General features: G+C 41.9%; 57 protein-coding genes and 1 pseudogene (1 of these 58 running past the window's edge). 4 read left to right on the top strand and 54 right to left on the bottom strand.

The window, feature by feature from the left end; translation table 11 throughout:
- Window positions 1–166: 166 nt before the first annotated feature.
- The 7 genes from OCV72_RS13125 to OCV72_RS13155 all read right to left on the bottom strand — a co-directional run bounded on the left by OCV72_RS13125 (window position 167) and on the right by OCV72_RS13155 (window position 7,866).
- On the bottom strand, window positions 167–1,921 hold the full coding sequence (locus tag OCV72_RS13125; protein ID WP_055284276.1) for an ammonium transporter: 1,755 nt from the start codon (window positions 1,919–1,921) through the stop codon (window positions 167–169).
- A gap of 198 nt (window positions 1,922–2,119) precedes the next feature.
- A complete protein-coding gene (locus OCV72_RS13130) occupies window positions 2,120–2,350 on the bottom strand; it encodes a hypothetical protein (protein WP_028086857.1) in 231 nt (76 codons plus the stop codon).
- A 22-nt stretch (window positions 2,351–2,372) separates the two neighbouring features.
- The gene (gene smpB, locus OCV72_RS13135) at window positions 2,373–2,837 is read right to left on the bottom strand and encodes an SsrA-binding protein SmpB (RefSeq protein ID WP_055284277.1); all 465 of its coding nucleotides are present in this window, start codon (window positions 2,835–2,837) and stop codon (window positions 2,373–2,375) included.
- Window positions 2,824–4,980 carry a ribonuclease R gene (rnr, locus tag OCV72_RS13140; protein WP_055284278.1) on the bottom strand — a complete coding sequence of 719 codons (2,157 nt, stop codon included), beginning with the start codon at window positions 4,978–4,980 and terminating at the stop codon, window positions 2,824–2,826. Before rnr ends, smpB begins: the two co-directional genes overlap by 14 nt.
- 82 nt (window positions 4,981–5,062) lie before the next feature.
- Window positions 5,063–5,305 carry a preprotein translocase subunit SecG gene (secG, locus tag OCV72_RS13145; RefSeq protein ID WP_028086854.1) on the bottom strand — a complete coding sequence of 81 codons (243 nt, stop codon included), beginning with the start codon at window positions 5,303–5,305 and terminating at the stop codon, window positions 5,063–5,065.
- A 49-nt stretch (window positions 5,306–5,354) separates the two neighbouring features.
- Complete coding sequence (gene eno, locus OCV72_RS13150) at window positions 5,355–6,689, bottom strand: phosphopyruvate hydratase (RefSeq protein WP_028086853.1); 1,335 nt, start codon at window positions 6,687–6,689, stop codon at window positions 5,355–5,357.
- Between the two features lie 61 nt (window positions 6,690–6,750).
- Window positions 6,751–7,866, bottom strand: coding sequence for a 4-hydroxybutyrate dehydrogenase (locus OCV72_RS13155; protein ID WP_055284279.1), 1,116 nt, complete (start codon window positions 7,864–7,866; stop codon window positions 6,751–6,753).
- A gap of 147 nt (window positions 7,867–8,013) precedes the next feature.
- Here OCV72_RS13155 and OCV72_RS13160 point away from each other — a divergent pair, with 147 nt between their 5' ends.
- On the top strand, window positions 8,014–8,856 hold the full coding sequence (locus OCV72_RS13160) for a YitT family protein (protein ID WP_028086851.1): 843 nt from the start codon (window positions 8,014–8,016) through the stop codon (window positions 8,854–8,856).
- 9 nt (window positions 8,857–8,865) lie between these two features.
- Here the strand turns inward: OCV72_RS13160 and OCV72_RS13165 are convergent, their stop codons facing one another.
- The 4 genes from OCV72_RS13165 to OCV72_RS13180 all read right to left on the bottom strand — a co-directional run bounded on the left by OCV72_RS13165 (window position 8,866) and on the right by OCV72_RS13180 (window position 12,316).
- Window positions 8,866–9,447, bottom strand: coding sequence for a TetR family transcriptional regulator (locus tag OCV72_RS13165; RefSeq protein ID WP_055284280.1), 582 nt, complete (start codon window positions 9,445–9,447; stop codon window positions 8,866–8,868).
- A gap of 89 nt (window positions 9,448–9,536) precedes the next feature.
- A complete protein-coding gene (locus OCV72_RS13170; RefSeq protein ID WP_055284281.1) occupies window positions 9,537–10,121 on the bottom strand; it encodes a manganese efflux pump MntP in 585 nt (194 codons plus the stop codon).
- Between the two features lie 278 nt (window positions 10,122–10,399).
- On the bottom strand, window positions 10,400–11,578 hold the full coding sequence (locus tag OCV72_RS13175) for a phosphoribosylaminoimidazolecarboxamide formyltransferase (protein WP_055284282.1): 1,179 nt from the start codon (window positions 11,576–11,578) through the stop codon (window positions 10,400–10,402).
- 24 nt (window positions 11,579–11,602) lie between these two features.
- Window positions 11,603–12,316 carry an IMP cyclohydrolase gene (locus tag OCV72_RS13180; RefSeq protein ID WP_055284283.1) on the bottom strand — a complete coding sequence of 238 codons (714 nt, stop codon included), beginning with the start codon at window positions 12,314–12,316 and terminating at the stop codon, window positions 11,603–11,605.
- A gap of 290 nt (window positions 12,317–12,606) precedes the next feature.
- On the opposite strand from OCV72_RS13180, the gene OCV72_RS13185 reads away from it, so the two are divergent.
- Window positions 12,607–13,962: a radical SAM/SPASM domain-containing protein gene (locus OCV72_RS13185; protein WP_055284284.1), complete on the top strand. Its 1,356-nt coding sequence runs from the start codon at window positions 12,607–12,609 to the stop codon at window positions 13,960–13,962.
- Between the two features lie 628 nt (window positions 13,963–14,590).
- On the opposite strand, the gene thiD is transcribed toward OCV72_RS13185, so the two are convergent.
- The 13 genes and pseudogenes from thiD to OCV72_RS13250 all read right to left on the bottom strand — a co-directional run bounded on the left by thiD (window position 14,591) and on the right by OCV72_RS13250 (window position 27,070).
- On the bottom strand, window positions 14,591–15,394 hold the full coding sequence (gene thiD / locus OCV72_RS16935) for a bifunctional hydroxymethylpyrimidine kinase/phosphomethylpyrimidine kinase (RefSeq protein ID WP_055284314.1): 804 nt from the start codon (window positions 15,392–15,394) through the stop codon (window positions 14,591–14,593).
- A gap of 90 nt (window positions 15,395–15,484) precedes the next feature.
- Window positions 15,485–16,024 (bottom strand): annotated as a pseudogene (locus OCV72_RS16940) (HAD family hydrolase); the annotation flags it as partial.
- On the bottom strand, window positions 16,021–16,656 hold the full coding sequence (gene thiE, locus OCV72_RS13200; RefSeq protein WP_055284315.1) for a thiamine phosphate synthase: 636 nt from the start codon (window positions 16,654–16,656) through the stop codon (window positions 16,021–16,023). The pseudogene OCV72_RS16940 and the gene thiE, both read right to left, overlap by 4 nt.
- Window positions 16,657–16,708: 52 nt before the next feature.
- A complete protein-coding gene (thiM, locus tag OCV72_RS13205) occupies window positions 16,709–17,530 on the bottom strand; it encodes a hydroxyethylthiazole kinase (protein ID WP_055284285.1) in 822 nt (273 codons plus the stop codon).
- Window positions 17,531–17,572: 42 nt separating this feature from the next.
- Window positions 17,573–18,076, bottom strand: coding sequence for a transcription elongation factor GreA (gene greA / locus OCV72_RS13210; RefSeq protein WP_055284286.1), 504 nt, complete (start codon window positions 18,074–18,076; stop codon window positions 17,573–17,575).
- A gap of 62 nt (window positions 18,077–18,138) precedes the next feature.
- Window positions 18,139–18,924, bottom strand: a complete 786-nt coding sequence (locus tag OCV72_RS13215; protein ID WP_226851768.1) for a Cof-type HAD-IIB family hydrolase — start codon at window positions 18,922–18,924, stop codon at window positions 18,139–18,141.
- A gap of 127 nt (window positions 18,925–19,051) precedes the next feature.
- The gene (gene fucO, locus OCV72_RS13220; protein ID WP_055284288.1) at window positions 19,052–20,197 is read right to left on the bottom strand and encodes a lactaldehyde reductase; all 1,146 of its coding nucleotides are present in this window, start codon (window positions 20,195–20,197) and stop codon (window positions 19,052–19,054) included.
- Window positions 20,198–20,471: 274 nt separating this feature from the next.
- On the bottom strand, window positions 20,472–21,011 hold the full coding sequence (locus tag OCV72_RS13225) for a TetR/AcrR family transcriptional regulator C-terminal domain-containing protein (RefSeq protein ID WP_055284316.1): 540 nt from the start codon (window positions 21,009–21,011) through the stop codon (window positions 20,472–20,474).
- A 57-nt stretch (window positions 21,012–21,068) separates the two neighbouring features.
- Window positions 21,069–22,625, bottom strand: a complete 1,557-nt coding sequence (locus OCV72_RS13230) for an ABC-F family ATP-binding cassette domain-containing protein (protein WP_055284289.1) — start codon at window positions 22,623–22,625, stop codon at window positions 21,069–21,071.
- A 144-nt stretch (window positions 22,626–22,769) separates the two neighbouring features.
- Complete coding sequence (locus OCV72_RS13235; protein ID WP_022416368.1) at window positions 22,770–23,273, bottom strand: GNAT family N-acetyltransferase; 504 nt, start codon at window positions 23,271–23,273, stop codon at window positions 22,770–22,772.
- A 160-nt stretch (window positions 23,274–23,433) separates the two neighbouring features.
- Complete coding sequence (locus OCV72_RS13240) at window positions 23,434–24,882, bottom strand: serine hydrolase domain-containing protein (protein WP_055284290.1); 1,449 nt, start codon at window positions 24,880–24,882, stop codon at window positions 23,434–23,436.
- Between the two features lies 1 nt (window position 24,883).
- The gene (locus OCV72_RS13245) at window positions 24,884–26,263 is read right to left on the bottom strand and encodes an APC family permease (RefSeq protein WP_055284291.1); all 1,380 of its coding nucleotides are present in this window, start codon (window positions 26,261–26,263) and stop codon (window positions 24,884–24,886) included.
- A 159-nt stretch (window positions 26,264–26,422) separates the two neighbouring features.
- A complete protein-coding gene (locus OCV72_RS13250) occupies window positions 26,423–27,070 on the bottom strand; it encodes a GntR family transcriptional regulator (RefSeq protein ID WP_006427800.1) in 648 nt (215 codons plus the stop codon).
- Window positions 27,071–27,237: 167 nt separating this feature from the next.
- On the opposite strand from OCV72_RS13250, the gene OCV72_RS13255 reads away from it, so the two are divergent.
- On the top strand, window positions 27,238–27,570 hold the full coding sequence (locus OCV72_RS13255; RefSeq protein ID WP_006427799.1) for a hypothetical protein: 333 nt from the start codon (window positions 27,238–27,240) through the stop codon (window positions 27,568–27,570).
- 139 nt (window positions 27,571–27,709) lie between these two features.
- Here the strand turns inward: OCV72_RS13255 and rpsI are convergent, their stop codons facing one another.
- The 14 genes from rpsI to OCV72_RS13325 form a co-directional block, all read right to left on the bottom strand.
- Window positions 27,710–28,102 (bottom strand): 30S ribosomal protein S9, encoded by a 393-nt coding sequence (gene rpsI, locus OCV72_RS13260; protein WP_006427798.1) that lies wholly within the window; start codon window positions 28,100–28,102, stop codon window positions 27,710–27,712.
- Between the two features lie 25 nt (window positions 28,103–28,127).
- Window positions 28,128–28,556 (bottom strand): 50S ribosomal protein L13, encoded by a 429-nt coding sequence (gene rplM, locus OCV72_RS13265; protein WP_028087194.1) that lies wholly within the window; start codon window positions 28,554–28,556, stop codon window positions 28,128–28,130.
- Window positions 28,557–28,782: 226 nt separating this feature from the next.
- Window positions 28,783–30,090 carry an alpha-amylase family glycosyl hydrolase gene (locus OCV72_RS13270; protein ID WP_055284292.1) on the bottom strand — a complete coding sequence of 436 codons (1,308 nt, stop codon included), beginning with the start codon at window positions 30,088–30,090 and terminating at the stop codon, window positions 28,783–28,785.
- Between the two features lie 157 nt (window positions 30,091–30,247).
- Window positions 30,248–31,606 (bottom strand): MATE family efflux transporter, encoded by a 1,359-nt coding sequence (locus OCV72_RS13275; RefSeq protein WP_055284293.1) that lies wholly within the window; start codon window positions 31,604–31,606, stop codon window positions 30,248–30,250.
- A 6-nt stretch (window positions 31,607–31,612) separates the two neighbouring features.
- Complete coding sequence (locus OCV72_RS13280) at window positions 31,613–32,122, bottom strand: flavin reductase family protein (RefSeq protein WP_055284294.1); 510 nt, start codon at window positions 32,120–32,122, stop codon at window positions 31,613–31,615.
- Window positions 32,123–32,210: 88 nt separating this feature from the next.
- Entirely contained in the window at window positions 32,211–33,434 is a 1,224-nt protein-coding gene (tyrS, locus tag OCV72_RS13285) for a tyrosine--tRNA ligase (RefSeq protein ID WP_055284295.1), read from the bottom strand.
- 442 nt (window positions 33,435–33,876) lie between these two features.
- Window positions 33,877–34,488, bottom strand: a complete 612-nt coding sequence (locus OCV72_RS13290) for an SGNH/GDSL hydrolase family protein (protein WP_055284296.1) — start codon at window positions 34,486–34,488, stop codon at window positions 33,877–33,879.
- A 58-nt stretch (window positions 34,489–34,546) separates the two neighbouring features.
- Entirely contained in the window at window positions 34,547–35,698 is a 1,152-nt protein-coding gene (nagA, locus tag OCV72_RS13295; RefSeq protein WP_055284297.1) for an N-acetylglucosamine-6-phosphate deacetylase, read from the bottom strand.
- A 30-nt stretch (window positions 35,699–35,728) separates the two neighbouring features.
- The gene (locus OCV72_RS13300; RefSeq protein ID WP_055157292.1) at window positions 35,729–36,565 is read right to left on the bottom strand and encodes a MurR/RpiR family transcriptional regulator; all 837 of its coding nucleotides are present in this window, start codon (window positions 36,563–36,565) and stop codon (window positions 35,729–35,731) included.
- Window positions 36,566–36,603: 38 nt separating this feature from the next.
- Window positions 36,604–37,485, bottom strand: coding sequence for an ROK family protein (locus tag OCV72_RS13305; protein ID WP_055157330.1), 882 nt, complete (start codon window positions 37,483–37,485; stop codon window positions 36,604–36,606).
- A gap of 93 nt (window positions 37,486–37,578) precedes the next feature.
- Window positions 37,579–38,028, bottom strand: a complete 450-nt coding sequence (locus tag OCV72_RS13310; RefSeq protein ID WP_055284298.1) for a NanQ anomerase/TabA/YiaL family protein — start codon at window positions 38,026–38,028, stop codon at window positions 37,579–37,581.
- An 18-nt stretch (window positions 38,029–38,046) separates the two neighbouring features.
- Window positions 38,047–39,552 (bottom strand): sodium:solute symporter family protein, encoded by a 1,506-nt coding sequence (locus OCV72_RS13315; RefSeq protein WP_055284299.1) that lies wholly within the window; start codon window positions 39,550–39,552, stop codon window positions 38,047–38,049.
- Window positions 39,553–39,601: 49 nt separating this feature from the next.
- Entirely contained in the window at window positions 39,602–40,519 is a 918-nt protein-coding gene (locus tag OCV72_RS13320; RefSeq protein WP_006427785.1) for a dihydrodipicolinate synthase family protein, read from the bottom strand.
- A gap of 62 nt (window positions 40,520–40,581) precedes the next feature.
- Complete coding sequence (locus OCV72_RS13325; RefSeq protein WP_055284300.1) at window positions 40,582–41,271, bottom strand: N-acetylmannosamine-6-phosphate 2-epimerase; 690 nt, start codon at window positions 41,269–41,271, stop codon at window positions 40,582–40,584.
- A gap of 280 nt (window positions 41,272–41,551) precedes the next feature.
- On the opposite strand from OCV72_RS13325, the gene nagB reads away from it, so the two are divergent.
- Window positions 41,552–42,283: a glucosamine-6-phosphate deaminase gene (gene nagB, locus OCV72_RS13330; protein WP_055284301.1), complete on the top strand. Its 732-nt coding sequence runs from the start codon at window positions 41,552–41,554 to the stop codon at window positions 42,281–42,283.
- A gap of 111 nt (window positions 42,284–42,394) precedes the next feature.
- On the opposite strand, the gene lgt is transcribed toward nagB, so the two are convergent.
- From lgt to priA, 16 genes are all read right to left on the bottom strand, one after another.
- Window positions 42,395–43,258: a prolipoprotein diacylglyceryl transferase gene (gene lgt, locus OCV72_RS13335; RefSeq protein ID WP_055284302.1), complete on the bottom strand. Its 864-nt coding sequence runs from the start codon at window positions 43,256–43,258 to the stop codon at window positions 42,395–42,397.
- Window positions 43,259–43,295: 37 nt separating this feature from the next.
- The gene (gene ychF / locus OCV72_RS13340) at window positions 43,296–44,396 is read right to left on the bottom strand and encodes a redox-regulated ATPase YchF (protein ID WP_055284303.1); all 1,101 of its coding nucleotides are present in this window, start codon (window positions 44,394–44,396) and stop codon (window positions 43,296–43,298) included.
- A gap of 585 nt (window positions 44,397–44,981) precedes the next feature.
- Window positions 44,982–45,320, bottom strand: a complete 339-nt coding sequence (locus tag OCV72_RS13345; RefSeq protein ID WP_055284305.1) for a hypothetical protein — start codon at window positions 45,318–45,320, stop codon at window positions 44,982–44,984.
- 87 nt (window positions 45,321–45,407) lie between these two features.
- Complete coding sequence (locus OCV72_RS13350; RefSeq protein WP_055284306.1) at window positions 45,408–46,001, bottom strand: TetR/AcrR family transcriptional regulator; 594 nt, start codon at window positions 45,999–46,001, stop codon at window positions 45,408–45,410.
- A 91-nt stretch (window positions 46,002–46,092) separates the two neighbouring features.
- Entirely contained in the window at window positions 46,093–46,860 is a 768-nt protein-coding gene (locus OCV72_RS13355; protein WP_055284307.1) for a zinc ribbon domain-containing protein, read from the bottom strand.
- 380 nt (window positions 46,861–47,240) lie between these two features.
- On the bottom strand, window positions 47,241–47,900 hold the full coding sequence (locus OCV72_RS13360; RefSeq protein WP_028087178.1) for a thiamine diphosphokinase: 660 nt from the start codon (window positions 47,898–47,900) through the stop codon (window positions 47,241–47,243).
- Entirely contained in the window at window positions 47,893–48,555 is a 663-nt protein-coding gene (rpe, locus tag OCV72_RS13365; protein WP_055284308.1) for a ribulose-phosphate 3-epimerase, read from the bottom strand. Before rpe ends, OCV72_RS13360 begins: the two co-directional genes overlap by 8 nt.
- A 2-nt stretch (window positions 48,556–48,557) precedes the next feature.
- Window positions 48,558–49,436, bottom strand: coding sequence for a ribosome small subunit-dependent GTPase A (gene rsgA, locus OCV72_RS13370; RefSeq protein ID WP_055284309.1), 879 nt, complete (start codon window positions 49,434–49,436; stop codon window positions 48,558–48,560).
- A gap of 6 nt (window positions 49,437–49,442) precedes the next feature.
- Window positions 49,443–51,548, bottom strand: coding sequence for a Stk1 family PASTA domain-containing Ser/Thr kinase (pknB, locus tag OCV72_RS13375; RefSeq protein ID WP_055284310.1), 2,106 nt, complete (start codon window positions 51,546–51,548; stop codon window positions 49,443–49,445).
- A complete protein-coding gene (locus OCV72_RS13380; protein ID WP_028087174.1) occupies window positions 51,542–52,285 on the bottom strand; it encodes a Stp1/IreP family PP2C-type Ser/Thr phosphatase in 744 nt (247 codons plus the stop codon). Before OCV72_RS13380 ends, pknB begins: the two co-directional genes overlap by 7 nt.
- Window positions 52,263–53,333 (bottom strand): dual-specificity RNA methyltransferase RlmN, encoded by a 1,071-nt coding sequence (gene rlmN, locus OCV72_RS13385; RefSeq protein WP_028087173.1) that lies wholly within the window; start codon window positions 53,331–53,333, stop codon window positions 52,263–52,265. Before rlmN ends, OCV72_RS13380 begins: the two co-directional genes overlap by 23 nt.
- Window positions 53,326–54,636: a 16S rRNA (cytosine(967)-C(5))-methyltransferase RsmB gene (gene rsmB, locus OCV72_RS13390; protein WP_055284311.1), complete on the bottom strand. Its 1,311-nt coding sequence runs from the start codon at window positions 54,634–54,636 to the stop codon at window positions 53,326–53,328. The genes rlmN and rsmB overlap by 8 nt, the downstream gene beginning before the upstream one ends.
- Window positions 54,637–54,703: 67 nt before the next feature.
- Complete coding sequence (locus OCV72_RS13395; protein WP_028087171.1) at window positions 54,704–55,411, bottom strand: zinc metallopeptidase; 708 nt, start codon at window positions 55,409–55,411, stop codon at window positions 54,704–54,706.
- Window positions 55,412–55,487: 76 nt separating this feature from the next.
- Window positions 55,488–56,438, bottom strand: a complete 951-nt coding sequence (fmt, locus tag OCV72_RS13400; RefSeq protein ID WP_022415853.1) for a methionyl-tRNA formyltransferase — start codon at window positions 56,436–56,438, stop codon at window positions 55,488–55,490.
- Window position 56,439: 1 nt separating this feature from the next.
- Window positions 56,440–56,913, bottom strand: a complete 474-nt coding sequence (gene def, locus OCV72_RS13405) for a peptide deformylase (RefSeq protein ID WP_006427771.1) — start codon at window positions 56,911–56,913, stop codon at window positions 56,440–56,442.
- Window positions 56,914–56,934: 21 nt separating this feature from the next.
- Window positions 56,935–57,671, bottom strand: the 3' end of a protein-coding gene (gene priA / locus OCV72_RS13410; RefSeq protein WP_055284312.1) for a replication restart helicase PriA. The gene runs 1,492 nt beyond the window's last position; the window shows 737 of its 2,229 coding nt (coding positions 1,493–2,229); the start codon falls outside the window, past its right edge; its stop codon occupies window positions 56,935–56,937.

Genomic DNA, 57,671 nt, shown 5'->3' on the forward strand with positions numbered 1-57,671 from the left:
CCCTTGCCTTCGGCTATATCCTTCCCACTACCGGGCGGATTCGGGACTTTAACCCTTTAGAAACGTGCGCCGCTAGGCGCACATCATCTAAAAAGAGACGTACATGAAATTATATCATATACATCTCTTTTCGCTGCAAATCAGTATAATACCGTAAACATTCTCCTTACTCTACATCCTTCAATGCTTCGTAATCTTCCTCACCGGTACGAACTTTCACAACTTTCTGTACATTGTAAACAAAGATCTTTCCATCTCCGACGTGACCGGTGTAAAGTGTTCTCTTCACAGTGTCAATCACTTTCTCTACTGAAATGCTTCCGACGATAACTTCTACCTTAACCTTTGGAAGTACCGTTATATCCATCTCAACTCCACGGTATTTCTCACCTGCACCTTTCTGAACTCCACATCCCATAACCTGGGTGACGGTCATACCTGTTACACCAAGATCATTAAGGGCTGTCTTCAGTTTCTCATATCTTGAAAGTTTTGCAATGATGACTACTTTATGTATACCTGTTGACGGATCTACAGGTGTGGTTACTTTGACAGATGCTGCTCGCTGTACATCTGACGCTTCATCATAATCATTTTCACCAAGCTCTGTATTTTCATTGACACTCATACTTCCTTCTGTGATATCCATCAAGCTGAATCCTGCATATGCAGATGCAAGACCATGCTCTTTTGAATCCAGACCAACAATTTCTTCTTCTTCTGATACCCTCAGTCCAACGGTTTTATCAATTATTTTGAATACAATTGTCATAGTCACAATTGTCCATGCCATAACACTTACAACACCAAGAAGCTGTAATCCAAGCTGATGGAACCCTCCACCGTAGAACAGACCTTTGAGTGTACATTCCGGTGCTGTCTTTGTTGCAAAAAGACCAACTGCGATTGTTCCCCAGATACCGTTTAAACAGTGAACTGCAACTGCACCGACAGGATCGTCCACATGAGCTACATTATCACAGAACCATACTCCAAATACTACCAGCAGTCCTGCTACAACACCGATAATAACGGATCCTGCTGCATCTACGACATCACAAGGTGCTGTAATTGCTACCAGACCTGCAAGCGAAGCATTCAGACACATAGAAACGTCTGGTTTTCCATACTTGACCCATGTAAAGATCATACATACAACCGTTGCTACTGCAGGTGCGATCGTTGTTGCCATAAAAATTGAAGCAAGCTGTGATCCGGTTGTTGCTGCCGCACCATTGAATCCATACCATCCAAACCAGAGAATGAAGCATCCAAGTGCACCGATTACAATATTATGTCCAGGAAATGCATGTACTTTTGTGACTTTTCCTTCTTTATTTCTTGTGAATTTACCAATTCTGGCACCTTCCATTGCAGCTCCGATAAAAGCAGTTGTACCGCCTACCATATGAATCGCACATGATCCGGCAAAATCATGGAAGCCTAGACTTGCAAGCCATCCGCCTCCCCAGATCCAGTGTGCTTCGATTGGATATACAATAGCTGAAATAACAGCTGAATAAATACAATAAGATAAGAATTTTGTTCGTTCTGCCATTGCTCCGGATACGATTGTTGCCGTTGTTGCACAGAACACTAAGTTAAATACAAAATTAGACCAGTCAAAATTTGCATAATCTGTAAAAATTCCAAGTGTCGGAGTTCCGATAAATCCACCAAATGCATCTTCACCAAGTAAAATTCCAAATCCAAGCGGGATAAATACACAAGTTCCGATACAGAAATCCATCAGATTCTTCATAATAATATTTCCTGCATTCTTCGCTCTGGTAAATCCTGTCTCTACCATCGCAAATCCTGCCTGCATGAAAAACACCAATGCTGCACCGATCAGAAACCAGATTCCAAATACCTGCGTGCCTACAGCATCCTGTATGGCTGATAATACTTCTTTCGTCATAATAGTTCCTCCTTCATCTTGTCAAAAAGAAAAAGCGCCTCGAAATATTATTTTCGAAGCGCCCTTGCTTTATGTCCCGTAGTTTAACGCTCAGAACTTTCTTTGTCAAGAAATTTTCTGATATTTTTCTGTTGTTATATATAATTTCGTTCAATTATCACAACCAGATTTTATTTTTCTCATATTTTTTCCACAATTTCACAGTCCAAGGATTTCTCCAAGCACTTCAATGATAATCTCATTGGTACAGGACTTTACAAATCCCATCATATGTAAGGAAATCTCATCCTGTTTCTGGCTCTCTGTCAGTTCCGGATTGCTGTTTGTCTCATTAATGAGCTGTACCAGATGCGGAGTCAGCTCCTCATAAGTCTCCATTGTAGTCTGTGTGACCAGATCTCTTAATTCTTCTTTCTTTGTCGGTACCATTTTGTCCTCTCCTGTCTGTATTCTATCTGAGTTTCATCTTGAAATCGCGTTCTGCTTCACGCTTCTGGTCTTTCTTTGCGATATCCTGACGTTTATCATATAATTTCTTACCTTTTGCCAGACCGATCTCTACTTTTACAAGACTTCCTTTAAAATAGACTTTCAAAGGCACGATCGCCATTCCTTTTTCTTTTGTCTTACCGATCAGTTTGTTGATCTCTGATTTATGAAGAAGTAATTTTCTGACTCTGAGCGGATCTTTATTGAAGATATTTCCTTTTTCATAAGGGCTGATATGCATACCATATATGAATACCTCTCCGTTCTCAATACGGATGAAGGATTCTTTTATGCTGCATTTTCCCATACGGAGTGATTTCACTTCTGTCCCGTGCAGAGCAATTCCTGTTTCGATCTTATCCAAAATAAAATAATCATGATATGCCTTTTTATTGTTTGCAATCATCTTGTCATTACTCTTCGCCATCTCCGGCACCTCCCTGATTTACAATCTTAAAATCAATCGTACGCATCAGACGGTCTGCATCCAGCACCCGGACTCTTAGTCCTTCGCCTAGTTTATACACTTTCCGTGTATGCATCCCTATCATCTCATAGCGTTCTTCATTATATTCATAATGATCATCCGTCATATTCGTTACATGAACCAGACCTTCTATCGTATTCGGAAGTTCCACATACATGCCCCATTTTGTTATTCCTGATATCACACCTTCAAATTCTTCTCCTATATGCGCCTGCATATATTCTACTTTCTTTAATTTGACTGTCTCACGTTCTGCTTCATCTGCACGACGCTCCATCTCACTGGAACGCTTTGCCACTTCCGGAAGGATAGACCGGTAATGTTCCATCTTATCCGCATTCATTCTTCCCCGCAGATTATCTTTGATAATCCGGTGAATCTGAAGATCCGGATATCTACGGATCGGAGAAGTAAAATGTGTATAATAATTAGCTGCCAGTCCAAAATGTCCATCATTCTCCACCGTATATTTTGCCTGCTTCATGGAACGTAATGCCAGTCGGCTGATCATTGCCTCTTCCGGAGTATCTTCTACTTTTGCAAGCAACTTTTGAATTTCTTTTGGTCTGATTTCATTTACTCCTATGTGCATAGAATATCCAAAATTATTGATAAATGTTGCCAGCGTACGGATCTTTTCTTCATCCGGTGTTTCATGGGACCGGTATAAAAATGGAAGTTCCTGCCAGTAACCGTCTTCTGCCACCGTCTCATTTGCCAAAAGCATAAAATCTTCAATGATCTTCGTCGCAACATTTCTGTCATATGGTCTGATATCGACCGGCTTTCCGTTCTCATCCAGAATCATCTTGGTCTCCGGAAAATCAAAATCAATCGAGCCTCGTTTCTTTCTTCTGGCTCTTAAAATACCGGAAAGCTCCTGCATCCGTTCAAACATCGGAACCAGTTCCCTGTATTCTTCTGTTTCAGCTTCATCATGATCAGTCAGGATCTTTTTCACACTGGTGTAAGACATCCTGCGGTTCACATGGATTACCGTCTCGGCAATCTCGTGGGCAACCACTTCTCCTGACGGATCTACCGTCATAATGCAGCTCAATGCCAACCGGTCCTCACCTGCATTTAATGAACACATTCCGTTCGAAAGCGTATGTGGAAGCATCGGGATTACACGGTCTACGAGATAAACACTGGTTCCTCTTTCTAAAGCTTCTCTGTCAAGCGCACTATTCTCCTGCACATAATTTGTTACATCTGCAATATGCACACCCAGAATATAATTTTCACCGTCTTTTACCAGTGACACGGCATCATCCAGATCCTTTGCATCTTCCCCATCGATCGTGACCATTTGCCAGTCGCGCAAGTCTTTTCTTCCATTCATATCCGCTTCACTGACCGGCTTTGCTACGCGTTCTGCCTGTCTTAACACTTTATCCGGAAATTCTACCGGAAGATCATACCCCTTTACGATTGACATAATATCCGTCCCAGGGTCATTCAGATGTCCGATGATCTCCACGATCTTTCCTTCCGGTTTTTTCCCATTTTCTCCATAAGAAGTCAGTTCCACTACAACTTTATGTCCGTCCACTGCTCCTCTTGATTTTTCAACCGGTACAAATATATCCTGATCCAGTCTCTGATTATCCGGAATTACAAATCCAAACTTTTTGCCCGGCTTCATACGATACAGTCCGACCACTTTCGAAAGTCCACGCTCCAGGATCTTCACAATCTTTCCTTCACGGCTTCTTCCCTCCGGCTCTTTTGTCAGCACAATCTCGACATGGTCTCCGTCGAACGCCCCACAGATATCATCTTCTCCGATAAATACATCTGCCGAACCATCTTCATCCAGTACAACAAAACCGAATCCCTTAAGGCTTGCACGAAACACGCCGGTCAGACGCTTTGCATGTCCTTTACAGTACTTTCCTCTCTTGGAAAGATAAATCTTTCCTTCCTGTTCCAGTGATTCCAGTATCTGGCGCAGCTCATCCCTGTCTTCTTTTGCCACACGCAGAAGCATGGCCAGTTCCTTAAATTTCATCGGTGTATATAAATCGTCGCAGATCAGGTCATAGACGACTTTTTTTCTCTTATCAAATTTCTTACTCATATTCATATACTCTCCTGCATCGTCGAAAAAGGGACACCCCATACAGGAGTGTCCCTTTCATCTTCTAAAAATATGCTCTATCCTATGCAAATACTTTTAAATTCAACACTGCTGCCAGTACAATAAACAAAATCGCAAGGAATTTTGTAGACTTCACCAGTGCACCTTCCATAGAACGTCCCTTGTTCTGTCCCCAGTAAGTATCAGCGATACCACTAATGGCACCAAGCCCTGCTGACTTACCTTCCTGCATTAACACGACTATGGTTAATGCGATACAGTCTATTGCAAATATTATCATTAATACAATCTTTAAAATGTCCACTATTCACACCTCCTGCGGATAAACCACATTTATTTTATCACAGGGTTTCTTATAAGGCAAGTGAATCTTTCAACTCATCCGTCTTTTGTACAAATGGGTTCTGATACTCAGCCACATCTCCCAGTCTTTCTTCAATCCTCAGCAATTGATTATATTTTTCCACCCGTTCTGACCGGCATGGAGCCCCGGTCTTAATCTGCCCTGCCTCTGCCGCTACTGCAATATCTGCAATAAAGGTATCTGCAGTCTCTCCTGACCGGTGTGAAATCACAGTCTTATATCCTGCATTCTGCGCCATCTTCACTGCTTCAAAGCTTTCTGTCAAAGTCCCGATCTGATTTACCTTGATCAGTATCGCATTGGCTGCTTTTCTCCGTATTCCTTTCGCAAGCCTTCGGGTATTCGTCACGAACAGATCATCACCGACTAACTGTACCCGCTCTCCGAGCCTGTCTGTCAGAGTTTTCCATCCTTCCCAGTCATCTTCATCCAACGGATCTTCAATGGATACAACCGGATATTTTTCTATCATTTCCTCATAGTAATCAATCAGTTCTTCTGCTGAACGGACAATCTTGTACCCTTTTTTCTTCGCCTCACCGTCGAAAACATATTTCTTAAAATTCTTATCATACAATTCCGATGCAGCTACATCCAGTGCGATCGCAACTTCTTTTCCCGGCTGGTATCCTGCTTTCTCTACCGCTTTTACCATCAGGCGCAAAACCTCATCCGCATTATGAAGATCCGGTGCAAATCCACCTTCATCTCCCACTGCAGTACTATATTCCAGCTGTTTCAAAAGCTGTTTCAGTTCATGATATACTTCTGCACACATCTGAAGTCCATTCTTAAAATTTCCTGCACCTACAGGCATGATCATAAATTCCTGAATATCGATCGTATTGTCTGCATGTCTTCCCCCGTTCATGATATTCATCATCGGAACCGGAAGTTTCTTTACATTCGTACCGCCAAGATACGAATACAGCGGCAGTCCAAGCGCCCCGGCCGCTGCTCTTGCAGTCGCAAGAGACACGCCAAGCATGGCATTGGCTCCGAGATTGGACTTGTTCTTTGTCCCGTCAAGCCTGATCATCGTCTGATCGACTGCCGCCTGATCCAACACGTTCATACCTATCACTTCCGGTGCAATCCTTGCATTAACATGATCTGCTGCCTGTTGTACGCCAAGCCCTCCGTACCGTTCTTCTTTATCCCGTAATTCCAGTGCTTCATACTTTCCGGTCGATGCACCGGATGGCACACTTGCCCGACCGCAGAATTCATCTCCTGCCAGCACTTCCACTTCTATCGTCGGATTTCCTCTTGAATCAAGTATTTCTCTTGCGTATACATCCGTAATGGGTAAATACTTATACATTATTTCTATCCTCCTCTTATGAAGGATAGTATGTTCCGATGCGGAATAAACCATTCAACATTTAATACAGTTCTTTATAAATCTCTGCCATCTGCTGCCATGTCAGTTTTACATAACTCTGATTCAGAAGTCTCTGCTGTGTCTCTTCTACAGTCTTAGCAAAACTCTCGATCTCTTCTTCCTTCATTCCATATTCATGCAATGGTTTTCTTGCAATGATCTGATCCAAAAGTTTTCCGATCTCCACATATACCAAGTCTGCATCGCACTCTAAAACATTACTTAAGAAACTATTTAATTCCTTTATTCTTCCATCCGGATCCAATTCCTGATATTTTGCAAATACCGCTGTAAGGAACTGGTAATTTGCTTCTCCGTGTGTAACATGATAGACACCACTTAACGGATAAGACATGGCGTGTACCGCTCCCGTTCCGGCATTGCCAAATGCAATTCCGGCAAGGTTACTTGCCGTCAGGAAATCATCCAGCAGATTCATTCGGAATGCTTCTCCATGTTCTGCAATTTTACGGAAGCCTTCCATGATCATCTCCATTGCCTTCATACTGAACATCTGTGTATACAAAGTAGCTTTCGGAGACACATAAGATTCAATCGCATGGATAAATGCATCGATCGCACTCGTTGCAAAAAATGAATATGGAAGTCCTGTCAGCAATTCCGGAATCAATACCGCACGGTCTGCATAAATCTCGTCGACAGCAAGCCCCATTTTGGTATGCAGCTTTGTAAATTCTGCGATTGATACATTCGAGACCTCAGAACCCGCACCACACGTAGTTGGTACTGCAATCAATGTTTTTGCTCTCTTAAGCGGAACCTTTCTTCCAAAGATTTCTTCCGCACTATAATCTCCTGCGAGCACCAGGATCTTAGCCATATCGATAACTGCTCCTCCTCCGATTGCAATGATTCTGTCACAGTCTGTCTTACGGAAATCTGCCAGTAATGCATCGATCATCTCGTCCGTAGGCTCACCTTTTCCATATTTGCTTTTATATTCTACATGTGCCTCTAATCCAAGCGCTGCAAAATACGCCTCATACGTGCTTTTACTTGCAAGAATAAAGTCTTTCTTTCCTATATTATACTCTTCTGCAAAATCTTTTGCGTGCTCAAACTTCTGAACTTCCGCCTTCTGCCAAAAAAGTTTCATTTTTTCTTGTCCTCCCCGTCATTTTTCTGAATAGTTTGTCTCTTAATAATATATCACCAATCCGTTGACTTTTCCATATATGAGCGTTACAATCATTGAGGATATAAAAATTTAATAATTACAAAAGGAAAACTGGGGAATTTTCAAATGAAAGAACATTTAAAAAACTTTACATTACTCACTGTCAGTACGTTGATCATGGCAGTGGGTATCTACTTTTTCAAGTTCGCCAACAACTTCACGTTTGGTGGTATCACCGGTTTTGCGGTACTCGTTGCCAAGTTCACTCCTCTTTCGGCCAGTGATTTTTCCTTCATTGCGAATATGCTCCTTCTGATCATAGGGCTTTTCGTTCTCGGAAAAAAATTTGCTGCACAGACTGCATACAGTAGTATCCTACTTTCTGTCACGCTGTCCGGACTGGAACGTATCTATCCAATGAGCCACCCGCTTACCAACGAACCATTGCTGGAACTGATCTTTGCGATTGTACTTCCTGCCATCGGTTCGGCCATTCTGTTCAATATCGGAGCATCCAGCGGGGGCACGGATGTTATTGCCATGATATTGAAGAAATACACCAGCGTTGACATCGGAAAAGGCTTGCTTGCTTCCGATATCTTATTCACAATCGCCGGTTTCTTCGTATTTGACATTAAGACGGGTCTTTATTCACTGCTCGGTCTTACGATGCGTTCGACACTGATCGACAGTCTGATTGAAAGTCTGAACCGCTCGAAGTATTTCCACGTGGTATGCAGCGAACCGGAACCAATCTGTGAATTTATCAAAAATGACCTGAAACGAGGTGCAACAATCGTACTCGCACAGGGTGCCTTCACAGGCGATGACAAATATATCATCCTGACTGTACTTAGTCCAAATGAAGCAATCAAGCTTCGTAATTTCATAAAAGCTCATACAACTGGTGCATTCTTACTGATATCCAATACCAGCGAGATTATAGGAAAAGGGTTCCACTCTGTGTAGTGAAACCCTTTATTTTTTCTCCGTATTCTCAATGTCCAACAGATCCAGGATTGAATGTGACATCATATACTGATAAAATTCCATTGCATCTCCCGCCGAAATATTTTTGCTTTCCCGGATAAGCCAATATTTCAGTCCATTCACCAATGATATTGCATGAAATTCCAGAAATATCTTTTCGTCGACGTGTGGCATATTACTTAAGTGTTTTAACGGATGATGCTTTACCAGAATTTCTTCCATATGGAAAACCTGTCCATACAGCATCTCCTCAAAGGAATTCTGCCCTGTTACTTCAAATACCTTTTCGTAATAAGTCTTGTCTTCTCCAAATCTCTGGAACAAAAGCTGCAGAGACTCCATTACATGTTCCTGCCCCATAAGTTCTGAGACTTCTTTAAATACGTCTTCCCACAGAAGCCATTCCATCACTTCGTATTTGTCCTGAAAATAATTATAGAACGTCGGACGTATCACCCCTGCTGCATCTGTGATCATCTTGATCGTCAGTTTTTCAAATCCTTTTTTCGCCACCAGTTCTTTAAATTTTTCTCCCAATAGTGCTTTTGTTAATTCACTTTTGCGCTCCATCTCATCACCTTAATTTTTCTCAGATAACTTGTAGTAAATTATTATACCCCTGCTATCCGGCAAAATCTACCGTCAAATTGCTCCATTTTTTACGTATAATAATGGAGAATTACGTCGAAACTGGCAAGTAAAAGGAGTGCTCCCCCGACCCAGTATGCACGTCTGTTTTCTTTCAGTCCCAGTCTGTATCCTGCAAATATACCGATTACCGCTTCCAGAACCGTTACCGGGAATAACACCAATGACTCTTCGATCATGGCTGTATCCAGGAATCCAAGTCCCATTCCGACAAAGAATGCATCGACACTCGTTACCAGTGCAAGAAGCGTTGTTTTCTTCCATTCGATCTCATCTTTTCTGCGTTCCAACACCTTCTTTTTACGGATTCCTTTGAGGATCATATAGATGCCAAGTGCCGCAAAGATCAGCACTGTCAGACCTTCCCATCTGTCAGCCACCGTCTTCGTTCTGGTAATAGACAGTAACGGCAGCAATGTGATCAGGTTTCCAAGTACCAGTACCCCAAGCTGGATACCGCCAAACAGAACGCTTAAGAGGACCAGATTCTTCCATCTGATCTTTGAAAATCCGGCTCCCATATAGGCCGCCGCCACAAATACATCGATCGATAATCCAACGGATACGATTAACAGTTCCATCGTTGACAATTGCATCGCCTTCTTTCTTTTCTCCTATTTTAGCCTATTTAGAATCGTTTTTGAAGAAACAAATGCTATATAGATACCGAAATCGTACTACATTTTCCTCTATTTGTATAAAAACCAAATATACTCGATATATAAATATGATATATAGTAACTCCCGTAACTCTTTTATTCCTGAATACTTTGGTATCTAAAAAACGAGAAAGCTACGCTCTTACGTAACCTTCCCGCTTTCTGCGACATATATAGTATCAACTTTAGGATGTGTCTCTTATATTATATCCCGATTAGTGATGGAATAAACGGATTCCGGTAAATGACATCACCATATCATATTTATTACATGTTGCAATTACATTGTCATCACGTACGGATCCACCCGGCTGTGCAATGTATTTTACACCACTCTTATGCGCACGCTCGATATTATCCCCAAATGGGAAGAATGCATCTGAGCCAAGTGCAACATCGGTCAGTTTGTCCAGCCATTCTCTCTTGGCTTCTCTTGTGAATACTTCCGGTTTTTCTTTGAAGATTGCCGGCCATGCATCGTCTGCAAGCACGTCCATGTAATCGTCTCCCATATAGAGATCGATCGCATTGTCTCTGTCTGCACGTCTGATTCCATCTACGAATGGAAGATTCATAACCTGCGGTGACTGTCTGAGCCACCAGTTATCTGCTTTGCCTCCTGCAAGACGTGTACAATGGATTCTGGACTGCTGTCCTGCACCGATACCGATTGCCTGTCCGTCTTTTACGAAACATACAGAGTTGGACTGTGTATATTTTAATGTAATCATAGAGATTGCGAGATCAATTTTCGCCTGCTCTGTCAGTTTTTTGTTCTCTGTCACGATATTTGAGAAGAAATCATCGTCAATCTTTAATTCATTTCTTCCCTGCTCAAATGTAACACCGAATACCTGCTTGTGTTCGATCGGAGCCGGTACATAATCTGGATCGATCTGGATTACATTGTAGTTTCCTTTTTTCTTTGCTTTTAAGATTTCCAGCGCTTCCGGTTCATATCCAGGAGCGATCACACCATCGGATACTTCACGTTTGATCAGTTTGGCAGTATCCACGTCACATACATCAGACAGAGAAATAAAATCTCCGAAAGAAGACATACGGTCTGCGCCTCTTGCTCTTGCGTATGCAGATGCAAGCGGAGATAATTCTCCGAGATCATCTACCCAGTAGATCTTTGCAAGCGTATCACTCAGTGGAAGTCCGACTGCGGCACCTGCAGGAGATACATGCTTGAATGATGTAGCTGCCGGAAGTCCGGTTGCTTTCTTTAACTCACTTACAAGCTGCCATCCGTTAAATGCATCCAGGAAATTGATATATCCCGGTCTTCCATTCAGAACCTTGATTGGCAGTTCACTTCCGTCTTCCATATAGATTCTGGAAGGTTTCTGGTTCGGATTACATCCATATTTCAGTTCTAATTCGTTCATATCTCTTCTCCTTATCAATTCCTCTTACTGGTTCTTATTGATGATTTTTGTCTCATATGTACCTGTCGCGATATCAATATAGCGTACGAATAATGATACTTTGTTGTCCGCATTCAGGCTGTTCCATAAGCTGTCGGCAAATGCATCCATAGCATCCGGAATTGCGATCAGTTTTGGTTCTCCTTCAAAGCTCGGAAGCGGATTGCCGTCACATTTGTATGTATGGATGAAATGTCCTTCTCCTGCTGCAGGATTCTCATATGCAAATGTATAGCGGTTGCAGCTTTCCGGATTACCATTGTTGCTCTTTAAGATTGACATTGCGTAGTTAAAAGTTCCGTTTTCAATATGCATAACACCTGAAATCCTAGGTGTGTAGTTCGGTCCGTCTGGTTCGAATTCACGGCTTCTGAGTGACTGTTCAAATGTAAGCTGCTTGTCCATGCCCTCGTAGATGGTATCTGTCTGATCTCCGTTGGTTACGATCGTCTTGTTGCCAAGTACTCGTACCGGTGCATAAATGATCAGGCTTGGATCAGTCAGTTTGGATGGATCAAATGCCTGTGTGCGGATGCCTTCCCCTTCTTCTACAAACACACGGTTACGGCTGTTCTCACTTCTTCCCATAATAAAGTAAGCAGTTACAGCTTTGGTCCCATCTGCACTCTTTCCTATAATAATGCCACGTCCCGGGTAAGAATTGCCCTGCAGTTCCTTCTCGATTGATAACATTTCCATGAATACATCTCCTTTTCGTTTGTGTTTTTGAACGTTTCTATCCTTATTATATATAAAACCGTCTTATTTTTCCACCCCTTTTTATAAGTATAATTAAAAATTCTCGTTTTTTTATAAGTACAATTTAAGTTTTGAATCTTTTATCGTTATTTATGATACTTTTTTCCTTTTTTGTCAAAAAAACGACAATATAGGATTAATGTCGCATTTGCTTGAATCTGGAAATCAAAAGTTTTAAGATAAGGTAACTGCATAAAGAATATAATACAGTAAGATGAGGAGGTAACATTATGAATGTTATAGACACAATCAAAAACGCCGCCTTTGCTTCCGCTATTCAGGCAGCACTTAAGTACATGGATAAAGATCCTGAAACAAATATTCCAAAAGTCATGAGCATTGTTGACAAGGCTGCTCCGGAAGGCTGGTATGCAGGTCAGCGTAATGCGATCCGCCAGGGAATCGCCGAAAAGGGAAACTGGTATGAACTTGCTACAAAAGTATGGGAATTGGATCCGGAAGTACGAAAAACTTTCTTTACAAACTTTATCGTTAATGCTTCTTTGAAAGGTTCTGCCCTTCAGAAGGAAACTGAGGAAAAAGAAGACTGCAATGTTCCTTGGGCGATTTTATTAGATCCGACTTCAGCCTGCAATCTGCACTGTACCGGATGCTGGGCCGCTGAATACGGACACAAACTGAATCTTTCTCTTGAAACAATCGATGATATCATAACACAGGGAAAGAAACTTGGTACATATATGTATATCTATACCGGCGGAGAACCTATGGTACGAAAAAAAGATATTATTACGATCTGTGAACGTCATCCTGACTGCGAATTCTTATCTTTCACAAATGGTACATTGATCGATGAAGAGTTCTGTCAGGAAATGTTAAGAGTTAAGAATTTCGTTCCTGCAATCAGTCTGGAAGGATTCGAGACGGCCAATGACGGACGGCGTGGTCCGGGTGTATTTGAAAAAGTAAAGCATGCCATGCAGTTATTAAAGGATCATAATCTTCCATTCGGTATCTCTACCTGCTACACAAGCGCAAACTACAAAGATATCACAAGTGAAGAATTCTATGACATGATCATTGAAGCAGGTGCATTGTTCATCTGGTTCTTCCATTATATGCCTGTTGGAAATGATGCTGCTCCGGAACTCATGCCGAATCCGGAACAACGAAAAGCTGTATACGAACGTATTCGTGCGTTCAGAAGTTCCAAACCAATCTTTAGCCTTGACTTCCAGAACGATGCCGAATATATCGGTGGATGTATCGCAGGCGGTCGCTATTACCTGCATATCAATGCAGCGGGAGATGTAGATCCTTGCGTATTCATTCATTATTCAAATGCAAATATTCATGAAGTCAGTCTTCTGGATGCATTAAAGAGTCCGATCTTCCAGGCATACAGAAAAGGACAGCCATTCAATGACAATATGCTGCGCCCATGTCCAATGCTTGAGAATCCGGAATGCTTACCAAAGATGGTAAAAGAGACCGGTGCCCACTCTACCGACCCACAGTCACCGGAAGATGTACAGCATCTCTGCGATAAATGCAAACCTTATGCCGAAGCGTGGACCAAAATGGCAGATAAGCTTTGGGATGAGAGACTGGAAGCAAAAAAGTAAATGTAATTAGAATTTAATTGGGATTTAATTCAGGAAGGCTGTGGATACCCGAACCGGAATAAAGCTTGAAAAGGTGTTCCTGTTCAGGTTCCATCGGCGGGTCAATTCTAAAGGGGCAAAATTCTGCTAAAAGCAGGCTTTCAAAATTTGAAACTCGGCATACGCCTCAGACAGTCAAATTTTGAAAACCTAACGCAGAATTTTGCCCCTTAAGAATTACCAACGCCTCTTTCACATTCACTGGAACGCCTTTTCAAGCTTTATTCCGTGTGTATCAAATGCCTTAAGAATTAAACATTAAACAGCAATTGCGTAACGGTAGTGGCTTCCACCGGGTTACACTTCCGGGCATTTTATTTATTAACATTCGCTGTCAGTCACGACTTGAAGGAAACAATAGATAAGGATTATTGTGAATGTGGAATGCCGTTAGAAACAATTAGAGAGTCAGAAGCACCGTTAAAGGAACGAAGCGAACGTGTTTGAGGCGAACGCCGAGTTTGAGCGTAGTTCCTTTGCTTTTAGGTGGTTCTGACTCTCTTAGTGTTTCTTATGGTATGAAACCTGAACAAGAAGCCTTATCTATTGTTTCCTTCAAGGACTGAGAGGCCGCTTCCCCGTTAATAAATTAAATCCCAAATCTCCCTCTTATCTCAAACCCATGATCCATCGGTCCGCTTCCTTTTCCCAGATCCAGCATGGCGGCCAGTGCACCGCTAATATACTCTTTCGCACGATGAATGGATTCTTCCAGGGAGTATCCTTTTGCAAGATTGGAGGCAATTGCGCTGGATAAAGTACAGCCTGTTCCATGGGTATTCGGATTATTGATTCTTTTTCCGCGGAACCATGTCGCTTTGCCATTCTGGTATAAGAGATCATTGGCATCGTTCAGACTGTGTCCGCCTTTGCACAAAACTGCACAATGATACATTTCATTAATCTTCTTTGCTGCTTCCACCATATCTTTTTCTGACCGGATCTCCATCTCTGCAAGAACTTCTGCTTCCGGAATATTCGGCGTGATCACGGATGCCATCGGTAACAACTGTGTTTTTAAAGTCTCAATCGCATTTTCACTGATCAATCGGGATCCGCTTGTTGCCACCATAACCGGATCAACTACAATATTTTCCGCATGGTATTCTTTTAGTTTCTTTGATATTGTTTTTATTAACTTTTCAGATGATACCATACCAATCTTTACTGCATCCGGACGGATATCAGTGATGACCGCATCTAACTGATTTTCCAGGAATTCCGGAGATACTTCCATGATCCCGGTAACACCTGTCGTATTCTGTGCAGTCAATGCTGTGATCGCACTCATTGCATAGACTCCGTTTGCCTGCATGGTCTTAATATCTGCCTGAATTCCTGCGCCCCCGCTTGAATCGCTTCCGGCAATTGTAAGTGCTGTCTTTTTTTTCATCAATTCCCTCCAGTCTCTGCAATAGCAGTCTGCTTCTCTCTGAATCTCTTCCTGATCATCCTTACTTGCTTCATCATAGATTCCTATAACCTGGAATCCTGCCTTTTTTGCAGTGCGGACTGCATGGATAACATCCTCGAATACCAACGTCTCTTCCGGTCTGCTTCCAAGATATTCCGCTGCCTGCAGATAAATATCCGGCTTCGTCTTTCCTGCACCTGCTTCTTCACAGGTGAAGATCCGATCAAAATACTTTGCAATTTCCAGACGTTCAAACGCCATCTCTATTTCTTTCTTATTATTGGAAGATGCAATCGTCATTGGAATATTACTGTTACGAAGCTTCTCCAGAAGTTCTACCGCTCCGCTCTTCAGCGGTGCCGTTTCTTTATAATAATCACTGATAATATCCAAAACGTTCTGTTCGATTTCATCTGTTTCCTGTGACAGATGATAATGCTCTTTTACATATTGCGCACCTTCCTGAATACTCATTGTAAATAATATATTTCCAAGATCCGGTTCTGCCTCTATGCCGATGCTGTTCAGATAACGCACCCCTACATCTTTCCATATCCCCATGGAATCCAGCAAAGTTCCGTCTACATCGAATATTGCTCCCTTTATCATGCTTCCACCATTTCCTCTGTTAATTTTTTCAGTTTCTTCGTTGCGTTTTTTATATCTTTTTCTGCAAATATTGCACTGATCACGGCGATTCCGCAGATTCCGGTTCCAGAAAGCTCCGATACATTTTCTTTACTGATTCCTCCGATAGCAATCACAGGAATATCTACTGCTTCAGTAATTGCTTTCAATGTCTCATGACTTATATCAGCTGCATCTGCTTTTGAATCTGTATGAAAGACTGCTCCGACCCCAAGGTAATCTGCCCCTCTTTCCTGTGCGAGCAATGCCTGTCTGACCGTTTGTGCAGATACACCAATGATCTTGTCCGGTCCAAGTTTTGCTCTTACATCTCCGGCTTCCATATCACTCTGTCCGACATGTACTCCGTCAGCATCTATCTCCAATGCAATATCAACATTGTCATTGATCACAAATGGCACATGATATCTGTCGCAGAGTTCCTTAATTTTTTTTGCTTCTTCGAGGAAATGTGCTTCATCCAGTTCTTTTTCTCTCAGCTGCACAAATGTTGTACCACCTTCCAGCGTCTTCTCAACCTGACTGTATAACGTCTCACCATTTAACCAGTGGCGGTCCGTCACGGCATACAGGAGTAAATCTTCTTTCTGCATCTTTTTGCATGTATGTCCTTCCGGCTTTTTTATCTGATCATTCTCAATATTTCTATCTGATCTCATATTTTGCTCCTTTCTCCAATGTTTCTTTATCCATATTGTAGATTGCATCAATAATACGGTTACGGTAAGTGGCATTACCATCACCTTTCTGCATATATCCCCATCCAATCTCTCCTGCCAGTCCCATCGTGCAGACGGCTGCCGCTGCCGCCTCCAGCTTCTGCTCCGGATTCGCTGCCAGGAATGCTGTCATCATTCCAGACAACTGACATCCCGTTCCGGTAATCTTTCCCATCTCCGGTCGTCCGTTGCGGATTATATAACAGCTGGTACCATCACTTACCAGATCAATTGCACCTGTAATCGCAACAATACATCCCGCTTTTTTCGCAAATGCTTTCGCAAATGCAATACCTTCTTCCAGATTCTCCTCTGTTACGGCATCTGCTACATCTGCATCCACCCCTTTTGTTGTTCCGCTTCCCTGTGCCAGTGTTTTTACTTCTGAGATATTTCCGCGTATAACATCGAATCGGACTTTCTCCATCAGTTCTACGGCGGTATTCGTCCGCAGTACACTTGCACCTGCTCCGACCGGATCTAATAACGTCACATGTCCCAATTCATTAGCACGCGCTCCGGCTGCAAGCATTCCTTCAATCGTTCTTTTGTTCAAAGTACCAATGTTGATGTTCAGACCTTGACAGATAGATGTAATCTCCTTTACATCTTCTGGTTCATCTGACATAATCGGACTTCCGCCACAGGCTAACAATACATTTGCAACGTCATTTACCGTTACATAATTGGTAATATTATGTACCAGCGGCACACTCTTTCTTACATTTTCAATACAGTTTCCTAACATTATTCTTTCTCCTGTTATCCATATATTTCCGATTTCTTCTATTTAATATTTACGCAATGTATCATGGCTGTCATCTGTTGTATTGTCAATATTTTTTATCACAACATAATACCCGTCATTTCCGTTTGTCCTGACAAGCACACGGTCTCCGACTTTATGTCCCTGTATTGCTTTTCCGAGCGGCGATTCGATACTGATCAGTCCCTGAAGAGAATTTCCGCGGATACTGGTCACGAGACGATATGTCTCTGTCTCATCATCGTCTTCGAAGTATACTTCCACTGTATTATTAATTCCAACTTCATCTACCTTAGATGTATCAGACACAATCTTCGCATTCTTAAGCATTCGTTCCAGATAGCGGATACGGCTTTCGTTACGGTTCTTATCCTGTTTTGCTGCCTTATATTCAAAGTTCTCGCTTAAATCACCCTGTGCTCTTGCCTCTTTTACTGCTTCCAGTTCTTTCTTACGAACAACAATCTTACGGTATTCTATTTCTTCTTTAATTTTCTTAACATCGCTTTCAGTTAACTGTTCACCCATGAAAATGCACTTCCCTTCTTATCTTTGTATATTATAATACTCTGGTCTGTACGCTGCAAATTCTAAATCAACCCATAATGCTCCATTGCTTTATAAAGCCCGTCATTCTCTACCGTATCCGTGATATACTCGGCATACGGCTCCAGAACCGGATCATGATGCCCCATGATCACCCCGTGTCCTGCAGCTTTGATCATATCAAAATCATTGCTGCTGTCTCCGAAGGCATATATCTCATCATCCTGCAGAGCCAATTCTTTCTTTATGTACGCAATTGCAGTTGCCTTAGAATATTCTTTCTGTACACATTCATACACTCCACCCAGACGGTCGATATGTTTGAAAACATCTTCTGTTTCTTTAAAAAACCTTTCTTCGTCTGCAATTTTATCTATATAAATCAGTATCTTATCAAAATCATAACCTGTATCTTCCATTGACTGCTCTCTCCCAAGTCCCAGACCAGCCATATATCTTCTACTGCTTTCCACCGACTCCAGCCTTGAGATACGGTTGGAGTAATAGATATCCTCTGTTCCTTCCAGAAAGCCTTCTACCTTGCAGTCTTTCATAGACTTTATAATCCTGCGTCCTCTTTCATATGGGATAGAATGATGAAATACTACCCGTTCCTCATATACCAAATGTGTTCCACATCCACATAAAAAACCATCGAACGGAATTCTTTTTATCATAGGCGGTACGCTGCATATGGTGCGCCCGGTATTGATAAATGTCTTATGTCCGTTCTCCTGTGCTTTGCGTAATGCCACAAGTGCACTTTCCGGTATCTCATGCGTAATCTCACTTAAAATTGTTCCATCAATATCAAAAAACAATGCTGACATAACTTCCTCCATTTTTATACGAAAAAACTGACATCGTTTATTATAATTAAACGTGCCAGTCTTTTCAATAGATATAGCAATTTCATTTTATAATCTGTACGCAGGAACCCATTCCCGTATCATGATCTTACATTAATTTTCTGAACAGATCTTTCAGATCCTCTACACTGGCATCTTTCGGATTACCAGGTGCGCATGCATCTGCGTGAGCAGATTCTGCAAGGAACGAAAGGTCTTCTTCTTTCAAAGCTTCCAGTTTTGTAGGAATTCCTACGTCTACAGATAATTTACGTACCGCATCTACTGCTGCTTTTCTGTATTCTTCTACAGACATATCATCTACGCCTTCAACGCCCATCGCTTTTGCGATTTCTTTATATTTTTCTCCCGTGCATTCCGCGTTGTATTCCATAACGATTGGAAGCATCATTGCACATGCAACACCATGTGGTGTGTCATAGACAGCTCCAAGTGTATGTGCCATAGAATGTGCGATTCCAAGTCCTACATTAGAGAATCCCATTCCTGCGATATACTGTCCAAGAGCCATTCCCTCGCGTCCTTCTTTTTCATTTGCAACTGCGCTTCTTAAAGATTTGGAAATAAGTTCAATCGCTTTCAAGTGGAACATATCTGTCATTTCCCATGCTGCCTTTGTTGTATATCCTTCAATTGCATGTGTCAGGGCATCCATACCTGTCGAAGCTGTCAGTCCCTTTGGCATAGAAGACATCATCTCCGGATCCACGACTGCGATAACAGGCATGTCGTGCGGATCTACACAGACGAATTTTCTCTTCTTCTCGACATCAGTGATAACATAGTTGATCGTTACCTCTGCTGCTGTTCCTGCTGTTGTAGGCACTGCAATGATCGGAATACATGGATTTTTTGTCGGTGCTGTTCCTTCCAGACTTCTTACATCCTCGAATTCCGGATTTGCTATGATAATACCGATTGCTTTGGATGTATCCATAGAAGATCCACCGCCGATTGCGATGATATAATCAGCTGCGGCTTTTTTAAAGGCCTCAACTCCATGCTGTACATTCTGGATCGTCGGGTTTGGTTTGATATCAGAATATAATTCATATTCCAGTCCTGCATCCTCAAGTACTTTTGTAACTTTCGTTGTTACATTGAATTTGATCAGATCAGGGTCTGAGCATACCAAAGCTTTTTTCAATCCTCTTATTTTAACTTCTGCTGCAATCTCATTGATTGCTCCTGCTCCGTGAAACGATGTCTGGTTTAAATTAATTCTGTTTGCCATGATAACTGACACTCCTTCTATACATAATCTTTATTTGTGATGCGAAACATTTTCTTTTCCTCTTTTGTTTCGTATCTTGTTTCTTTATGTCTTAATTTTAACAATCATTTTCTTTGGATGTAAGTTACAAAGTATATATTTTGTAACATTTGCACGTTACACTTTTGTATTTTTGTAACTTTATATCTTTTATGCACAATATTTCCAAATGTATTGTGTTATTCAAATGACATTTCGCAGATACATATTTTGACATCAAAAAAAGAACTCCATCTTACAGGAGTTCTAATTTCTTAAATAATGTTTCCAGTTCTGCCGGCATCGCTTTTACCAGATTTTCTGCCATTTTTTCCGGACGTTTCTTCATATCCCCCAGTACCCACTGGGTTGTCATATACACCGAGCCCTGACAATACATCTCCAACTGGAAATGCAGATTCTCAGGAATTGGCTGTTTTGTTTTTGCCTGAATCTGATTCTCATAAAACCTCAGAATCAGCTGAAAATCATGATCTCTCAGACAATTCTGATCATCATTACGGAACGCTGCTTTGAAAAATAATTTCTCTTCCTCTATATAGTGGAACTTATTGACCAGTCCTTCATAAGCTGTCTTACCCTCTCCCATGTGCTGGAACGATTCTAACAGGATCCGGTCAAAATACCAGTTAATGAGATCGTATTTATCCTGGAAATTTCGGTAAAATGTCTGCCGCGTTGTTCCACATTCTGCCACAATTTCTTTTACTGTAATCTTTTCTACCGGCATCTTCTTCATACAGTTTTTCATGGCTTCCGCCAGACGATATTTCATCTTATCGTGTTTTATTCCTTCCACTTACATCATCCCCAGTTTATTTTTTCTGACTCTCTAGAATACTTTCGTCGTCCATTTGCTCATGTCCCAGACTTCATTTACCACATCCTGATAGAATTCCGGTTCGTGACAGATCAATAGGATGCTCCCTCTGTATTCCTGCAAGGCTTTTTTCAGCGAATCCTTTGCATCCACATCCAGGTGGTTGGTCGGCTCATCCAGGAGTAAAATATTTGTATTCCGGTTGATCAGTTTACAAAGTCTGACTTTCGCCTGCTCTCCACCACTTAATACTCTGACCTGACTTTCGATATGTTTTGTCGTCAGTCCACATTTTGCCAGCGCAGAACGGACTTCATATTGTGTAAATGAAGGAAACTCCTGCCAGATCTCATCAATACAGGTTGTCTTATTCTCTCCTTTTACTTCCTGCTCAAAGTAACCAATCTCCAGATTCTCTCCCAATTCACAACTTCCGGATAAGGATGGAATCAATCCTAAAATGCTTTTTAATAATGTAGTCTTTCCGATTCCGTTCGTTCCAACCAGTGCTATCTTCTGTCCACGCTCCATACTGAAATTTAATGGTTTTGATAACGGCTCATCATATCCCGTTACCAGATCATGTGTCTCAAATAACATCTTTCCAGGTGTACGGCCATAACGGAAATGAAATTCCGGCTTCGGTTTCTCTGCCGCCAGTTCGATCACATCCATCTTGTCCAGCTTCTTCTGTCTGGACATCGCCATATTTCTGGTAGATACACGTGCCTTATTACGTGCCACGAAATCTTTCAGCTCACTGATCTCCTGCTGCTGTCTTCTGTAAGCAGCTTCCAGCTGCGCTTTCTTCACTGCATAGACTTCCTGGAAGTGATCATAATCTCCCACATAACGGTTCAGTTCCTGATTCTCCATATGATAAATGATATTAACCACTTCGTTTAAGAATGGAATATCATGCGAGATCAGAATAAATGCATTCTCATAATCCAGAAGATAGCGCTTCAACCATGCAATATGTTCCTCATCCAGGTAGTTGGTCGGCTCATCCAGAAGCAGGATATCCGGCTTTTCCAATAACAGTTTTGCAAGAAGGACTTTCGTTCTCTGTCCTCCGCTTAAGTCTGTAACATCACGGTCCAGACCCAGATCCAGAAGTCCGAGTGCTCTTGCTACTTCCTCTACCTTTGCATCGATCGTATAGAAATCGTGCAGGGTAAGCTCATCCTGAATGGTTCCGAGTTCGTCCATCAGACGGTTCATCTCTTCTTCATCTGCCGTTCCAAGCAGATCACAGATTTCATTCATACGCTGTTCTTTCTGAAGCAGCGGATCAAATGCAGATTTTAACACGTCACGGATGGTCATTCCCTTTTCGAGGACCGCATGCTGATCCAGATATCCTGCATGTACATTCTTAGACCATTCTACTTTTCCTTCATCCGGCACAAGCTTTCCGGTCACAATATTCATAAAGGTAGATTTTCCCTCTCCGTTGGCTCCTACAAGACCGATGTGTTCTCCCTTTAAAAGTCGAAAAGAAACATCTGAGAATATGGCTCTGTCCCCGAAACCATGTGTCAGATGTTCAACATTTAATATACTCATAAATTTCTCCCTGATTATTCACTTTTTTAATTTGAAAAGATGCCAGCAAACTCTCTGCTGACATCTACATTATAACGTTTCAACCAGAACCTTGCAATCATAATATATTCCGGTTTGATTCGTACATTCTGTATTACATCTGCATTATATCGCTTTACAGAAAATACTCCTCTTCATCCCGCCATACTTTTCCTTCGTCATCACCTGTTCATACTGTAATTTCAGGAATGTATTCACACTTGCCACATTGTCCGGATGTGCCGTTCCAAGCAGATAATGATATCCCTGTTCTTTCAGAATCTGTTCTGACTCTTCCATCATCTTTCTCTGCAACCCCTGTCCGCGGTATTCTTTTCTTACCATGGCAATCTCCATATGTGCCGACTGCTTTCGCTGTTCTTCATCAAATTTCAGATCGTATCCGAGATTCTCATCCCCAAGATTCTTTGCCCGTGCGATAAAGACACCTGCCAGTCTGCCATCACACATTGCCTTTAATCCAAAGCCACCGGTCATCATATAGCTTGTTACTTCCTCATCGCTATCCAGACTGAACCATTCCTTATTCGGAAGTTCACTATAGATTTCATGGATCATTCGAAGAATATCCGGTATATCCTGCTCTGTTACAACTGCTATCTCATTCATATATCTTCTCCGTTCATTTTTGCTGTTTACAGTATCATACTGTAAATATGTTCATCTGTAAATAGATGAACTTTTATCGAATATGCAATGCCAAAAACCCCGTGGGACAGCTTCTTCTGCCTCACGGGGTTCTCCTTTTTCCACTAACCGTTCATTCTATCTACAGAATGCATGACGGTTCAAATGTTCCGGTAAACTTCCATGTCATATCTTCTTCTGCCGGAAGATACGTTACATTCGGTCTCCATGTTCCAACTACTACATTTTCCGAATTCACCCACAGACAATATTCTTCTCTGTATGATGTATTCAGAAGTCCCACAGAGAGATACAATGCATCTTCATCAAACGCATAAGATACCGCATGATATCTCTTCGTAAAATCATTCGGATACATATCATTACATTTCCAGTCCTTATATCCTGCAAAAAGAATCTTCTTTTCTCCTGCCACAGTAAGTTCCAGTTTTAATTCCTCTCCAACCGTTGAAATCACTGCCGACTCAATTTGTCTTGGATTCTCTGTAAACACAATTCTTTTATTTAATAGTTTCTTTGTTGCTTCATTTGTGTCTTTTTTGTTACCTTCCGGCTTCGGAAGTGTCAGATGTACCAGTTTCTCTTCCAGTTTTTCCTGTGCCTCTTCCAGATTTTCTTTTTCACACGGGATCTGAACTGCTTCTTTTATGTATTTCAGACAGATATCTGCTGCCAGATATTCCGATGCCCCTGCTGTGATTCCGATTGCAACCGGATAATCACGAAAACAGATCAGATACTGTCCAAATGCTCCTTCTGCCGCAAAAATCTCTTTTCCGGCCTTGATATGATAAGCATAATGCGTCAGTGCTTTCTTCTCATCTTCCGGAATCACAACGCGCATCTTTCCTATCTCTTCGGTCCACCATGCCGGTATCAGCTGCTCTCCATTCCATTCACCTTTTTGAAGCAGAAGCTGTGCCAGTGCAGAGATCTTTCCTGCAGTCAGGTACATTCCCCATCCACCGGTGTTGTGTCCTTCCGGACTGGTCAGCCAGTTGATCTCACCAAATCCCATCTTGTCAAATACACGCTCCTGCATCAGTGCCAGACAGTTTTTTCCCATAACCTTTGTGACAATTCTTGAAAGTGTATAACTACATCCGGAATCATAATGGAATGCTTTTCCGATATCTTCTCTTATCTTCGGCTGTTTTAACCAGTTTGTCTCCCAGTCTCTTGTAAGCTTCGAAAACCATACATTATTGCAGCATTCTTTGGAACCTGCCTGCATGGTAAGCAGATGATAGATCGTCAGATCTTCCAGTGCCGGATCGTATTCTTCCGGAAGTTCATCTCTTACATAATCAAGCAGTTTATCTTCCAGATGAATCTTCCCCTCATCGAGTGCAAATCCCAGACAAATACTTGTTCCGATTTTTGAAAGTGAATGCATCATCTGCGGCTTCTCCAGTGAGAACGGCTCCCATGCACCCTCTAAGATAACTTTTCCATCAAACCGTACTGAGATACTGTGGATTTCCACTGTCTGTTCCAGTTCCGTTAACATCTCTGTCAATTTCTCCGGATTCAGTCCCAGTTCACCTGGTTTTACATAAGTTGCCGCCATCTTACTTTTCCTCCTTTTTTACAGATGGATCCCAGAGTGAAGTCTCGATACGGATACCACCTTTCTTTGTCAAATAGATTCCGATCAGTATCAGTGCAAGCATAACAATAACCGCTGCTACTGCATAAGATACTTTAATACTGAAAATACCCTTTACAAAGATAACTGTATAAATGATGATACTTACAGTACAGAATGTATATAATGCCCCATTTGAAAAATGGAATTTATTCTTTGCCCATGCTTCCGGATATCTTTTTGGAAGTCTTGAAATTGCATATACAACAGTCACATTCATGAAGAATGTAATTACCTGGAAAATGTTTGTGATTGTTACAATGCTCATATCCGAAACGATTGGGATCAGAACAACGATCAGTGTGTATGTATAAATCAGATACGGTGCTCCAAAACGATTCTCTTTTAAAATAAACTTTGGAAGCCATCCGTCTTTTGCAGCCTGTGCAAGAGGATATCTGACATCATTGAATACACCGTTCAGTGTAGTAATGATCGCCATGATTGGTCCGCCGATCATGAAAATCTTATATACTGCACCAGGAAGGATTGCCTGCGCTGCCGGTAAGATTGTCGGTGCTCCTGCAACTTCATCATGCGGAAGCACACCGCCTGTTACCATGGCAAGCCCCACATAGATGAACAGAAGACATGGCACACATGCCATACTTGCAAACGGTACATCCTTTGTTGCTTTCTTTGCATCTTTTCCGTACCAGAGGATATTGTAATATCCATTTGCTGAGTTGATCAGAAGTAATGCAGCAAGCATGAATCCTTTAAAGCCTCCGGTAAACATCTTATTCCCAGAAAACTGGAAGATTGGCTGCTTAATCTGTGTCAGTCCAAAGACAACATAAAGTACCATTGTGATCAGCAGGATTGTTGATAAGATCTTACTAACCTTTGCAAAAACATCCATTCCTAGAAGATTTAATACAAATAAGATGCAGATTCCCACAACCGCAATTGCTTTTACTGTAATTCCCGGAAGAAGATTATTTACATACAAGCCTAATGCCAGTGCAAAAGAGCTGTTCAGAATTGGAGTTACAAGCTTCGTATACGCTACCAGTCCTCCTGCACTTACACCGGATAAATTCGTTACAATCGAGTAAGGTCCTCCTGCCACTCTCATAGTTCCCCCCAGGATAATATACGGAAATACCATAAAAAATCCCATAACGATAGCTGTCAGATATGCCAGCCATACGGAATATCCTGTCATTGCCATCGCCGGTCCGATCAATGTTACCATTCCTGATCCGATTACCATTCCTACCGCAATAGCAAAGAGATCTCCTCGCTCCAGTATACCAGGCTTTGGTTCCGGAGTGTTCACGATTAAGTTCTTGTTACTCATTTTCTTTCTCCTTTGTTCTTTACTCTTATCATTCATTTTTTATTATTTATAAATGATAATGTATCCATAATCAGATTGTAATCAAAAACGCCGGACTTGTCAATCGTTAATCACAAGTTCGACGTTTTACATAATTTTTACTTTATTTTTTGTGCATATTTACTTTTCAAATTCCGTCAATACATCCTCTAAGCTTCGTTCTATATGCTGATGCATCTTCATCGCTGCTTCCATGGTATCGCATTTTTTCATACTTTCTACAATACCCTCATGTTCTTTCAACGATTTTTTTGCATACTCTGCTTCTGTCATCTTTACTCCCATCGATAATCCGCTCCAGAGTTCCGAAAGCATTTTCTTTAATTTTTCATTCCCGGCAGCTATCCATATCTCCATGTGAAGCGACTGATTCAGCTTCGAATAGTTCTCATAATCCTGTTTCTCTATCATCTCTTTCGAAACAGTTAATACCTGCTCGATCCGGCTCATATCAATGCGGTTCTTACAACACAATACACACGCTTCACTTTCCAGTGCCGCCCGGATCTGGAAATGTTCTCTGAGCGTTGTCTCATTGATTCCCAGTACCGTTGCTCCTTTGTTCTGTTGCAGATCTATCAAGCCGTCCCTTTCTAGAATCTGGAATGCCTCTCTGACTGGTGTAATGGAGACCCCAAGCTCTTGGGCTGTACTTTCCAGAGTTAACACTTCTCCTTCTGTAATCTGTCTTGAGATAATCGCCTTTCTAAGTGCTGCCGCCACTCTTTCCCTTGCTGGTAACATTTTTATCGGTTTTAAACCAAGCATTTTTTATTCTCCTTATCAAAGTTTTCCTTGTGTTTATATTGTATACATTATTATCTATAATGTAAACCCTTTTTCTTTAATAAGTCTTCCGTTGATTTTTGCTCATATTCTCGCGTTCTTTCTCATTTTATGTTATAATTTTCTTAAAAACTTAAGGAGGTTTTACTATGAGCCATATTTCCTATGCCTTTAATCATTCTGACATAGAAGCAACCGCTTACGCTCTTACCGTTCTGCCTCGTCTTGGACTTGCAGAATCAGAAGCCCAGGCAGAAATTAATTATCAACTCTGTTGTTCTGCGGCGAAAAAATTGATTAATCACGCCACAGATATTACACCCGACGAATTTCGTACCATTATTGCAGCACTCCAGGCTGCCAAACTCATCATTCTTGGTGATATCGAAGTCGATGCAAAAACATGCAGCGAATGCAAGAGTTATTTCTTTACGATCAACAAATTATTATCCACCTTTGAAAAGCAATTATTACAGGAATAAGATCAACTGAACTACAGATAAAGCTGCCGATGACAGCTTTATCTGTATGCTTTGCTATGCAAAGAAAAACCCCGGAAACATTGCATTTCCGGGGCTGCTGTGTACTTCTTTTTTGTATATCTCGAATGATTCGTATAAATTATCGTTTTGAGAACTGTGGTGCTCTACGAGCTGCTTTGAGACCGTATTTCTTACGTTCTTTCATACGTGGATCACGTGTAAGGAATCCAGCTTTCTTAAGAACTGGTCTGTAATCAGCATCAGCCTCAAGAAGTGCTCTTGCAACACCGTGACGGATTGCTCCAGCCTGTCCTGTGTATCCACCACCCTTAACATTAACGATTACATCGAATTTTCCTTCTGTGTCTGTTGCAGCTAATGGCTGGCGAACAACAACCTTTAATGTCTCAAGTCCGAAATACTCATCGATATCTCTTTTATTGATAGTAATTTTACCTGTTCCTGGTACTAAATATACTCTAGCAACAGATTTTTTTCTTCTACCTGTTCCGTAAAATTTTGCAGTAGCCATTGTAAAATCCTCCTTTTAACCTTTCTTAGAATTTCAGTTCAACCGGTTTCTGAGCCTGCTGAGCGTGCTCTGGTCCAGCATATACGTGAAGTTTCTTGATCATAGATCTTCCTAAAGGTCCCTTTGGAAGCATTCCTTTAACAGCAAGTTCGATAACTTTCTCTGGTTTCTTAGCCATCATCTCTGCTAATGTAGTCTCTTTCATTCCACCTACATATTCAGAGTGATTGTAATAAATCTTCTGATTCAGTTTCTTACCTGTTACATTAATCTTTTCTGCATTAACAACGATTACATAATCGCCTGTATCAACGTGTGGTGTAAACTCCGGTTTGTTCTTTCCTCTTAAAACCTTAGCAACTTCTGATGCTAAACGTCCTAATGTATATTCCGAAGCGTCAACTACATACCATTTTCTTTCAATCTTATCTGGATTAGCCATATAAGTTTTCATTGTGGTTTACCTCCTGTGAATCATTAACATTTTCATGATAATATATCAGAATCAGCAAGATTCCGGGGCTTTGGCCTCTTACTGTTTCTCCTTTTGTCATACTTGTTTATTATATTATACTGTACCGTGTGTGTCAACTGTTTTTTGACATATTTTTCTTATATTTTTACTTATTTTCGTTGATCAAATGTACTTTTCCCGAGAATCTTCCCGTACATTTTTCATACTAAAATTTTAAATACTGTACACTATATGGTTTCAGTTCAAGCTGACCATTCATCGTAACCGTTTCCCCGGTCAGCAGATCTGCTGCCGTTCCATTCAGTTCTCCTGCATTGGCAGTGTATGGATAATCCGCAGCATTGATTGCAACGATCACTCGTTCTTTCTCTGAGCAGCGCTCGAATACCAGCTGATGATTCTGGATCACCACATTCTTATAAGCACCGTTACAAAGCGCATCACTTCCCTGACGTACACGGATCAGTTTCTTAATAAACTCCGTCAGTTCATTCGGCTTCGGCTCTTCAAAACAAGGACGAAGCGCATAATCATTATCCGGTGCTTTCTCGCCCGGCTCTGCCCATTCACTTCCATAATACAGACACGGAATTCCCGGCATCCCCATGAGCAGTCCGTATGCCAGCGGAATATGCTTTTTATTGGTCAGGATACTTGCCAGTCTGGTAACATCATGATTATCCACGAATGTCATCAGATGCTTTCCTCTGTAAATACACCACTGGTCGCTTCCGAACTGACGATGCAGGGAATGTGCGATCTCGAACATATTCATGCAGTTAAAGCTGGAATATAATCCCTTGTAACACTCATAGTTCGTACAACTGTGAAGCATCTCATCATTAACAATGATATTATAATCTCCGAATAATACTTCACCAATCAGCGCAAAGTCCGGTTTCAATTCCTGTGTATAAGAGCGGAGCCGTCTCATAAAATTATGATCCAGACTGTACGCTACATCCAGACGCAGACCATCGATATCGAATTCATCGATCCAGTATTTTACACATTCCATCAGGTAATCAACGACTGCCGGATTCTGAAGATTTAATTTGACCAGTTCAAAATGACCTTCCCATCCTTCATACCAGAAACCGTCATCGTAACAGCTGTTTCCGTCAAAACTGATATGGAACCAGTCCTTGTATGGGGAATCCCATTTCTTCTCCTGCACATCCTTAAATGCCCAGAAGCCTCGTCCGACATGATTGAATACACCGTCCAGCACAATCTTTACATTATGTTTATGCAGATCTTCACAGACCTCTTTAAAATCTTCATTCGTTCCAAGCCTGCAGTCGATCGTCTTAAAATCTCTTGTATCATATCCATGATTGTCCGATTCAAAGATCGGATTTAACAGAATTGAATCTACTCCTAATGTCTGAAGATACTCAGACCAGTCCATAAGTTTGCGGATACGAGGAACACACACACCGTCATTGTGCACCGGTGCCCCACAGAATCCGATCGGATAAATCTGATAAAAAATACTATTGTAAGCCCACATTACTCATCCATCCTTTCTGTGTCTGCCATAAACTATGCTCCGGCAGATCACTCACTGTTCTATTATACCACATTTCGTTCTTTAAAGACACAAAAGACACTGCCACTGGCAGTGCCTCTTGCATACTTCCCTATCTGAAAGACCTGCCGCTGGCAGGTTATTTCCTGTTATATATAATTTTCTCTCCCCGCATGAATATGTAGAACCATACAAACAGCAGCACACCTTTCAGAATACTCGAAATCGTAATACTCCACCAGATCCCGTTCAGCGCAAGTGTTGTATGAACCAGTATCAGCGCAAGCGGAATCCTGAGCGCCGTAAATACAATACTGATCACAGATGGCGGCACGGTCTTTCCATACCCCGAAAATGCACCTGCCGTCGTAATCTCAAGACTCATAAAAAGCTGCGATACACCAAGGATCCGAAGATAATCCACTCCAAGCGGAATTACATCTTTTTCTGTAATAAAAATCCGGAATACCGGAGCCGGACAGCATATTAATAATAGCGTACAGAAAATCCCCCATACAAATACTACTTTTAATGCGCTGACATATCCCTGATAGATCCGTCTCTTCTTACCTGCACCATGGTTCTGCGATGTAAATGAATTCACCGCTGCTGCAAAACCATCCGCTGTCATCCACGAAATTGATTCTATCTGTGAACCAACTTTCTGGACAGCCACCGCCGCATCTCCATATCCCGCGACCAGACGTGCAATGATCATCGATATTCCGGTAAACAGCATACTCTGAACAGACGTTGGAAAACCGATTCTGACAATTCCTTTCAGATGATGCAGATCCGGCTTCTTCAGATATCTTACATATTGAAAAAGTACGGTATCCTTCATCGCAAATATAAAAAACATAACTGTAACGATCATCTGCGCGATTACCGTAGCAATTGCTGCACCTGTCACTCGAAGAACCGGAAATGGTCCGATTCCAAAAATCAGAACCGGATCCAGGATGATATTAACAACCAGTCCGGTCGTTGTTGCCAGAAATACCGGCCTGCTGTTACCGATTGCCGTAAATAATCCGGTATACGTCTGATTTAAAAAGGAAAACAAGACAAGACCGCAAGTAATTTCAAGATAATATATGGCATCCCGGATCACCTGTGCCTGATTCAGATGGAAAAAATGAATCAGTGGTTTTGCCCCTAATATACAGACAAGTCCATAAATAATCCCCAAAGTCAACGTAAGCTGTAACGCGTTGGATGCATATTCTGCGGCCTCTTCACTATTAGATGCCCCAAGTGCATGTCCGACATTAACCTGTCCTCCCATTTTTGCAAGTGCGGCAAGTCCGTTGGAAAGCCACATATACATTCCTGCTGCCCCAACAGACGCTACCGCCGAACTTCCGATACGGCCGATCCAGATCATGTCGGTCATATTGTACGCCATCTGGATCAATGACGTCGCCATGATCGGGACAGCCAGTCTGGTAAGAGATGATAATACAGGTCCGTTTACCAAATCAATTTTCTTTTGCATGATTGGCTATACTCTTTTCAATACTTTCACGATCTCGCCCATATACATCGTATGATAATCCTTGTCCGGATACCATTTCTCATCATTTTCCTTAACATCGAAACATTCCGGTTTCATATCCTGTGTATACTGAGTCTTGCATACGAAGATCAGATCTGCTTCTTCAACTGCAGTTGTTCCGTCTACCGCATATGGATGAAGGCCTGCTTCTTTCCATTTATCTTCTACGTCTTTTCCTGATACAGATCCGCATACGCTTAATGCTTTTCTGTAATCTTCTGACAGGAAAGAAAGCGTGTACATACCGGTCTCATCCATGAATTTCTTCGTGTATCTCTGTGGGCGGATATATGCAGTTGCGATATTCTTTCCCCACATGATTCCGACACCACCCCAGCTTGCTGTCATGGTGTTACTCTTTTTTTCATCTCCTGCTGTTACCAGCATCCATTCTTTGGAAATCTTTTTAAACGGGTTGAATTCCAGGCTTTCAATTGCTACTTCTTCAAATGCCATTTTATATTCTCCTTATCGTCTTTCTTTTAGAATTACAGACAGTGAATATTCACTGCCTGCATTTTTACTATATTCTTTTATAATTATACTACTTTACTAACACTTTGCGGAAGTTTTTCTTTCCTTTTTTCAGGACTACGCCGTCTCCGCTTAATGCTTCTCCTGCAAATGTCTGGAATACATCTGTAACCTTCTCACCATCTACAGATACTCCGCCCTGCTGCACTGCACGGCGTGCTTCTGACTTGGAAGCTGTCAGTCCTGATTTTACTAACATCGTCAGAATATCGATATTTCCATCTGCAAGGTCTTCTTCTGTCAGTTCTGTCTTTGGCATATCTGCTGCTGCACCTGTTGAGAATAATGCTTTTGCTGCCTCCTGTGCTTTCTGAGCTTCTTCTTCGCCGTGAACCAGTTTTGTGAGTTCGAATGCAAGAATCTCTTTTGCTGTGTTAAGCTGTGCTCCTTCCCAGCTGTCCATCTTGTCGATCTCTTCTAACGGAAGGAATGTCAGCATACGGATACATTTTAATACATCTGCATCTGCGACATTTCTCCAGTACTGATAGAATTCGAATGGAGATGTCTTGTTCGGATCAAGCCATACAGCACCACTCTGTGTCTTACCCATCTTTTTACCTTCTGAATTCAGAAGCAGTGTGATCGTCATGGCAGAAGCGTCTTTTCCGAGTTTACGACGGATCAGTTCTGTACCTGCAAGCATGTTGCTCCACTGATCGTCCCCGCCAAACTCAAGGTTACATCCGTATTTCTGGTATAACTCATAGAAGTCATATGCCTGCATGATCATGTAGTTGAACTCAAGAAAGCTGAGTCCTTTTTCCATTCTCTGCTTGTAGCACTCTGCTGTCAGCATACGGTTAACGGAGAAATGTGCTCCGACTTCACGTAATACTTCGATGTAGTTCAGTCCCATCAGCCAGTCAGCGTTATTAACCATCAATGCTTTTCCATCTGAGAAATCGATAAATCGACTCATCTGTTTCTTAAAGCAGTCACAGTTGTGCTGGATTGTCTCCGGTGTCATCATCTGACGCATATCTGTTCTTCCGGATGGATCACCAATCATAGCTGTTCCTCCACCGATCAGTGCGATTGGTTTGTTTCCTGCTTCCTGCAGACGTTTCATCAGGCACAGTGCCATGAAATGTCCTACGTGAAGGCTGTCTGCTGTCGGGTCAAATCCGATGTAAAATGTAGCCTTTCCATTGTTGACCAAGTCTTTGATCCTGTCTTCGTCTGTTACCTGTGCGATCAGGCCTCTTGCAACGAGTTCTTCATAAATTCCCATTTTAAGATTCTCCTTTTATTTATCATAATTGATTGTTTACAGATTTCTTACACATAATAATACAAAAGTCCTTACCCAACATTACATTGGATAAGGACGATATTAACCGTGGTACCACCTTAATTCACTGATCACTTACGCTTTCAGCCTCATTCAGTCTGCGTGTTCACAGACCTTTGCACGATAACGTGTGCCTGACGTCACAGCCTACTTCCGGAAATACTTGTGAAATTAATATTCCACATTTTCATCCGTTTCGGTGTGCGGCTCCAAGATGTATTCGTTCTTCACTCTTTCATGCGCCTCTCATCAACCGGCAGCTTTCTGTATGGGTGTGTGGATCACTACTTCTTCTTTTCTAAGCCTTTGTGATATCTGTATATTATTTTTCTGTCTGTGTTAAAGACTAACTGATTTCGAGTATTTTGTCAATATGCTTTCGCTAATTATCTGCCAAAAACCGCATTAACTCTCCGGCAATAATTTCATTCCCAGCTTCCGTCAGATGAATACCATCTGTCGTGATATTTTCATATCCGGCTCTTCCTGCTGCCGATATCATAAGATCCTGTAATTCCAGAAATTCCACATGATATCTTTCTGCAATTCTTTTCTCAATTGCTTCTGCCTGTCTGATTCCCGGAATCCAGTTCGCATACTTTCTTGGATAAGGAAAGATAAATGGTGCCATACAGATAATTCTTGCACGGGTTCTCTCCGTAAGTTCTCTTAGAACGGATTCATAGCCTGCTTCAAATTCCTGTTCTTCCAGACTTTTTCCTGTATTCATCATGACTCCGACATCATTACATCCGATCAGCAGGCTCACAATATCCGGCTGTCTTAAAATGCAGTCATGCTCTAACATACGCTTTACACCCTGGATTGTGAAACCGTCATGTCCACAATTCACAATGTCGTACTTTTTCCCTCCGCCGGTACTGTGATTCAGCTTTTTATCCACCATATCCACATAACCGTTCCCCAGTGGATTTTCAGAAAAGCAGTGCTCTGCGTCTGTAATGCTGTCACCTAAAAATATAATTTTCTTCATTTTTCCTATCTATTTTCCGTATTCGATTACATACGTTAATGCAAATCCACGAATTCTATTATAGCTCCCGGCCATCCTTAATTACCATTTTAAGATCCAGATTCCCATCTAATAATACGATATTCGCTTTTTTTCCCGGTGCGATCGAACCATATGTATCTTCAATTCCAAGACTCTTGGCCGGATTGATGGTTGCACATGCTACAGCCGTCTCAAGCGGGATCTCCATCTTCTTAACTACCGTACGCATGCAGTCTGCAAGGTTTGTAACAGATCCTGCAAGTGCTCCATCGGATACCAGTGTTGCATGATTACCGACTACTTTTACATCCAATCCACCAAGTGTATACTGTCCGTCCGGCATTCCGGTCGCACGCATACTGTCACTGATCAGGATCATACGGTCTGCTCCCATCATCTTGAACGCTGCTCTCACCATCGATGGGTGGATATGTACACCGTCACAGATAATCTCTGCCATTACATGTGCACTGTCGGACACTGCTCCTACAACACCCGGTTCACGGTGAGTGAATGCAGGCATCGCATTAAAGAGATGTACGGCATGATTTGCTCCAGCATCGAATGCTGCTTTCGCATGTGCATAATCCGCATTGGTATGTGCAAGCGAAATGTTCACTTTATCTTTCATTGCTTCTACAAATGCAACTGCGTCCTCGCTTTCTTCCGGCGCAAGTCCTACAAACTTCACAAGTCCTTCCGAAGCATCAAGGAATCTCTGACAAATAGCCGTATCACAAGGCATGATATTTCTTTCATCCTGCGCTCCTTTTTTCACCGGGCTGATGAACGGGCCTTCCATGTTCACGCCTACAAGATCCGCTCCCTTCGGATTCTGTTCTTTTTTGTATTCTGCTGCTGTTCTTAAGATATCTTCCAGTTCTTCTACCGGAAGTGTCATCGTTGCCGGTGCGATTGTTGTAACACCCACAGAAGCCTCATATTTTGCAATATTTTCAATAGCCTCTTTACTGTTATCACAGAAGTCATCTCCCATACACCCGTGGAAATGCAGATCGATCAGTCCAGGAATTGCGTATGCCCCCTGTCCGTCAATGACTTCTTCCCCCAGCATATCCGGTACGTTTTCTGTCGTGTAAATGCTTTCGATTTTGTCATCGTGAACAACAATGCCGCCTGCTGTAAATTTTTTGTCTTCTGTATAGACAATTACATTTTTGATTATCATTTTATATATCCTCCATTTTATTTTAACATTCTAAAAACTCCTGTGCATCCCTTCTCCTTCTTCCAGTGCACGCAGTGTATTATCATGCAGAACTTCTTTTTCATATTTATCCTGTTCCAAATAGTAAGAATAGATAATATCAAGCATGACCAAAATCGGGAACTGCGGTGAGATTACATTCCCATGATTCAGGTGTCTGAGTGATGGAATCAGAATAACTTCTGTGCAGAACTGCTCGAAGCCACCCCGGTTGTTCGCCGTAAAAAGAATCGTTTTCGCACCTTTCCGATATGCTTCTTTCAGAAGAAACAAGACCTCTTCCTTGGATCCGCTGATACTGATTCCGAATACGAGGCTTCTTCTGTCCTGGAATACCGCCTGCATACGCATCATATCTCTTTCTACCAGCGAATCAATATCCACACCGATTCGCATAAAACGCAGTTCCATCTCTCTTGCTGCCAGACCGGAACTTCCGGTTCCGCACACGAACACACGCTCCGCCTGATTCAGATATCTGCTGATCCTTGCAATCTGCGCCTCATCCACCAGACTGTAAGTCTTATTCAGAAGTTCCTGATACGCATTCAGGATCATTCGCGTATTACCGGTAATGGATTCCTGCTTTTCTACAAATGTCTCTTCATACTGATAGATGAATTCTCTGTATCCGCGATATCCGCATTTCTTCGCAAATCTGGATAACGACGCTTCTGATACGAAGAGTCTCTCGGAAATGGATTTTGATGAAAAATCCACTTTCTTTCTGTTCTGTATAAAAAAATCTGCGATATTCCGTTCCACTGTCGTAAATTTATCATAATTCGATTCTATGATCGGAACGACTGATTTTACATAATATTCCATATCTTACTATTCCTGCTTCTTTATTTTATAACTCCGGACTATGCATGTCTTCCCTGAAAATGATAGAATGCGCCTAACATACCGGCATTGTTCTGGTTTTTGGCAAATGCGATACTTGTATGCTCCCACATGCTGGACACCAGGTATTTTTCCACTGCTTTTTCAATCTTGTCCTTCAGGAATGCTTCCTGCGCCATGATTCCGCCGCCAAGTACGACAACTTCCGGATTCACTACATAGCAGATATTGGCAATACCTTTCCCAAGTACATCCGTCATCTCATCAATTGCACGGTTACAGATCTTATCACCTTTTTTCGCCTCTTCAAAAATGCGATATCCGCTCCAATTTTCTGCCGGTTCTCCCTTCCATGCAGCAACCTTCTTCGTCAGAATACTGGCTGCTCCGAGTGTCTGGAAATCGCTGTCATCCATATGCATATATCCGACTTCACATGCGCTGTTACTGAATCCGTGGAACACCTCACCATTCAGCAAAATACAGCCGCCGATTCCGGTTCCGATCGTCAGCATCACAGCCGCCTTACTTCCTGCCGCCGCTCCTGCTTTGTACTCAGCAAGTCCCGCACAATTCACATCATTTTCCACTTCACATGGAATTCCGAATCGTTCTTCTACCGTCTTTTTGAATGCCGTTCCGATATAATTCGGGATCAGCGGTGCCGAATAGAAGATTTCCCCTTTCTCAATGTCAACCATACCGGCTGTAGAAATACACACACCTGCGTCTGCCTCTTCTTTTAATGCTTCTACGATACCGATGACTTTATCAAGGATCGCCGGTCCGCCTTTCTGCGCTTCTGTCTTCATTTCTTTCTTTAACAATACTTCTGCATCTTCGCTCACAATACCATATTTGATTGCTGTGCCGCCGATATCAATACTAATATATTTTTTCATCTCTGCTTTGCCTCTTTCACTTTCCTTCATTATACTCGTTCAGCCAGAAAAGGGCAAACCGTTCTTTTATGGTTTGCCCTCGACTTTTTCTGATTAAATCTTTACTTTAAATATTGCCTTTTTAATGGTTTCCGGTTCCTGAACCTGAACCGCTGTTCTGTGTCCGTCACTCGGATAACAGATCAGGAAATCTCCATCTGTCAGGACTACGGAAGAATTCTTTTCCCCATCCATCGGAAGAAAATCATCTTTTTCCACAAAATCTTTTAATTCCATATTCTGAATGAAGTTCAGATCGATCTGTTCATTTCCATGGATCATTACATGGACGTCCAGATAATTTTTATGTGCTTCCCAGAAACGTTCTTCCGGTGTTGTTGTTGTATATTCTACGATATTGACAAACAGTCTGTCACCATCGATTTCATGACTTCCCTTTTCATAAGAAGCAAGGTCGTGTGTCTTTGCATATTCAAAGCACTCTTTTACCTGTTCTTCTAAGAATGGGAATTCTGATAAATTATTGATATTTCCAAAAATCACGAAAATCGTCACTCCTTCTTAGTTTTTGTAAATGGTTGTGTTAGGAGCAGGTACGGAATTGTCTCCTTTTGCCTTTCTCCAGATGATACTTGCCGGGATACCAATTACCAGTGATACTACAATTGAGATGATTGAGTATGACCAGATTGATACGTGATCAGCAGGTACGAAGTATTTGATATATACCATTACTGCAGATGCTGCAACGAATGCACATACTGCTCCGAATGTATTTGCAACCTTTGTAAATGCTCCAAGAATAAATGTTCCGATCAGGATACCAAGTACCAGTCCCATAAATCCATTGAACCATTCGTATGCAGATTTTACTCCGCCATTAGCCAGTACCATAGCAACTACGATTGCGAAGATACCGACGATCAGAGATACATACTGTCCGATCTTTGTCTGTTTCTCAAAGCTTAATTCTTTCTTAGAAAGTCTTGCCTGAATATCCAGTGTCCAGCTTGATGCTACAGAGTTCAGACCTGTGGAAAGTGTAGACTGTGCCGCTGCATAGATAGCCGCTAACAGAAGTCCTGTTACACCAACCGGAAGTTCAAATGCAATGTAAGATGCAAAGATCTGATCCTGTGCTGCTGCCGGCGGAAGTGTATTCTGCTGATAGAATACATATAATCCTGTACCGATCAGATAGAATACTGTTGCGATAAAGATAGATAATCCTCCGTTTGTAAGCATCATTTTGTTCAGTTTTTTAGTATCTGTTGTAGTTGTAAAACGCTGTACAATATCCTGACTTGATACATAGGATCCCATTGTATTGAATCCGGCACCAACAATCATGATAAATACGCTGTCTTTGAAAATGTTAGGGTTGAAGATCGGCTGATCTACAGCAAGGAATTTATGCTCTGTTGTAAGTGCATGCATGATTGCTCCAAATCCACCGTCTAAGTGTACCAGCAGGAAGATCAGTGCGAAAGTAACACCGATCAGAAGTACAGATCCCTGGATGAAGTCTGTCCAAAGTACGGATTTCAGACCTCCTGTGTATGAGTAAATAATAGCAATGATACCCATGATAATGATCAGTAAGTTTACGCTGATTCCAGTCAGACTTCCAAGTACCATACATGGAAGGTACATGATGATTGACATACGTCCGATCTGGTAAATGATGAACATTACAGCTCCAAGTACACGAAGTCCTTTGCTTCCGAATCTCAGTTCCAGATAATGATATGCTGTATCAATATCCAGTTTGCTGTAGATTGGCAGGAAGAATTTAATCGTGATCGGGATAGCTAACAGCATACCAAGCTGTGCGAACCACATGATCCATGTTCCTGCGTATGAGTTTCCTGCTAATGACAGGAATGAAATCGGACTTAACAGTGTTGCGAAAATTGATACGGAAGTTACCCACCACGGTACAGTTCCGTCTCCTTTAAAATACTCTTTTCCTTTCATTTCTTTCTTTGCGAAATGAAGGCCGGCGAACAGTACAGCCGCGAGATAAATTACTAAAATGACTAAATCTACTACGGTAAACCCTTGCATCGTCTCTCTCCTTACAGATATTTTTCTTTCACGTATTTTTTATATAATCTTACAGATATTTAGCTTTTGCGTCGCGAACCATCTTAGCTGCTTCTTCAACGATAGCCATGTCTTCTTCTACTAATGCCGGCAGTGGCTCTCTTACTCCGCCAAGTTCCAGACCTTCGTTGATCTTTAACATAGCTTTGATTACTGCGTACATATTTCCGTGTGCAGAACACATCTTATAGATAATCTCATCACAAGCATACTGGATTTCTCTTGCTTCTTCCATCTTTCCGGCTCTTACATACTCGTCTAATTTCAGATATAATTCCGGCATAACTCCGTATGTACCACCGATTGCTCCTTCAGCTCCGATGACACGTCCACTCATGAACTGCTCATCTGGTCCGTTGAAGATAATGTAGTCAGGGCCTGCTGCCTGTTTGAACATCTGGATATCCTGTACCGGCATAGAAGAGTTCTTAACACCAATTACGTTAGGATTCTTTCTCATCTCTGCGAAAAGTCCCTGTGTAAGAGCTACTCCTGCAAGCTGTGGAATGTTGTAGATTACGAAGTCTGTGTTTGGTGCTGCTGCACTGATGTCATTCCAGTACTGAGCGATTGCATACTCTGGCAGATGGAAGTAGATCGGTGGGATTGCTGCGATTGCATCAACTCCAAGGCTTTCTGCATGTCTTGCAAGCTCCTGGCTGTCTTTTGTGTTGTTGCATGCAACGTGTGCGATTACTGTAAGCTTTCCTTCTGCTGCTTTCATAACGTTTTCAAGGATGATCTTACGGTCTTCTACGCTCTGGTAGATACATTCTCCTGATGAACCGTTAACGTATACACCTTTTACACCTTTTTCTACGAAGTACTTTGTCAGTGCCTGTACGCCTTCCGGACTTACATTGCCTTCGTTGTCATAACATGCATAGAATGCTGGGATTACGCCTTTGTACTTTTCAAGATTTCTCATGGTTTCTTTCTCCTTTTCTTTGTCTTTTTATATAAATTTAATTTAATAAGTTCCTTGCGGAATTATCTTTCCATTTCTTCTACAAATGATTTTGTGATCAGCTGTGGTCTTGTGATAATAGACCCTACAACGACGCTGTATGCACCAAGCTCGATCACATGTTTTGCTTTTGCCGGTGTATTGATATTACCTTCTGCGATCACTCTGTGTTTTGCTTTTGCAACAATCTTTCTTAAGATTTCGAAATCATTTGCCTCGATCTTATCGCCTTTACTCTGCTCTGTGTAACCAACCATCGTAGTTCCGATAAAATCAAATCCGAGTTCATCGGCATGCAGTGCTTCTTCTACAGTAGAGCAGTCTGCCATAAATAACTGATCCGGATATTTTGCTTTTACTTCCTTAAAGAACTCATCCAGTGTCTTTCCGCCTGGTCTCTTAGAAATAGTAGCATCCATAGCGATGATCTCCGGTTTTACTTCCATCAGTTCTTCGATTTCTTTCATCGTTGGTGTAATGTAAATATCGCTGTCATCATAATCTCTCTTTACGATTCCGATGACCGGAAGGTCAACCTGTGACCGGATCTCCTTGATATCTTCTTTTGTATTTGCACGAATTCCACTAGCACCTCCCTGCTTTGCAGCCAGTGCCATTCTTCCCATAATGAATGAAGAATGTAATGGTTCATCCGGTAATGCCTGACATGATACAATTAATTTACCCTTCAGATTTTCAACTTTCTGATTCATTTTTTTGTTCCCTCCTTCGTTCTGCAATCAGTATAGTATTGTTCGATTTTATTTTCAAGTACCTTTTCAGTTCTTGAAACTTCTTTCACCCTTTTCAATTCTTCTCTCTGTTTTTTCCTATTTTAAAATCCGTTTTTTATGCAATATGCACAATTCCAGGTAGTTTCTTTCCAGTTTCGAAAGTAGTTTCAGTTCATGCTATTTTACTTGAAAATTCATTTATAATGTATATACTAATATTCAGAAACAAAAAAACAATAGAATAAGGAGAGATTTTATTATGGTAATTTATAAAGCAAAAGACTATCAGGATATGAGCCGTAAGGCCGCAAACATCATTTCTGCACAGATTATTATGAAACCAAACTGTGTACTTGGACTTGCAACCGGATCTTCACCGGTCGGTACATATAAACAGCTGATCGAATGGTATAAGAAAGGGGATCTTGATTTTTCCCAGGTTACAAGTGTAAACCTCGATGAATACAAAGGACTCAGTCCTGAAAATGATCAGAGCTACAGATATTTCATGAATACCAATCTCTTTGATCATGTAAACATCGACAAAACCCGTACTTTCGTTCCGGACGGACTGGAAGCAGATTCCGAGAAAGCCTGCAACGATTATAATGCAGTCATCCGTAAGCAGGGCGGTGTAGACCTCCAGCTTCTCGGTCTTGGACACAACGGACATATCGGATTCAACGAACCAGGTGCCGCTTTTGAGAAAGAGACACACTGCGTAGATCTGACAGAAAGTACAATTGAAGCCAATAAGCGTTTCTTCGAATCTGAAGATGATGTTCCGAGACAGGCTTATACAATGGGAATTAAGAATATCATGCAGGCCAAGAAAATTTTGGTTGTTGTAAGCGGAGAAGATAAGGCGGATATCTTAAAAGAGGTCTTATACGGACCAATTACTCCGGAAGTTCCTGCTTCTATTCTTCAGTTACATAATGATGTTACGATTGTAGCTGATGAAGCAGCACTCAGTAAGATCGATATGTAATATGAATAAAAAATCCCGGTATGTGAATCAGACATTTTTGAGCATCCAGTTCATTGTCATTTCTCATACCGGGATCTTTTTCTGTATTCGATTTTATTTGCGGCAGCCGGACTATTTTTGTAAAGCTGCTGCTTTTTTTCTTCCTGCAATGATCAGTATAGCGGATATCACTACAATCGTGCCTGCCAACAGCTGAGAGACCGGAAGTCCAACTTTTGGCAGCAACAGCTGATCGGTTCTAAGTCCTTCGATCCAGAGTCTGCCAAGACCATACCCCAAGAGATAGATCAGGAAGACTTCCCCATCGAATTTCTTATGCTTGCGGTACAACAGCATGATGATCAGCACCATCAGACACCACAGGGATTCGTACAGGTAGGTCGGATGAACCTGAATATACATGACTCCTTTGACTGTCTCGGCATGATTCCACATCTTTGTTGTGATGTCCGAACTTCTTACCGCATCCACCGGAAGTCTCATAGCAAACAGTCCATTCGTATATTCCCCAAAGGCTTCTCTGTTGAAGAAGTTCCCCCATCTTCCGATCATCTGTCCGGTGATCAGACCAAATCCGCCGGTGTCAAATAACAGAAACGGTGATAATCCTTTTATTTTTGCAAATATAAATACTACAACAATTGCCGTGATCACACCGCCGTATATGGCAAGACCGCCCTCACGGATGTTAATGATACTCTTAATATCGTCTTTATACATATCCCAGGAGAAGATTACATAATATGCCCTTGCTCCGATAATTGAAAAGATAACTCCATATATTGCCAGATCATAATAATCTTCTACGTTCTGATGCGTACGCTTTGCTTCCATTACCGCCATCATAAGTCCCGCAAGTATTCCGATTCCTATGACGATTCCATAATATGCGATATCGAATCCAAAGACTGTGATATGATCGCCGACAGATTTTAAATGAATTCCCAGATTAGGGAAATCTATGGTTCTGTGCATTGAAACAGCCCCCCTCTTTTCATCCATCTATTCCTGATTATACATTAAACCGGAACAGCATGATATCTCCGTCTTTTACCACATAGTCTTTACCTTCCAGACGGATCAGACCTTTTTCTTTTGCTGCTGTGTGGCTTCCACACGCGATCAGATCATCGTAAGATACAACTTCTGCACGGATGAACCCACGCTCAAAGTCAGAGTGGATCTTCCCTGCTGCCTGTGGTGCCTTCGTTCCTTCTGTGATTGTCCATGCACGAACTTCCGGCTCACCTGCTGTCAGATAGCTGATCAGTCCAAGCAGCTTATAACTTGCTTTGATCAGTTTTTCCAGACCTGATTCCTTTAATCCAAGATCCTCCAGGAACATTTTCTTTTCATCATCATCCAGTTCTGAAATCTCTGCCTCAATCTCTGCACATACAACGAAAACTTCGCTCTGCTCACCTTTTGCATATTCACGGACAGCCTGTACACCTTCGTTATTGGCCGCATCATCTGCAAGATCATCTTCAGATACATTTGCCGCATAGATAACCGGTTTGTATGTCAGAAGATTATAGCTTTCCAGCCATGCCTGTTCTTCCTCGTCATCTGCTTCTTCGAATGTCTTTGCAAGCTTTCCATCTTCCAGATGCGCCTTGATCTTGTTCAGAAGTGCAAGCTCTTTTGCTGCAGATTTGTCATTTCTTGCAACTTTGGAAACTTTGGAAATTCTTCTTTCCAGGATCTCAAGGTCAGAAAAGATCAGCTCTAAGTTGATCGTCTCGATATCACGAAGTGGGTTGATGCTTCCGTCTACGTGTACAATATTGCTGTTCTCGAAGCATCTTACTACGTGTACGATAGCATCTACTTCACGGATATTGGCAAGGAACTGGTTTCCAAGACCTTCTCCTTTGGAAGCTCCTTTGACAAGTCCGGCAATATCAACGAATTCAATTGCTGCCGGGATGATCTTCTTGGTATGATACATCTCACCCAATACATTTAATCTCTCATCCGGTACGGTTACGACTCCTACGTTCGGGTCAATGGTACAGAATGGATAGTTTGCTGATTCTGCGCCTGCCTTTGTAAGTGAGTTGAACAGTGTACTTTTTCCTACATTTGGTAATCCTACGATTCCTAATTTCATTTTTTATTTCCTCCTATAAATTTCTTGATTTCAGCATACTTATTTTTGCAAGTGGACCATTTAGTGGGCCATTATTTTCTCTTTCCAAACCAATCTACAAATCTGGCTGAGTATAATCCCGTACTTTCCTGGGTTATTCCCTTGCCAAGTTCTTTGCCTTTTAAATCTTTTCCCATATTTCAGCTTCTCTCATAAGAAGCCCTAATACAGTAACTTGTATTATACCATAGCATCTTATCTTTGTGAATATTCATTTTTATCTCATCTCCTGTTTGTGATAGCTCTTTCCCTTCGTTTCTTTTGCAATAATTTCCATTATTTTAGCCATCGCACTTGTCTCCTTGCTCCCATGTGTTTTTGTTCGCAATCATTATAATTGCAGCCCCGATACATCCAACGATGTTTGGAACGCTCACAAGTGAAAATATTCCAGGATTACAGCTCCCATCTATCGTATACTGGATTGTTTTATCCAACCCGTCCCTTGCAAGCTGCAAAGCAGCATATAACAAGACCATATGCTAAAACAAACGGGCTCCTTCTGCCCCAGAAATTAAACTCGTTTTCCACTATTTACCATCATATCTAACATATCATCCTCTTCGGGCGTACGGTCGGTTTTATTTGCCAGTCCCTTTCCGGCGGTTTTAAAATAGCATTTTTATCCCTGACCTCTTTTAGCTGTGTGCCTGTCTGTCCCATGCCGATGCCACAGACTGCACGCACTTTATACAATTTTGCTGCCTCTTTATATCCTTTGATTCCTCCTGCCATAATCCAGCCGAGATAAATGATTTCACTGCCGGAAAGCACCTTGTTTTTTGCCTGCTGTAAACTATGTACCAGAAGATTCAATTCATTTCCCAGTAATTGTGCATACTCTGCTGTGCTTCCGGTATTTGATGTATATATGATTGCTTTCATTCTTATCTGACCTCCCATAATATAAATGACGCAGTGCAAAACTGTAATATTACAATCTGCACTGCGTCTTAGCGTCTGGCTCTTATTTTACTGTTTCATTTCTTCTACAATTTTGTCCAGCATCTGTTCAAACTGACATTTCACTTTCGCCTTATCTGCTGCTCCATCATACACACTATAATAGATAAACATATTCGCATAAAATTGAACTGCATTCTCCTCTGGATTTTTTATTTCCATATTTTTGAACAGGTCCTTCACGTATTCTGCCGGTCCGGATACCAGATATTGCTGATATAAATTCTGCATCTCTTCACTGCGAAACTGCTCTATTGTAAGCATTTTCCGAAACGATGATGCAAAATCATCCTCTGTCCAATATTCATACATAGATTTGCTGTATTCCACCAAATCATCCAATGATACTGTCTCATACTTTTCAGGCGTTTTCTCTTTATCCTCTTGTGGCATATCATATTCTGTTGCCTGTTCGCCATCCTGCTGCTCCATACGCCCCACAATACAGTCAAAAATATCTCTTTTGCTTTTGTAATGACGGTACAATGCCCCTTTTGTCATATCAAGCTCTCCTGCTATCTGGCTGACTGAGACAGCCTCATAACCATCTCTGGCAAACAGATGTAGTGCCACAATTAATATTTCCTCTTTCCTATTACCCATGCACATTTCCTCCAAAATAAATAAACGACCGTTTACATCTTAATAATAGTAAACGGTCGTTTATTTATCAAAACTTTTCTTTTTGCTTATATTATCTCTTTTTATAAATCAACAGCTCTGGATTTTCACCAGCTTTCTCATATGTACATACTAGAATAAAATCCATACTTGCCAGGATACCGAAACACCTGTCTCCTCCAAATTCAGACTCCAGTTGATTCCCCAGATATGTTTTCTGATCATCAAGGAATTTCACTTTTTTTCCATTCGGCAGAGTATATTCCAGATTCACATATTTTCCCACAAGTGCATTTAGTTTCTCTACCCTTGGAAGTCCGTCTATATGCAGATCATTAATTTCATTTATCAATTGCTTTTTAAACTCTTCAAACTGCCCATTGTCACTAAGTTCATCATACCTTTTCCAGTAATCTAACTTTGGAAGCATTTCTTTCAGATAAGAACGTGCCTGTTCTTCGGTAAAGTTTTCATTTACCATATTCTTTACACATACATCAATCAATTCATCCATATCATTATATGTGTATGTTCCATCTGCATAGCACCATTTACAATACTCCTCATTTAATGTGCCATCCTTATCACGTCCCAATATGGAATCATCATCAATTGGCATCCCGCAACACTGACAGATCAACTTTCTGGGTTCTCCCAAAAGCGTATTGATGGAAACATCAAATTCTTTCGATAAGAGCTTAAGTGTATCAGTATTTGGAACTGTATCTCCATTTTCCCAGCGTGATACTGCCTGCCTTGTTACCATGATTTTATCTGCCAGTTCGTCTTGTGACATTCCTCTTTCTGTACGAAGTTTCAAAATAATATTTTTTGTTTCCATAGTCATCACCTCCATAAGCATATCATATAGATAAATTCATGTTCTGAAAAGCAACCTGCTGTTGCCATACCCTGTCTATATGATTTAATTATCACTCTTTGGTCATGACTTTCCTGCACCAGGTTCTTGTCTTACAGTGAGGACATTTTAAATATCTTAGTAATGTCACAAACATAATTGTTGATATTACGCCAATAATTCCAGTTGCATAATCATATCATAACCTAAACACCAGTTATTTTTATTATAATACTTACAACTATGAAAAAGAAGCACTCATACAAGCGCTTCTCCTTACCACATTAGAGCTTTGATCAAAAGGTTAATGGACCACAAAGTAGGCCATTTTTTCAAAAACTTACATGAATTTATATAGAGTTTTATCTGTCTTTCGTTTCCATCAGAATCACAATTCCATTCAGGAAGCTGATTGTCACTTCATCCTCCTGGAACTGATTGCTGACGCAAAGGCTGTCATATGGTATCAGTGTATGATTCGTCAATGGATACTTTGCCCCTTTGATACTGAAACCAAATACTTCCTCGCCTAACGGAAACACAGAAAAATACGGTCCATAAGTTTCTCCTTTTTTCAGATGGGTTTCCCCGCCTCCGATCAGACGGATCTTATTCTGGCGATCCATGATCACAGCATTAATTCCGGCTTTAAACGGGATTGCAAGGCTCTGAACATTTGCCCAGAGGTGATCGATACGACCTCCGGTTGCTCCCAGGATTAGAATCTCACCTGCCCCTAATGTCATAGCCAGTCTGATTGCAATCTCTGTATCAGATGCATCTTTTACCGGATTAAATTCCCTGATCGGAACATCTGTCTCATTACGGTAATAATCTCCAATCTCTTTTTTTACACTGTCAAAATCTCCGACAATATAATTTGGCAGAATCTGATGGCTGTAAAGGAACTCCATACCTTTGTCCACACCGATCACATACTGGTTTTCCTCTTTTTCAAGGATTGATAATACAAATTCTTCTTCCAGCTCCCCACCGCTGATAATCACAATCTTCTTATTCATAACTTTTCAATATCTCCATGAATTTTGCAGTATTTTCCCCGGCATCTCCTCTGAACACAGCAGAACCGGCCACAATTACATTTGCGCCTGCATCCAATACTTCTCTGACATTCTCCACATAGATTCCTCCGTCTACCTGAATATCTGTCTCCAGATTTTTTTCATTCAGCATCGCACGGACCTCACGGATCTTATCCAGTGATTCCGGAATAAATTTCTGTCCGCCAAATCCCGGATGCACGCTCATGATCAGGATCATCTCCACGTCTTCCAGATATGGAACAAGCTCTTTTACATCTGTCTCTGGATTAACAGCCAGTCCTGCCTTCATGCCACATGCATGGATTTTATCCAATGTCGTTTTTACGTCTTCACAGGCCTCCAGATGTACCGTTACATAGTCAGCTCCCGCCTTCTGGAATGCTTCTACATAGCGGATCGGTTCCTGCACCATCAGATGTGCATCCATGAATTGCTCCGTTGCATCATGGATTGATGCCAGAACCGGCATACCAAATGATATACTTGGTACAAACATTCCATCCATAACGTCAAAATGAATATACGCTGCCCCATTTTCCTCTGTCTTCTTCATTTCCTGACCCAAAACTTTGAAATCTGCCGCTAGTATTGACGGTGACAATACATAGTTCATCATCAGTACCTCCTTTTATTCTTCACTTCCTCATACATTTCTATATAATTCTGATAACGGATTTTATGAATTTTATCCTCTTCCAGAGCTGCCTTTACGGCACACCCCGGCTCATGCACATGATCACAACCGTTAAACTTGCACATTCCTTCGTATTTCCGGAATTCCGGAAAGAAGTACTTCAGATCTTCTTTTTCATAATCATTCACATATAACGAACTGAATCCCGGTGTATCCATGATATATGAATTTTCATCAATGGCGAACAATTCCGAATGTCTGGTGGTATGCTTTCCCCTCTCAATCTTCGTACTGATTGCCCCTGTCTCCATATCTGCCTCCGGCTGCAGAATATTAATGATCGAAGATTTTCCCACTCCGGACGGACCTGCGATCGCTGTTGTCTTTCCTTTCAGAAGTTCACGTATAGTTTCAATCCCCCGTTCTTTTTTCGCACTGACAAATACCAGCGGATAACCGCATGATTCATAGATTGATTCCAATTCCTTCACCTGCGGATCTGTCGCAATGTCTTCTTTATTAAAGCATAACACAACCGGAATCTCTTTGCTTTCCATCATAACAAGAAAGCGGTCCAGCAGATTAAAGTGTGGATTCGGCTTCGTGATTGCAAAGACTACCAATGCCTGATCGATATTGGCCACAGCCGGGCGGATCAGCTCATTCTGCCGTGGCAGTATCTTCACTATATTTCCTTTTTTTTCCGATTCATCAAGAATCTCTATCTCTACATTGTCTCCCACCAAAGGCTTGATCTTTTCTTTCCGGAATACACCTTTGGCTTTGCATTCATAAACACCGAATTCTACTACGTGAACGTAGTAGAATCCGGCAATTCCTTTTATAATTTTTCCCTGCATAATCTTTTACTGGCCAGTCGTGGTCCCATCATTTGTATTAGACCCATTCTGGTTATTGTTATCTCCTGTGGTTCCTCCATTTGTCGGCTCCTGTGGTTTCGCCCCGAGGCTCACCACATAGCTGATCGTACCTCCCTTGGAAATATTTCCAGAAGAAGGACTCATGGAGATGATACATCCTTTCGCATAACTGCTGCTGTACTGTGAATCCGATACATTTGTATACAGACCATTCTGGGATGCCCAGCTCTTAAGTGCTGACTCCTGCTGTCCTACGAAGCTCTGGATATCAATCTTTTCTTCCGGTTTCGGTCCGTTACTTACCGTGATTGAAATGGTTGTTCCGGCTGCCGCCTTACCTCCAGGTGTTACAGTCTGGCTGATAACCATTCCTTTTTCCACACTGTCACTGTAGTCATATGTTACAGTTCCTACATTGAATCCATAATTCTTGATCGTACTCTGTGCAGTTGCATCTGCCATGCCTCTTACATCCGGCACCGTCTTCTTATCTGTTCCCTGACTTACCAGCATGGTAACTGTAGAACCCTTTTCAGCTTTTGTTCCGGCAGAAGGTGTTGTATTGATGACATTACCGCTTGCTACACTGTCATCATACTGGAAACTTGAAATCACCTTAAATCCTGCATCTTCCAGTTCTTTCTGTGCTTCCGTTTCACTCATACCGCTGACATCCGGTACCTGCTTTTTACTTTTTACCAGTCCCGAACTAATAACAACTTCTATAGTTGTATTTTTCTTTACCTTTTCACCGGCTTCCGGAGTCTGTTTAGAGACCAGTCCGGCTTTATATTTTTTAGATTCTGTTCTCTTAATCGGTTTTATTCCAAGATCTTTCTTTTTCAGTGCAGCCTTTGCCTGCTCCTCTGTCATACCACGGATATCTGGAACTGTAACTTTTCCTGACGTATCTGCATCATCCTCTGTAGTAATTCCGCCAAACGACTTGAAAACCCCCGCTGCCTTTCCCACTGTAAATACAAGGATCAGCACAATGATCGCAATTACCACAATCGTCAGAATCTTCATGAGCTTATGCATATGCGGATTTACTTCATCCGAATCTCTCCCGGATGCATAATCATCGTATTCGTCGTCGCCATCTTCTCTGTCGTTATATCCTTTTCCCGAATACACATCTGTAGTGTCATATTCATCATCATATTCGTCGTCATCATCGTAACCGTTACGGATATCATCCAGATCTTTATCTGTCATAATAACCGTATCGGAATCCCCGCCTGCCGACGCTATTCTTACGAAATCTCCATCCGGATCTACCAGTGAATGCTTCAGATCCTGAATCAGATCTCCTGTACTTGTATATCTTCTCTCAGAACTCTTCTGTGTACATTTCAGAATAATCTGTTCCAGGCTGTAAGGAATATCCGGAACCAGCTCCGACGGCGGTGTGATCTCCTGCTGCAGATGTTTCATTGCAACTTCTACCGTTGTCTCGCCATCAAACGGAACCTGCCCTGTTACCATCTCAAATAAGGTAATACCAATGGAATAGATATCACTTCTCTGATCACTGAATCCGCCTCTCGCCTGCTCCGGTGATGTATAATGCACGGAGCCCATTGCATTCGTACTTACTGTATTCGAAGTTACAGCTTTCGCAATTCCAAAATCTGTAACCTTTACCTTCCCATCCTTGGAAATGATAATATTCTGCGGCTTGATATCACGGTGAATAATTCCTGATGCATGCGCCGCACCGATACCACTGCACATCTGGATTGCAATACTGATCGTCTCTTTGTGAGACAGTCTTCCTTTTCTCTCTATATATTCTTTTAAGGTAATCCCTTCTACAAGCTCCATGACCATATAATTAAGGCCGCGGTCTTCTCCGACATCATATACATTCACGATATTCGGATGCATCAGTCCGGCTGCCGCCTGTGCCTCCGAACGGAATTTTCTTACGAAATTTTCATCTTCTTTATACTGCTTCTTTAATACCTTAATCGCCACATAACGGTTCAGCATCTGGTCCCGGCCTTTATAGACATCCGCCATTCCACCGGCACCGATCTTACTAAGTACAGCATATCTCTTGCCTAGTACGATTCCATCTTTTACCATACACTCACCTCATCAGCAAGTGGCTCTGCCACGATAACCCCTATATTATCTCTCCCGCCATTGCTATTTGCTTTTTCTATCAACATCTGAACAGCTTCTACTACATCCCTGGAACCCTTGACAATATTAAACATATCTTCGTCCTCAACCATATTGCTGAGTCCGTCTGTACACATCAAAATAATATCACCCTTCTTCAGACGATATTCATAAATATCTGGTTCCACATTTTCCTTTACACCGATTGCACGTGTAATAATATTCTTATCCGGATGGTTTCTTGCTTCTTCTGCCTTGATTCCACCGAGTCTTACCATCTCTTCTACCAGCGAGTGATCCTTGGAAAGCTGTCGGATCTTGTCATTGATCAGGTAAAGTCTGCTGTCTCCTACATTGGCAAAGTACAATGTATTGCCAACAACAGTTGCCGCTACCAGTGTTGTTCCCATACCTTCCAGCTTGATATCTCTTGAAGCTGCCTCGATTAATTTATGATTTGCAATACTGACTACGCTTCTGAGAATCTCCTCGGGTTTATCCATCGGTGTCTTCTTCAACTCATCTTTTAATACATTTACCGTATAACTGGACGCAAAATCTCCCGCCTTATGTCCGCCCATTCCATCGGCGACCGTAAGGAGGTTTGGAAATGGTCCTATTGGTCTGTCTGTAACGTATACATAGTCCTGATTGACCTCACGTCTTCTTCCCACATCAGTCATTGCATATATTTTCATCTGTCTCTCCCTCGCTTTTGGCTGCGTGTCTACGGCGCAGCTGTCCACAAGCTCCGTCTATATCAGAGCCTCTTTCCCTTCTTATAGTAACATTAATTCCGTTTTTTTCAAGTTTATTTTTAAATTCCAAGGCATTTTTGCGGTCTGGCTTTTTAAAATCACGCTCTTTGATCGGATTCACCGGGATCAGGTTCAGATGGCAGTTTCTTCGTTTTAAAATCGCCGTCAGTTCTCTGATATCATCCGGCTGGTCATTGACTCCTGCCACCAAACTGTATTCGAAAGTAATTCTTCTTCCTGTCTTATCAAAATAATAGTCACAGGCATCCAGTACATCAGACAATTCATATTTATTTGCTACCGGCATCAGCTTCTTACGTTTTTCCTGGCTGGATCCATGAAGTGACAGAGCCAGTGTGATCTGCAGTCCCTCTTCAGCAAGTCTTCTCATATTCGGGACAATCCCGCAGGTAGATGCTGTAATATTTCTCTGGCTGATATGAAGCCCGTGTTCATCACTCAGCATATGGATGAATTTTATGAAATTATCATAATTGTCCAACGGTTCTCCGGTTCCCATAACCACCACATTGGAAACTCTTTCTTCTGTAATCTTCTGAATATGATAGATCTGACGGAGCATCTCCGATGTCTCCAGACTCCTGACGAGTCCTCCGATCGTTGATGCACAGAACCTGCACCCCATACGGCATCCGGCCTGCGAAGAGATACACACAGAATTGCCGTAATTATATTTCATCAGAACACTTTCTACCATATTACCGTCTTCCAGTTCAAACAGGAACTTCTCAGTCGGATCCACTTTCGATATCTGGTGATCGATCATCTTCACTTTCCGGATCTCATAGTTTTCTTTCAACTTCTCACGCAGCCCTTTGGACAGATTTGTCATCTCATCAAAATCATCTGCCAGCTTTACATGAAGCCATTCATAGATTTGTTTGCTCCGGAATGCTTTTTCTCCGATTGCAAGCATCTCTTCTTTTAATTCATCATAATTGTAGGAACATATATCTTTCTTATTCATGATTCACCCTTTTTAATATTGCTATATAGAATCCGTCTCCCGCATCTCTTCCCGGAATCATCTGTTTTTCTTTCACCAGTTCAAACTCCGGATATTCTTTCAGAAACCACTCCACATTCCCCTCATTCTCTTCTCTGTGTATCGTACAGGTACTATATAAAAGCTTTCCCCCTGGCTTTACATAATCCTTTACTACCGACAGGATCTTCTTTTGTAACTCCACCAGATCTGCTTCTGTCTTTTCATTCATCTTATAGCGCAGATCCGGCTTCTTTCCAAGTACACCAAGCCCGGAACACGGAAGATCTGCAATTACAATATCGGCCGTTTCTTTCTTATGTGGATCGTATATTGCAGCATCCTGACATACTGCATTAATATTTGTAAGACCGCTTCTTTCAATATTATCCCTGATCAGCGCCACCTTATACTCTGTCAGATCTCTCGCTTCCACATGACCGGTTCCGTTCAGAAGTTCTGCAATATGTATCGCCTTTCCTCCCGGTGCTGCACACACATCCAGCACCTGGTCTCCTGCTTTCACTTCCGACCATAATGCTACCTGCATAGAACTTAAGTCCTGTACCTGGTAAAGTCCCTCACAAAAGCTTGGAAGTGCAGACAGATGATCATATCCGGACAGATACAGTGCACATGGAATCTCTGGCACTTCCCCTGCCGTCACACCTTCTTTTTCCAAAATTGCGATCAGCTCTGCTTTTTTGATCTTATGTTCATCAAACCGGACTGTCAGCGGCTTTTCTTCCAAAAATGCTTTTCCGATCATTTTTACCGTCTCTTCATCATATACTTTCAGCCACTGCTTTACCATCCATTCCGGCAATGAATACTTTATGGAAATGAAGGCCTCTTGATCTTTCTCATCCGGATAGCTGATCTTGTCCAGATTTCTGCCGATATTACGAAGTACCCCATTGACAAATCCCTTCAGGTTCACAAACCCTCTTTTTCCCGCAAGTTTTACTGCTTCATTACAGATTGCCGAATCTGGTACGCTGTCCATATATTTCATCTGATACACCGAACTTCTTAAAATCGTGCGGATCACAGGTTTCATCTTATTTACTTTTACTTTGGAAAACTGATTGATGATATAATCGATCTCAATCATACGCTCCAGTGTTCCATTTACTACTCTTGTAATAAATGCGCGTTCCCGTTTGTCCAGATATTGATATTTATCCAGAACATTCTTTATCACGATATGGCTGTACTCACCGTCTCTTGTAATCTGAAGCAGCATGTCCAGCACTAATTCTCTTTCATTTACAGACGCCTGCATACGTCCCCTCCTCTTTCCATAGATATACAATCAGGGAAGCGGCTTATATCCCCTTCCCTTTCGTTAATTAATCGTTTCTTCGATTTCCAGTCAGAAGCAGTATACGCAGAAGCTGCAGAATTGCAGATGCTGCTCCGGCTACATAAGTAAGTGCTGCCGCTGTCAGCACCTTTCTGGTATCTCTGACTTCATCCTCATACAACATGCCTGTATTACCAAGGATCTTCAATGCCCTGTGTGACGCATCAAATTCCACCGGTAATGTCACAATCTGGAATAACACTGCAAGCGAAAATGCAAGAATTCCGAGATTGATAAACAACACAGAGGTTGTACTGCTGTTGAAGAAAAATCCAAGGATGATCAGCGGCCATGCGATAGAACTTCCGAAATTTGCTACCGGTACCAGACTGCTTCTTAACTTCAACGGTACATATCCGGTCGCATGCTGTACCGCGTGTCCGCATTCATGTGCTGCTACTCCAAGTGCAGCTACCGATGTGGAATTATAGGTTGCATCCGAAAGTCTCAAAGTCCTGGTTCTCGGGTCATAATGGTCGGTCAGATTACCGGAAATGTGCTCGATCCGCACATCATACAGGCCTTCTCTGTGAAGAATCTGTTCTGCCGCATCCCTTCCTGTCATACCGGAATGATTCCTTACTCTGGAATATCTGCTGAATGTGGAATTCATCTTCGCAGATGCGATCAGGCAGATCACGACACCAATCAGCACTAATATATACGTTGGATCAAAATACATTGGATAATACATAATTATCAGCCTCCTTGCTCTCTATGACCTGCATTATATATGAAAATTTCCCCAAATAGCAGGTTTTCATACATTTTTAACAATTCTTAATCATTTGTGAAGAAAGTTCACATCCTGTTTCGATCTGATAACCTCGTAAGAAAGCGTCCGCTTCCATTCTCTTCTTTCCAGGGATCTGAAGTACCAGTACTTTCAGAAGTCCGTCTCCTGTCTGTACAGAAAATCCGTCTTTTTCCACTTTCACGATTGTTCCCGGGGTTGCATCGGTATTCTCATCCAGAACTTTTGCTTCCCAGATTTTCATGACTTTACCATTCCAGTCTGTGTAAGCACTCGGCCATGGATTCAGACCCCGGATCAGACATTCGATTGCCTTCGCAGACTTGCTCCAATCGATATCTCCGAGCTTTTTGTCCAGCATTTTCGCATATGCTGTCGGGCTTTCTCCCTGTGTTTCCCACGTTGCGGTCTTATCTTCCAGTGCCTTTAATGTCTCAACACAGAGCTTTGCACCTGCTTTAGCAAGCTTGTCATGAAGGCTTCCGCCTGTCTCATCTTCTGCCAGTGGCACTTCTGTCTTCATGATCATATCTCCCGTATCCAGGCCTTCATTCATCTGCATCGTCGTTACACCAGACACTTTATCCCCGTTGATAACTGCCCACTGAATCGGAGCCGCACCACGGTAACTTGGCAATAAGGACGCATGTACATTGATGCATCCGTATGGTGTCATCTCAAGAATTTCTTTTGGAAGGATCTGTCCGAATGCGATAACGACCATGATATCTGCATTATATTTGCGAAGTTCTTCTACGGCCTGCGCTTCTCTGATCTTCACCGGCTGAAAGACCGGGATTCCATGTGCCAGTGCTGCTTCTTTGACCGGTGTATACTGCATCTTGCCGCCACGTCCTTTCGGCTTATCCGGCTGTGTGACTGCAAGTACGACTTCATGTCCGGCTTCGATCAGTGCTTCCAGTGTTCCGACCGAAAAGTCCGGTGTTCCCATGAATATTACTTTCATGCTATTCTTCCTCCTCATAGTTCACGTCATGTACTTCACCCTCTACCAGTCTGGTATATAACTTACCATCCAGATGGTCGATTTCATGACAGAATGCTCTTGCAAGGAGACCTTCTCCTTCCAGGATCACTTCTTCCATATCTTCATTCAATGCTTTTACTTTCGCATAATTCGGTCTTGTCACGATTCCTGCTTTTCCAGGAAGGCTTAAGCATCCTTCTTCGCCTGTCTGTTCTCCGGATGTCTCCAGGATCACCGGATTGATCAGGACGATCGGTCCTTCTCCGATATCAATGACTACGATACGCTTCAGGATCCCAACCTGTGGTGCCGCAAGCCCTACGCCCATTGCTTCATACATGGTATCTAACATGTCGTTGATCAGTACTTTTGTGCGAAGCGTCATCTTCGTTACTTCTTTACATTCTTTATTCAGAACTTCATCCCCAAATTCTCTGATTGTTCTAAGTGCCATCTCTTTTGTCTCCTTTATCTTTTAAAAAATATTCATCGGATTAAAGTCAAACTGTATCCTCATGTTCGCAAATCCTCTGTTGATCTCGATATAGCGTTCCATATGGTTCTTGATCCGCACAAGCACCTGATATTCCTCACTTTTCAGATATATGACTTTCCGGTAAACGTCATTGACTTTTCCAACCGACGGACTTGCCGGTCCGATTACCTGCACTTCTCCGTCTGCGCTTACCCGGATTGCATATTTCTTCAGATATTCTGCTGCCGTTGTAAGCTTATTTTCATCAGATCCGGTCATCAGGACTGCCATCAGCTGTGATGCCGGCGGATATCCCATCAGATCCCGGTAATTCATCTCTTTTTCATAGAAGCCTTCGTAATCCTGTCTCGCTGCCATCCGGATACTGTAATGATCCGGACTGTAAGTCTGTATTATTACCTCCCCCGGACGTCTGCCTCGTCCCGCACGGCCCGCCGCCTGTGTCAGAAGTTGGAATGTACGTTCTCCGGAACGGTAATCATCCGAATACAGCGACATATCTGCCGCCAGAACACCGACCAGCGTCACATTTGGAAAATCATGTCCTTTTACGATCATCTGTGTCCCGATCATGATATCTGCTTCTTCGTCTGCGAATTTCGCCAGGATTTTCTCATGTCCGCCTTTGTTCTTCGTGGTATCCATGTCCATCCGAAGAACCCTTGCCTGTGGGAATTCCCGCTTCACCAGATCTTCAATCTGCTGTGTTCCCGCCC

This window comes from Dorea amylophila (assembly GCF_025567265.1).
Taxonomy (GTDB): Bacteria; Bacillota; Clostridia; order Lachnospirales; family Lachnospiraceae; genus Dorea_A; species Dorea_A amylophila.

What these genes read in the sequence shown, in the direction of transcription:
- OCV72_RS13125 (WP_055284276.1), bottom strand. Translation starts at nt 1,921, where the DNA reads ATGACGAAAGAAGTATTATCAGCCATACAGGATGCTGTAGGCACGCAG.
- OCV72_RS13130 (WP_028086857.1), bottom strand. Translation starts at nt 2,350, where the DNA reads ATGGTACCGACAAAGAAAGAAGAATTAAGAGATCTGGTCACACAGACT.
- smpB (WP_055284277.1), bottom strand. Translation starts at nt 2,837, where the DNA reads ATGGCGAAGAGTAATGACAAGATGATTGCAAACAATAAAAAGGCATAT.
- rnr (WP_055284278.1), bottom strand. Translation starts at nt 4,980, where the DNA reads ATGAGTAAGAAATTTGATAAGAGAAAAAAAGTCGTCTATGACCTGATC.
- eno (WP_028086853.1), bottom strand. Translation starts at nt 6,689, where the DNA reads ATGTATAAGTATTTACCCATTACGGATGTATACGCAAGAGAAATACTT.
- OCV72_RS13155 (WP_055284279.1), bottom strand. Translation starts at nt 7,866, where the DNA reads ATGAAACTTTTTTGGCAGAAGGCGGAAGTTCAGAAGTTTGAGCACGCA.
- OCV72_RS13160 (WP_028086851.1), top strand. Translation starts at nt 8,014, where the DNA reads ATGAAAGAACATTTAAAAAACTTTACATTACTCACTGTCAGTACGTTG.
- OCV72_RS13165 (WP_055284280.1), bottom strand. Translation starts at nt 9,447, where the DNA reads ATGGAGCGCAAAAGTGAATTAACAAAAGCACTATTGGGAGAAAAATTT.
- OCV72_RS13170 (WP_055284281.1), bottom strand. Translation starts at nt 10,121, where the DNA reads ATGCAATTGTCAACGATGGAACTGTTAATCGTATCCGTTGGATTATCG.
- OCV72_RS13175 (WP_055284282.1), bottom strand. Translation starts at nt 11,578, where the DNA reads ATGAACGAATTAGAACTGAAATATGGATGTAATCCGAACCAGAAACCT.
- OCV72_RS13180 (WP_055284283.1), bottom strand. Translation starts at nt 12,316, where the DNA reads ATGGAAATGTTATCAATCGAGAAGGAACTGCAGGGCAATTCTTACCCG.
- OCV72_RS13185 (WP_055284284.1), top strand. Translation starts at nt 12,607, where the DNA reads ATGAATGTTATAGACACAATCAAAAACGCCGCCTTTGCTTCCGCTATT.
- thiD (WP_055284314.1), bottom strand. Translation starts at nt 15,394, where the DNA reads ATGAAAAAAAAGACAGCACTTACAATTGCCGGAAGCGATTCAAGCGGG.
- thiE (WP_055284315.1), bottom strand. Translation starts at nt 16,656, where the DNA reads ATGCAGAAAGAAGATTTACTCCTGTATGCCGTGACGGACCGCCACTGG.
- thiM (WP_055284285.1), bottom strand. Translation starts at nt 17,530, where the DNA reads ATGTTAGGAAACTGTATTGAAAATGTAAGAAAGAGTGTGCCGCTGGTA.
- greA (WP_055284286.1), bottom strand. Translation starts at nt 18,076, where the DNA reads ATGGGTGAACAGTTAACTGAAAGCGATGTTAAGAAAATTAAAGAAGAA.
- OCV72_RS13215 (WP_226851768.1), bottom strand. Translation starts at nt 18,924, where the DNA reads ATGTCAGCATTGTTTTTTGATATTGATGGAACAATTTTAAGTGAGATT.
- fucO (WP_055284288.1), bottom strand. Translation starts at nt 20,197, where the DNA reads ATGGCAAACAGAATTAATTTAAACCAGACATCGTTTCACGGAGCAGGA.
- OCV72_RS13225 (WP_055284316.1), bottom strand. Translation starts at nt 21,011, where the DNA reads ATGAAATATCGTCTGGCGGAAGCCATGAAAAACTGTATGAAGAAGATG.
- OCV72_RS13230 (WP_055284289.1), bottom strand. Translation starts at nt 22,625, where the DNA reads ATGAGTATATTAAATGTTGAACATCTGACACATGGTTTCGGGGACAGA.
- OCV72_RS13235 (WP_022416368.1), bottom strand. Translation starts at nt 23,273, where the DNA reads ATGAATGAGATAGCAGTTGTAACAGAGCAGGATATACCGGATATTCTT.
- OCV72_RS13240 (WP_055284290.1), bottom strand. Translation starts at nt 24,882, where the DNA reads ATGGCGGCAACTTATGTAAAACCAGGTGAACTGGGACTGAATCCGGAG.
- OCV72_RS13245 (WP_055284291.1), bottom strand. Translation starts at nt 26,263, where the DNA reads ATGAGTAACAAGAACTTAATCGTGAACACTCCGGAACCAAAGCCTGGT.
- OCV72_RS13250 (WP_006427800.1), bottom strand. Translation starts at nt 27,070, where the DNA reads ATGCTTGGTTTAAAACCGATAAAAATGTTACCAGCAAGGGAAAGAGTG.
- OCV72_RS13255 (WP_006427799.1), top strand. Translation starts at nt 27,238, where the DNA reads ATGAGCCATATTTCCTATGCCTTTAATCATTCTGACATAGAAGCAACC.
- rpsI (WP_006427798.1), bottom strand. Translation starts at nt 28,102, where the DNA reads ATGGCTACTGCAAAATTTTACGGAACAGGTAGAAGAAAAAAATCTGTT.
- rplM (WP_028087194.1), bottom strand. Translation starts at nt 28,556, where the DNA reads ATGAAAACTTATATGGCTAATCCAGATAAGATTGAAAGAAAATGGTAT.
- OCV72_RS13270 (WP_055284292.1), bottom strand. Translation starts at nt 30,090, where the DNA reads ATGTGGGCTTACAATAGTATTTTTTATCAGATTTATCCGATCGGATTC.
- OCV72_RS13275 (WP_055284293.1), bottom strand. Translation starts at nt 31,606, where the DNA reads ATGCAAAAGAAAATTGATTTGGTAAACGGACCTGTATTATCATCTCTT.
- OCV72_RS13280 (WP_055284294.1), bottom strand. Translation starts at nt 32,122, where the DNA reads ATGGCATTTGAAGAAGTAGCAATTGAAAGCCTGGAATTCAACCCGTTT.
- tyrS (WP_055284295.1), bottom strand. Translation starts at nt 33,434, where the DNA reads ATGGGAATTTATGAAGAACTCGTTGCAAGAGGCCTGATCGCACAGGTA.
- OCV72_RS13290 (WP_055284296.1), bottom strand. Translation starts at nt 34,488, where the DNA reads ATGAAGAAAATTATATTTTTAGGTGACAGCATTACAGACGCAGAGCAC.
- nagA (WP_055284297.1), bottom strand. Translation starts at nt 35,698, where the DNA reads ATGATAATCAAAAATGTAATTGTCTATACAGAAGACAAAAAATTTACA.
- OCV72_RS13300 (WP_055157292.1), bottom strand. Translation starts at nt 36,565, where the DNA reads ATGGAATATTATGTAAAATCAGTCGTTCCGATCATAGAATCGAATTAT.
- OCV72_RS13305 (WP_055157330.1), bottom strand. Translation starts at nt 37,485, where the DNA reads ATGAAAAAATATATTAGTATTGATATCGGCGGCACAGCAATCAAATAT.
- OCV72_RS13315 (WP_055284299.1), bottom strand. Translation starts at nt 39,552, where the DNA reads ATGCAAGGGTTTACCGTAGTAGATTTAGTCATTTTAGTAATTTATCTC.
- OCV72_RS13320 (WP_006427785.1), bottom strand. Translation starts at nt 40,519, where the DNA reads ATGAGAAATCTTGAAAAGTACAAAGGCGTAATCCCAGCATTCTATGCA.
- OCV72_RS13325 (WP_055284300.1), bottom strand. Translation starts at nt 41,271, where the DNA reads ATGAATCAGAAAGTTGAAAATCTGAAGGGTAAATTAATTGTATCATGT.
- nagB (WP_055284301.1), top strand. Translation starts at nt 41,552, where the DNA reads ATGGTAATTTATAAAGCAAAAGACTATCAGGATATGAGCCGTAAGGCC.
- lgt (WP_055284302.1), bottom strand. Translation starts at nt 43,258, where the DNA reads ATGCACAGAACCATAGATTTCCCTAATCTGGGAATTCATTTAAAATCT.
- ychF (WP_055284303.1), bottom strand. Translation starts at nt 44,396, where the DNA reads ATGAAATTAGGAATCGTAGGATTACCAAATGTAGGAAAAAGTACACTG.
- OCV72_RS13345 (WP_055284305.1), bottom strand. Translation starts at nt 45,320, where the DNA reads ATGAAAGCAATCATATATACATCAAATACCGGAAGCACAGCAGAGTAT.
- OCV72_RS13350 (WP_055284306.1), bottom strand. Translation starts at nt 46,001, where the DNA reads ATGGGTAATAGGAAAGAGGAAATATTAATTGTGGCACTACATCTGTTT.
- OCV72_RS13355 (WP_055284307.1), bottom strand. Translation starts at nt 46,860, where the DNA reads ATGGAAACAAAAAATATTATTTTGAAACTTCGTACAGAAAGAGGAATG.
- OCV72_RS13360 (WP_028087178.1), bottom strand. Translation starts at nt 47,900, where the DNA reads ATGAATAAGAAGATTGTGATTATCAGCGGTGGGGAGCTGGAAGAAGAA.
- rpe (WP_055284308.1), bottom strand. Translation starts at nt 48,555, where the DNA reads ATGAACTATGTATTGTCACCGTCAATACTAGCGGCAGATTTCAAAGTT.
- rsgA (WP_055284309.1), bottom strand. Translation starts at nt 49,436, where the DNA reads ATGCAGGGAAAAATTATAAAAGGAATTGCCGGATTCTACTACGTTCAC.
- pknB (WP_055284310.1), bottom strand. Translation starts at nt 51,548, where the DNA reads ATGGTAAAAGATGGAATCGTACTAGGCAAGAGATATGCTGTACTTAGT.
- OCV72_RS13380 (WP_028087174.1), bottom strand. Translation starts at nt 52,285, where the DNA reads ATGAAAATATATGCAATGACTGATGTGGGAAGAAGACGTGAGGTCAAT.
- rlmN (WP_028087173.1), bottom strand. Translation starts at nt 53,333, where the DNA reads ATGAATAAGAAAGATATATGTTCCTACAATTATGATGAATTAAAAGAA.
- rsmB (WP_055284311.1), bottom strand. Translation starts at nt 54,636, where the DNA reads ATGCAGGCGTCTGTAAATGAAAGAGAATTAGTGCTGGACATGCTGCTT.
- OCV72_RS13395 (WP_028087171.1), bottom strand. Translation starts at nt 55,411, where the DNA reads ATGTATTATCCAATGTATTTTGATCCAACGTATATATTAGTGCTGATT.
- fmt (WP_022415853.1), bottom strand. Translation starts at nt 56,438, where the DNA reads ATGAAAGTAATATTCATGGGAACACCGGACTTTTCGGTCGGAACACTG.
- def (WP_006427771.1), bottom strand. Translation starts at nt 56,913, where the DNA reads ATGGCACTTAGAACAATCAGAGAATTTGGGGATGAAGTTCTGAATAAA.